A 57671-nucleotide genomic window follows, 5' to 3' on the forward strand; every position below is an offset into this window, starting at 1 on the left:
GGATGCGCCGAGGAGCGCAGGGTTTGGCGGATCAGGGCTCGCGATTGTCTGAGCGAAGCGAGTTCGAGCGAGACCCCGCCAAACCCGAGCACCGCAGGTTGCCCCGGCGCGCAGCGGCGGGGACGCAGACAGTGGGGTCGCCCTTTCTTTGGTTCCTTTCTTTCGGCTACGCGAAAGAAAGGGACTCGCCTGCCGGGCGACTCCCGGCCTCCGCCCTCAAAGAAGGCAAGCCATTCGATGCGCGCAAACCCACAGACTCAGCACGCGCAACAGATGCATGAAGCCGTCAACTTCCGCCGGCGATCTCCCGTCCCGTAACTAGGAAAACACTATAAAAATCATAGCTGCCAAGCCATGGAACACCAGCGCATCCAGCCAAAAACACCCAAAACTCACCCCGCAGGCAGCCGCATCCCCACCCGCAACCCCTTCGGCACCACCCCCTCCGCCACGGTCCGCCCCCCGTGCCGCAGCGCGATCTCTTCCACGATCGACAGCCCCAGCCCACACCCCCCCGCCTTGTCCGACCCGCGCCAAAACCGCGCAAACAAATCGCCCAGGTGCTCGGCCGGTACGCCCGGCCCGTCGTCCTCCACCACCAACAGTGCCCAGTGCCCGGGCTCCTCGTGGCCCACGCGCACCGTCACCGTGGCGCCGGGGCCTGCGTAGTGCAGTGCGTTGTCGATGAGGTTGTTCAACGCCTCGCGCAGCAGCAGCGGGTGGCCCTGCGCTGGCAGGTGGTCCACGCCTTCGTAGCCCAGGTCCATGCCCTGGGCCAGGGCGCGGGCGGCCCATTCGCGGGCTACCTCGCGGGCCAGGGCGGCGAGGTCGATGGACTGCATCTCCACGTTCGACTCCGAGCGCGCCAGCTGCAGCAGCTGGTGCACCAAGTGGGCGCTGCGTTGCGCGGCCGACAGCACCTTTTGCAGGCGGGCCTGCACTGCGGGTTCGTGGCTTTCGTGCAGGGCCAGCTCGGTCTGGCCGATCAGGCCGGCGAGCGGCGTGCGCAGCTGGTGGGCGGCGTCGTTCAGAAAACGCTTTTCCTTTTGCTGACCACGCGCCACGGTCTCCAGCAGGCGGTTGATGGTGGTGGCCAGCGAATGCACTTCCTGCGGGGCAGAGGTGAGCTCGATGGGTGGCAGCGGCGTGGTGCCTGTGTGCGGCTGTGCGCCGGCACGTTCAATTTGCGCCTCCAGGCGCTTGAGGGGTTGCAGGCCGCGCAGCACGCCGGCGTACACCACGGCGCTCAGGGCCAGGCCCATCAGGCCCATGGGGAACACCATGCGCTCCAGCAGCTCCTGCGCAATGCGCTCGCGCACCGTGAGGCTCTGGGCCACCTGCACGCGCAGGCGCTGGCGGGTGGAGGCGGTGCCGTAGTCCACGTCCAGCAAGGCCACGCGCACCGGTTTGTCGTCCACCCGCGCCTGGTACAAAAACGCCTCGCCCACCGCCACATCGACTTGGGCGGGCGGTGCTGGCAGCTGCGCGTTGCCCAGCAGAAAGCGGCCGGGTGGGGACGACACCATGTAGGTGATGCGGTCGGCTGGGTCCTGCTCCAGGATGTCCTGCGCGGCCTTCGGAAAGTCCACCAGCAGCCCATCGCCAATCGGCTTGATCTGCCGCGCCAGCGCACGCACCGACTGGGTCAGCGTCTGGTCAATGCCCTTCTCGCCGTTCTGCAGCGCAATGCGCCACGCCAGAAACCCACCCGACAGCCACAGCACCAGCTGCGGCAGCAGCAGCCACAGCAGCAGCTTGCGTTGAAGAGAAACACCCGGGACGTGACGCATGGATGGCCGTAAAAATTAAACGGCGCGCGTCTTGCAACTGGCGCGACCAAGGCCAGTGCCGCCGCGCAAGGGCCGCCCCGCCGCGCTGGCGGCGTCCCCCCCACGGGGGGAAGATGCGCAGCATCTCAGGGGGGGCTTCATGGCTTATTCAGCATGTACCCCAGCCCCCGGATATTGCGGATCACCAGGTTGGACTGGTCGAGCTTCTTGCGCAGGCGGTGCACATACACCTCCAGCGCGTTGGAGTTCAGCGGGGCGGCGGTCTGGCCGGGTTCGGGCGGGCTGGCGCGCCAGGCGGCCAGCACGTCGTCGCGGGTGACGACTTCGCCGCAGCGGTGGGCCAGCAGCTCCAGCAGCTCCCACTCGCGCTGGGTCAGCTCCAGCAGGTCGCCGTTCAGCGCGGCGGAATGGCTGGCGTGGTCCAGCACCAGCGGGCCGATGGTGGTGTTGGCAACGCCCGCCGCGCTGCTGGCCTGGGTGAAGGCGGGCTGGCGTGCGCGGCGCAGCATGGCCTGCAGGCGGGCCTGCAGCTCCTGCATGTTGAAGGGCTTGGTGATGTAGTCGTCGGCCCCGGCGTTCAGGCCCAGCACGCGGTCATCGACGCCGTCGCGGGCGGTGAGGATCAGCACGGGCAGGCCGGCAATGTGCGCGCGGGCCCAGGTCAGCAGTTCCATGCCGTCGGCGCCGGGCAGGCCCAGGTCCAGGATGATGCCGTCCACTGCCTGCGTCTGCAAAAGTGCCATGGCCTGCGCCACGCTGCTGGCGGTGCAGACGCTGTAATCGAGTTGCTTGAGCTGGCCGGTGAGAGCGTCGAGCAGGAGGGCGTCGTCTTCGACAATCAGTATCGTGGCCATGGATTGAGCATAACAAAGGCCCCCGCAACGGCCCCGCTGTGGGGCCGCTGCGACTCTCAGGGAAAGCCCTGAGAATTAAATTAATTATTGTAATTAAAGTACCGACTGCGCTGAACGGCACCGGTATCACGGCGCAGCAACGGATTCTGGAAAACAACGTCGAGGAGACAAGGGTATGTGGAAGATGACAAAGATCGCCGCACTGGCGGTGGGCCTGGCGGCCGCGATGTCTGCCAGCGCAGGGGAGGTCGAGGTCCTGCACTACTGGACATCGGGCGGCGAGGCCAAGTCGGCCGCCGAGCTCAAGAAGATCATGCAGTCCAAGGGCCATACCTGGCGCGACTTTGCCGTGGCCGGCGGCGGTGGCGACAGCGCCATGACGGTGCTCAAGAGCCGCGTGATCTCTGGCAACCCGCCCTCGGCCGCCCAGGTCAAGGGCCCGGCCATCCAGGAATGGGCGTCCGAAGGCGTGCTGGCCAATGTCGATGCGCTGGCCAAGACCGAGAAGTGGGACGATGTGCTGCCCAAGGTGGTCGCCGACGTGATGAAGTACAAGGGCAGCTACGTGGCCGCCCCCGTCAACGTGCACCGCGTGAACTGGCTGTGGGCCAGCTCCGATGCGCTCAAGAAGGCGGGCGTGGCCAGCATGCCCAAGACCTGGGACGAATTCTTTGCCGCCGCCGACAAGCTCAAGGCCGCAGGCCTGATCCCGGTGGCGCATGGTGGCCAGAACTGGCAGGACTTCACGACCTTTGAATCCGTGGTGCTGGGCGTGGGCGGTGCCAAGTTCTACCAGGACGCGCTGGTCAAGCTGGACGACAAGGCCATCAACAGCGACACCATGAAGAAGTCGCTGGAGACCTTCCGCCGCATCAAGACCTATACCGACCCCGGCGCTCCCGGCCGCGACTGGAACCTGGCCACGGCCATGCTCATCCAGGGCAAGGCGGGCTTTCAGCTGATGGGCGACTGGGCCAAGGGCGAGTTCATCGCCGCCAACAAGGCGCCGGGCAAGGACTTCCAGTGCGCAGCGGCACCGGGCACGGCCAACGCGTTCACCTTCAACGTGGACTCGTTCATCCTGTTCAAGCTCAAGGACGCAGCAGCACAGAAGGCGCAGAGCGACCTGGCCAGCTCCATCATGAGCCCTGAGTTCCAGGAGGTGTTCAACCTCAACAAGGGCTCGATCCCTGTGCGCACCGGACAGAAGATGGACAAGTTTGACGACTGCGCCAAGCTGTCCAGCAAAGACTTTGCCGACACTGCCAAGAGCGGTGGCCTGGTGCCCAGCGTGGCCCATGGCATGGCGATTGCGCCTGCCACCGAAGGGGCGATCAAGGATGTCGTCAGCCAGTTCTGGAACGACGACAAGGTGAGCGTCGCCGACGCCATGAAGAAGATCGCGGCCGCCGCGAAGACCAAGTAAGCCGTGTACGACACACGTACCTACACGCACTAAAACCAACCCCAGAGGGATCCCATCATGAAGACAAGAAACCGCCTCACGGCGGTGGCTTTGGCCGCCGCATGCGCGAATGGCGCCTTTGCTATGGACGTAGCAGGCTTTGAGTTCAACGGCTACTCCCGCGGTGGCCCGGTGTTCAACCACTCCGACGGTGTCAAGGGCAACCTGACGCTGGGCGGCGAGCTGCAGAAGTACCGCCTGGGCAACGAGGGTGACAACGGCATCGAAGTCAACTTTGCCAAGGGCTTCGAGGCCGGCGGCATCAACTGGAAGGTGAACTACATGCCCGCCAAGTGGGGCAGTGGCGACATCAGCACCGAACAGGCGTTTGTGGAAATGAGCGGCTTCTCGTTCTCGCCCGAGGCCAAGTTCTGGGTGGGCCAGCGCCGCCTGCGGATTCAGGACGTGCACATCGTCGACTACTTCCTGCTGAACTACGGCGACAACGTCGGCGCCGGCGTGACCGACGTGCCTGTGGGCGGCATGAAGCTGGGCGTGGGCGTGTTCTCCGGCGACAAGTTTGACGGCGGCCTGCCCAACAACGTGAAGGCACACCGCATCAACGCCGACCTGTCTGACATCAACACCAACCCCGGCGGCAAGCTGCGGGTGCTGCTGACGGCCGTGGGGGGCAAGAACCAGGTGGGCGGTGGCTCGGGCTCTGGCATTTCGTTGATGCACACGCAGAAGGAGTTCCTGCTGCCCAGCATCACCAACACGCTGTACCTGCAGACATCGCGTGGCCATGCCCGTATCGACGGGGAGTTTGAGGCCATCGAGGGCACCAGCGCAGGCAAGCGCGCCACCCGCATCGCCGACTCCATCAATTGGCAAAGCGGCCCGTTTGGCGGCCAGGCCCTCATTGGCTACCAGACCAACAAGGCTGACCTGACCGGCGTGGAGACCAAGGACTTCTCGCTGGGCGGCCGTGGCTCGTACGCGTTCACCAAGAACTTCAAGGGCCTGGTGGAACTGTCCACCACCACCCGCAAGGGCAGTGGTCCGGACCAGCGCCTGTCCAAGGTCACGCTGGCGGGTGCCCTGGCACTGAATGAAGACTTCTGGTCGCGCCCCGAGCTGCGTCTGTATGTGACCAAGGCCAACTGGAACCAGGCGGCGGCGGTGGCCAACGCAGGCACCTTTGGCGCCAATGGCAAGACCTCGCGCACGCTGGTGGGCGTGCAGTACGAGGTGTGGTGGTAAGAACCTGCTCAAGATCTTTTCGGGGTCGCACAAGTACCTTGCCGGGATGGGGTGCAAGGCGCGGTGCGCAGCCAATAGCCCGTGCTATTGGCAAGCGCCGCAACGCCGCAGACCGCCCGGCAAGGCACTTGCCCGAAGGGTTGGAGTGAAATCGGGCGATTGGACGCCCCGGCTGCTTGCATGGGCATGAGCCCATGCGGCGCACCCGAAGCATCCACTCATCCCGATTGCACTCCAATGCGATCCCCGAACAGATTTTGAACAGGTTCTAAGTGAGTGAGTAGCGAGTGAGTTTGAGGTAAACACTTTGTTCATTGGGGGGTGCTCTGAGCGCACCCCCCTTTTTTCATGTGACACAAAGTGGATGTGTGAATGAGTGAAACGGTGGTTGAGTGATTGATCGAGACACCGCGTACAGCGCCTACCGCGCACGCAGCGTGTGCAGTGCTTACGCAAGAGAGATTCGCAAGCAATGAAGAATTCCTTTGAAACCTGGCTGCCCAGGCTGGTGGTGACCCCGGCGTTTGTGCTGGGTTTTGCCTTCATCTATGGCCTCATGGTGTGGAACGGCGTGCTCAGCCTCACCGCATCGCGCATGCTGCCCAACTACGAATGGGCGGGCCTAGCGCAGTACGAGCGCCTGTGGGAGATGGACCGCTGGTGGGTGGCCCTGAAGAACCTGGGCATTTTTGGCGTGGGTTACGTGGGTGGCTCGCTGGTGATTGGTGTGGTGCTGGCCGTGTTGCTGGACCAGAAGATCCGCGCCGAGGGCGCGCTGCGCACCATCTATCTGTACCCCATGGCGCTGTCGTTCGTGGTGACCGGCACGGCCTGGAAGTGGCTGCTGAACCCCGGTCTGGGCATCGAAAAGATGGTGCGCGACTTGGGCTTCACGAACTTTGAGTTTGGCTGGCTGGTGGACACCGAGATGGCCATCTACTGCGTGGTCATCGCAGGCATCTGGCAAAGCGCCGGGTTTGCCATGGCGCTGTTCCTGGCCGGGCTGCGCGGCATTGACGACAGCATCATCAAGGCCGCGCAGGTCGATGGTGCTTCGCTGCCGCGCATCTACTGGCGCATCGTGCTGCCCGCGCTGCGGCCGGTGTTCTTCTCCACGCTCATGGTGCTGTCGCACCTGGCCATCAAGAGCTTTGATTTGGTGATGGCGCTGACGGCGGGCGGCCCCGGTTTTGCCACCGATGTGCCCGCCACCTTCATGTACACCATGTCGTTCTCGCGCGGGCAAATTGGTCTGGGCGCGGCCAGCGCCACCATGATGCTGGCCACCGTCGCGGCCCTGGTGATTCCTTACCTTTACAGCGAACTGCGGACCAAAGCCCATGACCGCTAAGCCCTCCTTGTTCCCTTCTGTGGGCCGCCTGCTGGTCTACACGGTGCTGGCCCTGGCCACCGCCTTCTTTCTGCTGCCGCTGTACGCGATGCTCGTCACCTCGTTCAAAGACGCCGAGGAGATCCGCAGCACCTCGCTGCTGGCACTGCCCGCCGCGCTCAACTGGTCGGCCTGGGGCACGGCATGGTCCAGCGCCTGCACGGGGGTGGACTGCAACGGCTTGCGCCCCTTCTTCTGGAACTCGGTGGCCATGGCCGTGCCAGCGGTGCTCATCTCTACCGTGTGGGGCGCGCTCAACGGCTATGTTCTGAGCCTGTGGAAGTTTCGCGGCAGCGACACGCTGTTTGGCCTGCTGCTGTTTGGCGTGTTCATGCCCTTCCAGGTCGTACTGCTGCCCATGAGCCAGGTGCTGGGCTGGCTGGGGCTGTCCAGCTCCATCACCGGGCTGGTGCTGGTGCACTGCCTGGCCGGGCTGGCGGGTACCACGCTGTTCTTTCGCAACTACTACGCGGCCATCCCCAAGGAGCTGGTGAATGCGGCACGCATGGACGGCGCCAGCTTCTGGCAGATCTTCTGGCGCATCGTGCTGCCGCTGTCCACGCCCATCGTGATGGTCACGCTGATCTGGCAGTTCACCAACATCTGGAACGACTTTTTGTTCGGCGTGGTGTTCTCGGGCACGGAGTCCAAGCCCATCACCGTGGGGCTGAACAACCTGGCCAACACCAGCAGCAGCGTGAAGGCCTACAACGTGGACATGGCGGCCGCCATCATCGCCGGCCTGCCAACCATGGTGATCTACGTTCTCGCAGGCAAGTTTTTTGTGCGTGGCTTAACGGCTGGCGCAGTGAAGGGATAAATCATGGCTTCTTCATTGGATATCGCAGGTATCAACAAGCGCTTTGGCAAGGGCGACAAGAGCGTGGAAGTGCTGCGCAAGGTGGACATCCACGTCGCGCCCGGTGAGTTCCTTATCCTGGTCGGCCCCTCGGGCTGCGGCAAGTCCACGCTGCTCAACATCATTGCGGGGCTGGACGAGCCCACCGAGGGCGAGATCCGCATTGGCGGCAAGAACGTGGTGGGCATGCCCCCGCGCGACCGCGACATCGCCATGGTGTTCCAGAGCTATGCGCTGTACCCCACCCTGAGCGTGGCCGACAACATCGGCTTTGCGCTGGAGATGCGCAAGATGCCCAAGGCCGAGCGCCAAAAGCGCATCGACGAAGTGGCCGCCATGCTGCAGATCAGCCACCTGCTGGACCGCCGGCCCAGCCAACTCTCGGGCGGACAGCGCCAGCGTGTGGCCATGGGCCGGGCGCTGGCGCGCCAGCCGCAGTTGTTCCTGTTTGACGAGCCGCTGTCCAACCTGGACGCCAAGCTGCGCGTAGAGATGCGCGCCGAGATCAAGCGCCTGCACCAGGCCAGCGGTATCACCAGCGTGTACGTCACGCACGACCAGGTGGAGGCGATGACGCTGGGCTCGCGCATCGCGGTGATGAAGGGCGGCGTGGTGCAGCAGCTGGGCACACCGGACGACATCTATAACCGCCCGGCCAACACCTATGTGGCCACCTTCATCGGCTCGCCCACCATGAACCTGCTGCGCGGTACGGCCACGGGCGGGCAGTTTGGCATTCAGGGTGCGGCGCTGAACCTGGCCGCTCCCGCCAGTGCCAACGAGGTGCTGCTGGGCGTGCGTCCCGAGCACCTGGTGATTCAGGAGACCGCTCCCTGGCGCGGCCGCGTCAGTGTGGTGGAGCCCACGGGACCTGACACCTATGTGATGGTGGACACCGCCGCAGGCAGCGTCACGCTGCGCACCGACGCCCAGACCCGCGTGCAGCCCGGCGACGCCGTGGGCCTGGCGGTAGAACCCGCCAACGCCCACTGGTTTGACGCCAGCAGCGAGAATCGGCTGGCGTGAGCCGCGCGGCGTATGCGCCGCCCGGTCGTTGCATGTAGTGTGCTGTCCCGCAAATATCTGCACATGAAATCGCGTCCTCACCCCCAGGGCTGCGTTGCAAATCCTCGCGATAGCTACGGCTATCACTGCGGTTTGCGCCTTGCCCTGGGCGCGATGCCATCGATTTCATTTCTTGCAGCTATTTACGGGAAAGCACACTGGTTGCTATTGAAACAATAGCTGCTAGCGCATGTTCTACTAGCGCTAGCAACTGTTTTTGCTTAAAAACATCGCATGACACCCCTGCGCCTGCTGGCCGACATCGGCGGCACCAACATTCGCCTGGCCTGGCAAGACCAGCCCGATGGCCCCCTGCACGACACCCGTGTGTTGCCCTGCGCACAGTTCCCCACAGTGGATGCTGCCCTGTCGGCCTACCTGGCCGAGGTGAACATCGCTACGCCCCGCGAGGCGGCGTTTGGCATCGCCAACCCGGTCACGGGCGACGCGATCCGCATGACCAACCACAGCTGGAGCTTTTCGCAGCGCGCCGTGCGCGAGGCGTTTGGGTTTGAGCGGCTGGTGGTTATCAACGACTTCACCGCGCTCGCGCTGGCGCTGCCCCTGCTCACGTCCGCGCAACTGCGCCCCGTGGGCGGTGGCGAGGCCGTGCCGGGCGCCGCGATTGCGCTGCTGGGCCCGGGCACGGGCCTGGGCGTGTCCGGCCTGGTGTTTCCGCCCGGCTCCAGCCTGGGCGTGCCGCTGTCGGGCGAGGGCGGCCATGTCACGCTGGCCGCGCAGACCCAGCGCGAATTCGATGTGCTGGGCATCCTGCAAGAGCGCTACGGCCACGTGTCGGCCGAACGCGCCGTGTGTGGCGCCGGGCTGGTGGACCTGTACCACGCGCTGCGGCGGCTGGCCCAGCGCGGCGGCAAGGAGGTCAGCTCGGCCGCGCAGGTGACCGAGCTGGCCCTGCAAGCCAACGACCCGTTGGCGCTGGAGGCGCTGGAGCTGTTCTGCGGCTTCTTGGGCAGCGTGGCGGGCAATCTTGCGCTCACGCTCGGCGCGCGCGGCGGCGTGTTCATCGGCGGCGGCATGGTGCCGCGCCTGGGCACGTGGTTTGACCAGTCGCCGTTCCGCGCACGGTTTGAATCCAAGGGGCGGTTCCAGTCTTACCTGGCGACGATTCCCTGCTGGGTGATTGACCCCAGCGCCACACCCGCGCTGTTTGGCGCATCGCGTGCGCTGGACATTGCGGGCTCGGATGCATGAGCAGCGACAGCGCACCACCGCCCACGCTGCGGCCCATCGGCGTGCACCATGTGGCCGTCATTGCCAGCGACTACGCCCGCTCCCGCCGCTTCTACACCGAGGTGCTGGGCCTGCAGGTGGTGCACGAGCACTACCGCGCCGAGCGGCAGTCGTACAAGCTGGACCTGCAACTGCCCGATGGCACACAGGTAGAGCTGTTTTCGTTTCCGAACCCTCCTGCACGCCCGTCGTACCCCGAGGCCTGCGGTCTGCGCCATCTGGCCCTGCGCGTCGCCGACATGCAGGCCAGCGTAGCTGCCTTGGCCGCCCATGGCGTGGCCGTGGAGCCAGTGCGCACGGACCCGTTCACGGGCGCACTGTTCACTTTTTTTGCTGACCCGGATGGGTTGCCGATCGAGCTGGTGGAAGAGGGCAGGGCGCGGTAACCTGCACATCGCTGTAACGCCACAGCAACACGGAGTGGCCATTGCGCAGGCGCAGAGAGTGCGAACCTGCCTCCTGGATGCGGCCCTATTTCAACCACGCCTTGACGCGCGCCGACAACGCCTCGGTGCTGATCCCATAGCGGTCGTGCAGCGTGGGCAAAGCCCCCGCATCCAGGTAGGCATCGGGCAGCCCCGCCAGGCGGAACCGCGCGGGCTGCACGCTGTTTTGCAGCAGCGCGCTGGCCACGGCCTCGCCCAGGCCTCCGACCACCGAGTGGTTCTCCGCCACCACCACTAGGCGCGGCTTGCGCTGCACCTCGGCCAGGATGGTTGTTACATCGAGTGGCTTGATGGTGGGGCAGTGCAGCACGCCCACGCCAATGCGGTCGGTCTGCAGCGCCTTGGCCACCTCGAGCGCTCGCATGGTCAGGAAGCCGCTGGAGATGATGAGCACCTCGTCGCCATCCAACAAGCGCTTGGCCTTGCCCAGCTCGAACTGGTAGTCGTACTCGTCCAGCACCAGCGGCACATTGCCACGCAGCAGGCGCATGTAGACGGGGCCGTTGTGCGCGGCCATTTGTGGCACGGCCTGCTCGATGTCGAGGGCATCGCAGGGGTCGATGATGGTCAGGCCCGGGATGCCACGCATCATCGCCAGGTCTTCGGTGGCCTGGTGGCTGGGGCCGTAGCCGGTGGTCAGACCGGGCAGCGCGCAGCACATCTTCACGTTCAGGTTTTCTTCGGCGATCACCTGGTGGATGAAGTCGTACGCACGGCGTGTGCCAAACACGGCGTAGGTGGTGGCAAAAGGAATCAGGCCTTCCTTGGCCATGCCGCCCGCCGCGCCCATCAGCAGCTGTTCGGCCATGCCCATCTGGTAGAAGCGCTCGGGGTAGGCCTGCGCAAACAGGTGCAGGTCGGTGTACTTGGCCAGGTCGGCGGTCATGCCCACGATCTCGGGGCGGGTGGCGGCCAGTTCGACCAGGGCCTTGCCAAACGGTGCGGCCTTGACGCGCTGCCCTTCGCCCGCAATGGAGGCGATCATGGCGGAGGTGGTCAGGCGCGGTTTTTTCTCGGCAACGGTGTTCATGCGGCGACTCCTTCGGGGGCGTTCTGGTCGAGGATGGCGAGGGCCTGCTGCCACTCGGGCGGATCGACGCGGATGAAGTGGTTCTTGTCACGCGTCTCCAGGAAGGGCACGCCCTTGCCCATCAGCGTGTTGAACAGGATCACACGCGGCTTGGGCTCCGCCAGATGGCGGGCGGTGTCAAAGGCCGCCAGCACTGCAGCCAGGTCATTGCCATCAACACGCTGCACATGCCAGCCAAAGGCCAGCCACTTGTCGGCCAGCGGCTCGAAGCCCAGCACCTGGCTGCTGGGGCCATCGGCCTGCTGGTTGTTGATGTCCACCAGGCAGATCAGGTTGTCGAGCTGGTGGTGGGCGGCTGACATCGCGGCCTCCCAGGTCGAGCCTTCGTCCAGCTCGCCGTCGCTCATGGAGTTGTAGACGAAGGCGGGGTTTTTCTTCTGCTTGAGGCCCAGCGCCATGCCCACACCGATCACCAGGCCCTGGCCCAGCGAGCCGCCCGAGATTTCCATGCCCGGTGTGTACGTGGCCATACCGCTCATGGGCAGGCGGCTGTCGTCGCTGCCGTAGGTTTCGAGTTCGTCCTGCGGAATCACGCCGGCTTCGATCAGCGCTGCATAGTGGGCGATGGCGTAGTGGCCGTGCGAGAGCAGAAAGCGGTCACGGCCCTCCCAGGTGGGGTCTTGGGGTTGCAGGTTCAGCGCGTGGCCGTAGGCCACGGCCAGCACGTCGGCCCAGCCCAGGGCCTGGCCGATGTAGCCCTGGCCCTGAACCTCACCCATGCGAACGGCGTAGCGGCGGATGCGATGGGCGCACCGGGCCAGCGCCTGCAGTTTGTCTGCGGCGGAAGTCATGGAGTTCTCCTGTGTGAAAGCGGGGAAGAAAAGCGGTCAGCGAAGGATCGACGCCGGTACGTAAGACACCAGCGCCAGCACCAGGAAGGCCACGAAGTAGAACGGCCCGAGCTCGCGCACCGTCTGGCCCACCTTGACCTTGGCCAGCGCGCTGGTGATGAACAGCGTGGTGCCCACGGGCGGGGTGTAGAGGCCCACGGCCAGGTTCACCACCATCATGATTCCCAGCTGCACCGGGTCCATGCCAATGCTTTCGGCCAGGGGCAGGAACACCGGGGTCAGCAGCAACACGGCGGCCGGCAGGTCGATGAACATGCCGATGAACAGCATCAGCAGGTTCATGATCAGGATCACGATCCAGCCCTGGCTCACGTTCTGCTGGATCCAGTGGGCCACACCCGTGGGCATCTGGTCATAGGTCAGCAGCCAGCCGATGGCGGCAGAGGCCATGATCACCAGCAGCACCACGCCGGTCGCCAGGCCCGCATGCACCACGGCATCGTTCAGGCGCTTGAGCGACAGGTCGCGGTACACCACTACCGATACCGCAGCGGCGTACAGCGTGGACAACACGGCCACCTCGGTGGGTGTGGCAATGCCAAAGCGCAGGAACAACACGATCAGCACCGGCAGCAGCAGCGCGGGCGACGAGTACAGCAGGTGCACGCGGAATTCACTCCAGTTGATGGGCGTGGTGTCGCGCGGGAAGTTGCGGCGCTTGCCAACCCACCAGCACATGAACATGAAGCCCACGCACATCAGGATGCCGGGCAGGATGCCCGCGACAAACAGTGCCGCGATGGAGGCATTGGCCGTCAGGGCGAACAGAATCATCGGGATCGAGGGCGGGATCAGGATGTCGATGGTGGCCGCTGCAGCCAGCGTGGCGGCAGAAAAAGCGGGCGGATAGCCCAGGCGCTTGTGCCAAGGAATCAGCAGCGAGCCGATGGCCGAGGCATCGGCCACGGCCGAACCCGACACGCCACCGAACAGCGTGGACGACAGCACGCCCACCTGCGCGGGCCCGCCGTGAAAGCGGCCGATCAGCGTGCTGAGCACACCCACCAGCGCTGCCCCCAGGCGGCCGCCCATCATGAGCGAGCCGGTGAGCATGAAGAACGGGATCGCGATCAGCGGAAAACTCTGCACCTGCGCCACCATCTGCTGCACCAGCAGATCGAGCGGCACGCGGTCGGAGGTGGCGGCGGCCGCCATGGCCGCGACCAGCAGCGCATGGGCAATGGGCATGGCCAGCACGGCCGCGCCGAGAAAGACAAAAAGAATGAGGGCGCTCATGGTGAGATCCTTGGCAGGGGTGGCGGGGCTTACCAGTGCGCCTCGGGCACGGCGGTCTCGGCATCGGGGGCGCTGGGCACCGGTGGCGTGGCCCAGGCGTTCCAGGCCGACTTGAGCGCCAGCAGCGCCAGCATCACCAGCCCACCCATCACGCAGCCATAGGTGAGCGACCCGGGTACCTGCAGGATGGGCGACTTCTCGTCGTGCACGATCTCCAGCATCTGAAAGGTGGCCCGGGCGAGCGTGCCGTACAGCGCTGCCACCACCAGCCAGCTGCCGATGGCCGCCCAGCGGCGCAGCGCGGGCGGTACGGCGTCCATCAGAAAGCTGGTGGTGATGTGGGCACCGTGCGCTGCCGCCAGCACTACGCCAGACATGACCAGCCACGGAAACAGCAGCTCCGGCACCTCATTGGCCCATTGCAGGCTGGTGCCGGTGGCGTAGCGCAACACGGTGTTGGCCACCAGGATGATGAAGATGACGGACGTGCTGATCCACAGCAGCACTCGGCATACGCCGACAACGGCCCATTCGATGAGGTTCATCGGGAGACTCCTTGGGCTGCAGGGCCGGGGCCCGTGCAGCGGCTTCGGGAAAATGAGGACAGGCGCCGCAGCGCCCCGAACGGTCAGCGCGCGGCGGCGATGACTTTCTTGAGGTACGGGCCGATGGGCGTGGTCAGCCACTTGGCGTCCACCGCAGCCGTGGCCTTGGCAAATGCGGCCTTGTCCACCGTGGTCACTTGCACGCCCTTGGCTTTGAGGTCGTCCAGCAGCTTGTCGTCGGCCTCTTGCGACATCTTGCGCTGCAGTGCCGTGGCCTCGGCAGCCGCTTCGGTCACGGCCTTGCGGTCCGCGTCGGACAGGCGGTCCCAGGTGCGCTTGCTCATGAGGAATGGCGTCATCTGGAACATGTGGCTCGTCAGTGCCAGGTGCTTTTGCACTTCGTACAGCTTGCTGGCGTGGATGTTGACCAGCGGGTTCTCCTGCCCATCGACCACGCCCTGCTGCAGCGCCACGTACAGCTCGGCAAACTTGATCTGCTGTGCCTCTGCACCCAGCGCCTGCATGATGTCCACCAGCACTGCGTCAGGCGGGGTGCGCATCTTCAAGCCCTTCATGTCTTCGACCTTGGTGATGGGGCGTTTGCTGTTGGTCATGTGGCGGATGCCGTTGTCCCAATAGCCCAGCACCACCATGCCCTTGTCGGCCGACTTCTGTGCCAGCTCCTGGCCCAGCGGGCCGTCCAGCAGCTTGAAGGCCTGCGCGGGGGTCGAGAACATGAATGGCATGCCGTAGGCGGCGTACTCGGGCACAGCCACCGACACGGCGCCTTGCGAGTTCGCCGTCATGTCCAGCGCGCCGGTGCGCACGGCCGTGACCATGGCGGCGTCGTCGCCCAGCTGGGCCGAGGGCGCCACCTGCACCTCGATGCGGCCTGCGGTCTTGGCCTTGAGGGTTTCGGCGAATTTGACAGCGGCCTCGTGGCGAGGATTGCCGGGGGCGGCACCATGGCCCAGCGTGAGCTTCATGGTCTGTGCCTGGGCGAGCCCGGGCAGTGCCACTGCCAAGGCGGCGGCTGCCAACAAGGTGCGGGTGAAGGTTTTGCGTTGCATGGTTTGTCTCCTGGTTTATGTTTGTTGAGAGGTAGTGCAGGCGGTCAGTGGATCAGCATGCCGCCGTTCACATCGAGCGTGATGCCGGTGCAGTAGGTCGATAGCGGGCTGGCCAGGAACACGCAGGCGCCGGCAATGTCATCGGCCCGGCCCAGGCGGGCCAGCGGAATGGTCTCCGCGATCTCGGCCTTCTTCTCTTCGGTGAGTTTGCCTTTGATGATGTCCGTGCCGATCAGCCCGGGCGTGATGCAGTTGACGCGGATGTTCTCGGGACCGAACTCGCGGGCCATGGCACGGGCCAGGCCCAGCACGCCCGCCTTGGCGGCCGAGTAGTGGGGCCCGCCCAGAATGCCGCCGCCGCGCTGGGCCGACACCGACGAGATGCAGATGATGGAGCCGCTTTGCTGCGCGCGCAGTGTGGGCAGCACGGCCTGGGACATGTACAGCGTGCCGCGCAGGCTGACGTTGAGAATGCGGTCGTAGTCGGCGCCGGTGATCTCCAGCGTCTTGACGGGCTGGGTGATGCCGGCGTTGTTGACCAGCGTGTCGATGCGGCCGAAATGCGCACGCACCTGGGCGGCAGCGGCTTCGCACGATGCCTTGTCGGTCACATCGGCCACCAGGCCCAGGTGGCCCTCGCCCAGCCGCGCGGCGGCGCCTGCGGGGTCGGCGGCTTCGAGGTCGAGGATGGCGACTTTGGCGCCTTGCTCGGCCATCAGGCGGGCGGTGGCAAACCCGAGGCCGTTGAGTCCCGCCCCGCCGGTAATGATGGCAACCTGGTCCTTGAGCAGCATGTGTTTTGTCTCCTGTGGTGTGAAGGTGCAGGAGACTTGCGCGCTGCCCGTGAGGGCGGCTGTCAAAGCGGTGTCTCCTGTTCTGGGAGCCGATTCTCAAAGCCGCTCAAGATGATGACAAGCGATGAATCATCAGCGTAAGATGACATTCCGTCATCTAACGTCAGGGTTCACCCCATGCCCACCTTGCCGCCCATTGCCAATCTGCAGGCCTTCGAGGCCGTGGCACGCCGCCGCAGCTTTGCGCTGGCAGCGGCGGAGCTGAACCTCACGGCCTCGGCCATCAGCCACCAGGTTTCGCGGCTGGAGGCGCAACTGGACATTCGCCTGTTCGAGCGCAGCGCCCACGGGGTGCGCCTGAGCCCTGCGGGCGAGCATTACCTGATGCATGTGGGGGCTGCGCTCAACGCCATTGCCACGGCCACCGACGATTTGCGGCATGGCATCCGCAACAGCCTGTATGTGCACACGGCACCCAGCATCGCCAGCCTGTGGCTCATGCCGCGCCTGCACCGCTTTGCACAGGCCTACCCAGAGATATCGCTCAACCTCTCAGCCGCCCACACGCCCAGCGATTTCGCGCTCGGCCAGGCCGACATCGACATCCGCTATGGCATTCCGCAGTGGGGCGATCTGGTGGTGGAGCCGCTGTTCGAGGAAGCGATCGTGCCGCTGGCCAGCCCGGCCTTCATCAAGGCGCACAAGCTCAAGCGCGCGGAACAGCTGCTGGACCTGCCGCTGATCCAGAGCAATGTGAGCATCGTGCAGTGGTCGGACTGGTTTGGCCGATTCACCAAGCTGCGGGCGCCCGACCGTTTCTCCCTGCGGTTTGACCGCGCCCAGATGTCGCTGGATGCCGCCACGCAGGGCCTGGGCGTGGCCTTGGAGAGCGCCGTCAACGCAGGCGGGCACTTGGCCGATGGCCGACTGAAGGCCCCGTTCGGCATGGACCAGGCTGTGGGGGTGAAGGCGCATTTTGCCGTCTACCCCGAGCGGCACGCCAAGCGTCCGGCGGTGGAGGCCTTCCTGTCGTGGCTGCACAGTGAGGCTGCGCAGACCTGAAGAAAACAAGGCCCAGCGACCGGGGCTGCGAATGTCTGCAGCCACCGGTGACAAGGCTCTCACATCTCCTCGCTCCAGCAATACCCGTCGCGCGCAATCATCGCGCTGGCGGCACGCGGGCCCCAGCTACCGGCGGGGTAGGGGCGCGGGCCTGCCGGGTCGTTCTTCCAGTACTGCAGGATGGGCTCTACCCAGCGCCAGGCTTCTTCCTGCTCGTCGCTGCGCACAAACAGGTTCAGGCGGCCCGCAATCACGTCGAGCAGCAAGCGTTCGTAGGCGCCCACGCGCTCGGTGCCAAAGCGCTGGTCAAAGTCCAGGTTCAGGTGCACCTGCGACAGCGCGGGTTCGGTCTGGTGCTGGGCGGCGCCCTGCGCCATCAGGTGCAGCTCCAGCCCGTCCTTGGGTTGCAGGTTGATCACCAGCCGGTTGGCGGCGCCTGCAGGCGTCTTGAAGATGGGGTGGGGCACGGGCCGGAAGTTGATGACGATGTGCGCGTCGCGCCCCGCCAGCCGCTTGCCAGTGCGGATGTAGAACGGCACGCCCGCCCAGCGCCAGTTGCTGATCTCGGTGCGCAGCGCCACAAAGGTCTCGGTGGTGCTGCTGGCGGCCACGCCCTTTTCTTGCGCGTAGCCGGGCACGGGCTGGCCCTGGTGGTTGCCGGCCGCGTACTGCCCACGGATCACATGCTGACCGATGGTCTCCAGCGTCCAGGGCTTGAGCGACTGCAGCACCTTGAGCTTTTCGTCGCGGATGGCGTTGGCGCTGGAGTTGATGGGCGGCTCCATGCCGATGGCGCACAGCAGCTGCAGCGCATGGTTTTGCACCATGTCGCGCAGCGCGCCGGTTTGGTCATAGAACGCGCCGCGCGACTCCACGCCCAGCTCTTCGGCAATCGTGATCTGGATGTTGGCAATCGTCTCGCGGCGCCACAGGGGTTCGAACAGCGCGTTGCCAAAGCGCAGCGCAAACAGGTTCTGCACCGAGGGCTTGCCCAGGTAGTGGTCGATGCGGAAGACCTGTTCTTCCTTGAGCACGCGACGCAGAGTGTCGTTGATGGCCTGGTTGGACTGCAGGTCGTGGCCCAGGGGCTTTTCCAGCACCACGCGGGTGGTGGGGCCGTTCAGGCCCACGGCGGCGATCTGCTCGCACACGTTGGTGAACAGGCTGGGCGCGGTCGCCACGTACATCACCACCGAGTCGGCGCCGCGCGCTTTCAGTGTCTCGGCCAGGCGCTCGTAGTCCTGGGTTTTGGACAGGTCCATGCGCAGGTAATGCAGCAGTGCCGCGAAGCGTGCAAACTCGTCCGGGCTGGGGCGCTTGGCCAGTTCCACGCTGTCGAACCGCGACTGGATCAGGCTGCGGTATTGTTCGTCGCTCAGGTCGTCGCGTGCGACCGCGATGATGCGCCCCCCCTCAGGCAGCGTGCCATGTCGGAATGCCTGAAACAATGCGGGCATGAGCTTGCGCCAGGCAAGGTCGCCGGTGCCGCCGAACAGGACGAGGTCAAAACTCATGGTGTCTCCGTGATGGGGTGGTTCGTTTTGTTGCGTGAGATTGTAATCACGTTACATGATTTTCCAAAGAATGCTGCCTTGTTACTACTGCGTGTAACTCAAAAGAACCTGCCAATAAGCCATTTGATTGTGTAATCAAGTTACTATCTCGGCGCTTTTCACCCTACCTGTTTGATGACCATGCCCCTCCGTTGCGACCAGTCTGCGCTGTGGCCCCAGTTGGCCGCCCACTACGCCTCCCATGGCCAGCACCTGGACATGCGCCAGGCGTTTGCGCAGGACGCCCAGCGGTTTGCCGCCTTCAGCCAGTCGGCCCCGCATGTGTTTGCCGACCTGTCCAAGAACCTGTGGGACCGCGATACCGAAGCGTTGCTGCTGGACCTGGCCCGCGACTGCGGCCTGGTGCAACACCGCGATGCGATGTTTGCTGGCGAGGCCATCAACACCACCGAAAACCGCGCCGTGCTGCACACGCTGCTGCGCCGCCCTGCAGGCGTGGCCCTGCCCGGTGATGTGCCCGAGACCGCGCAGCGCCTGGCCGATGTGCACCACACGCTTGACGCCATGCTGCAGTACGCCGAGCGGGTGCGCAGCGACGCAGCCATCACCGACGTGGTGAACATCGGCATCGGCGGGTCGGACCTGGGCCCGCACATGGCCGTGCGTGCGCTGGAAGAGTTCCGCATCCCCGGCAAGCGCTTTCACTTTGTGTCGAACGTGGACGGGTACGAGCTGCACCATGTGCTCAAGGGCCTGCGGCCCGAGAGCACGCTGTTCCTGGTCGCGTCCAAAACCTTCACCACGGCCGAGACCATGACCAACGCGCGCTCGGCGCTCGCGTGGTTTGCTGCCCAGGGCGGTCGCGATGTAGCCCGCCACTTTGCGGCGCTCACCACCAACATCGAAGCCGCTGGCGCCTTGGGCATCACCACCACCTTCGGTTTCTGGGACTGGGTGGGCGGCCGTTACTCGCTGTGGTCGGCCATTGGCCTGCCGATCGCCATCGCGATTGGTGCGCAGGGGTTCCGCGACTTCCTCGCGGGCGCGCATGCCATGGACGAGCATTTCCGCACCGCGCCGCTGGCGCAGAACCTGCCCGTGCGCCTGGGCCTGCTCGATGTCTGGTACCGCAACTTCCACGGCTTCACCAGCCGCTGCATCGCGCCGTACCACGCGGCGCTGGGCCGCTACTCGGCCTACCTGCAGCAGCTGGAGATGGAAAGCAATGGCAAGCGCGTGGCACAAGACGGCAGCACGCTGGCGTGCGTGACGTCGCCCGTGCTGTGGGGCGAGCCCGGCACCAATGGTCAGCACGCGTTCTTTCAGATGCTGCACCAGGGCGCCGACGTGCTGCCGCTGGAGATTGTGGCCGTGCGCAAGGCATCACACCCGCTGCCGGGCCACCAGCAAAAGCTGCTGGCCAACGCGCTGGCGCAAACGCAGGCGCTGATGGTGGGCAAGGCCAGCGACGACGGGCACCGGCACTTTCCCGGCAACCGCCCCAGCACGCTAATGCTGCTCGACTCCCTTACCCCCACCTCGTTGGGCGCATTGATTGCGCTGCAGGAGCACCGCGTGTTTGTGAGCGGCAGCCTGTGGGGCATCAACAGCTTTGACCAATGGGGTGTGGAGCTGGGCAAGGTGCTGGCCAAGGACATCGAGGCGCGCCTGGAGAGCGGTGATGTGGCCGGACTCGATGGCTCCACGGCGGGCCTGCTGGGCCTGCTGCGCAACGCGGCCTGACCTTCACGGCACCGCACCGTCCTCGGGGTAGCGCGGGCACGAGACCAGGCGCCCCACCGGCAGAAACCAGCGCGGTTTCTTGCCCACAGCCCACAGATCAGGAGACACATGCCATGGCGATTCCGCCCCTACCAGACTTCCGCTCCGCTGCCTTTTTGCGCCAGCATCTGCGGGACACCATGGCGTTCTACGACCCCGTGGCCACCGACCCGAGCGGCGGGCAGTTCCATTTCTTTCTGGACGATGGCACGGTCTACAACCCTCGCACCCGCCACCTCGTCAGCGCCACGCGTTTTGTAATCACGCATGCCATGCTCTATCGCACCACGGGCGATGAGCGCTACCAGGTGGGCATGCGGCACGCGCTCACGTTCCTACGCACAGCGTTCCTCGATCCTGCGACGGGCGGCTATGCTTGGCTGATCGATTGGCAGGATGGCCGCGCCACCATACAAGACGCCACACGCCACTGCTATGGCATGGCCTTTGTGATGCTGGCCTATGCCCGCGCTTGCGAGGCCGGAGTGCCCGAGGCCCGGGATTGGCTGGCTGAGGCTTTTCAGACGGCTGAGAAGCATTTCTGGCAACCCGCCGCTAGCCTGTATGCCGACGAGGCCAGCCCCGTTTGGCAACTCGCAGGCTACCGGGGCCAGAACGCCAACATGCACGCTTGCGAGGCCATGATCTCGGCCTTCCGTGCTACGGGCGAGCCTCGCTATATCGAGCGTGCCGAACAACTCGCGCAAGGTATTTGCCAGCGGCAGGCCGCGCTGTCCACCGTCGCCCTCGCTCCCGCCGCTGAAGGGTGGGTTTGGGAACACTTCCACGCCGACTGGTCCGTGGACTGGGACTACAACCGCCACGACCGCAGCAACATCTTCCGCCCCTGGGGCTACCAGATCGGCCACCAGGCCGAATGGGCCAAGCTGCTGCTGCAACTCGACGCCTTGCTGCCCGCCGACTGGCACCTGCCCTGTGCGCAGCGCCTGTTCGATACCGCTGTGGAGCGGGGCTGGGATGCCGAGCACGGCGGCCTGTATTACGGCATGGCGCCCGACGGTAGCATCTGCGACGACGGCAAATACCACTGGGTGCAGGCCGAGAGCATGGCGGCTGCTGCAGTGCTGGCTGTGCGCACGGGCGATGAGTGCTACTGGCAGTGGTACGACCGCATCTGGGCCTACTGCTGGGCCCACTTTGTAGACCACCAACACGGCGCGTGGTTTCGCATCCTGCACCGCGACAACCGCAACACCACCCGCGAGAAGAGCAATGCGGGGAAGGTGGACTATCACAACATGGGGGCGTGTTATGACGTCTTGGGAGCGCTGGGGCTGGGGGCTGAGAAGGGCTGACCACCAGCGAGTCAATCTATCGACGTAAGCTCACCGCATCGGAACCATCCGGTCCAGCAGGAGAGGAAACATGGAAGTCGGTTTGCTGACCCCGGCGCAACAGGAGCAGATGGTGGACTTGCTGCTTGCGCTGCATGATCACTACCACCCGGGCTGTGCGCTCGACCGGGTCCTTGTGTGCAACCACCTGTTGGACAACCTGTGCGGACCCCACTCTCAGATTCGGCTGGTGACGGCAGAAATCGGCGGCGAGTTGTTGGGGTTTGCCGCCATTTACCTGGTGTATTCGTTGGTGGAGCCTGAGCCCGCCCACCAGCGGCAGTGTGTACTTAAGGAGCTGTTTGTTTCTCCGCACCATCGGAGCCAAGGTATTGGCCTGGCGTTGATGCAATGGGTGGCGCGATACGCGCTGGACAACGGTTGTGGTCGCATCGACTGGTCGGTCAAATCGACCAACGCCCGTGGCATTGCGTTTTACGAAAGCCTGGGTGCAAGGTTGGTCAGTGACCGCCTCAGCTATCGGATGGTGCGTGAGGAGATCGGCGCGTTGACGGGCTGCTGATGGAGCCATGGCCTTTGTCCCCCACCGTGACCAGTTGCTCGTCGCTTTTCACACCTTGAAGAAATTCACCGGCAGCCCCGCCACTTCCACGTGCATGCTGAACAGCGACCCTGCTGCAACCGCTGTCTGCTGTTCTTGAAGAGGCCTTCCCGCCCGCGCCGATGTAATGAACAGCGTGTGCAGATCCTCTCCCCCAAAACACACCATGGTCGGGCACTGCACCGGTGCGGCAATGCGCTGCAGCACCTCACCGGCTGGCGAAAGCTGCAACACGCAAGCCCCTTCGTACATGGCGACCCAGTAGTTGCCCTCCACATCCACCGCTGCACCATCGGGCCGACCACCGTAGGGTCGGCCGTCCACCTTGCGGTCAAACTGTGCCCAGGGGCGGCGGTGGGTGATCTCCCCCGTGGCCACGTCAAAGTCGAACTGGTCGATACGGTGCTCCGGCGTGTTAGACCAGTACATCGTGCAGTTGTCGGGGCTGAAGGCCAGGCCGTTGGCGGTGAAGTTGTCGCCTGCCATCTGGCGCACGCAGTAGCCGGTGGCGCTGCTGGCATCGGCCTGCAGGCGCCACAGCGCGGCATTCGGCGCTGTGCGGGGCGTGATGACCGAGCCTGCCCAGAAGCGGCCTGCTGTGTCGCAGCGACCATCGTTCAGGCGCAGCACAGCGGTGTCGTGCAGGTCAGCGGGCAGCAAGGCCAGGCAGGTGAGGGCGGTGGGGTCGGCGCTGTCCTTCGCGGTATCCAGAAGATAGAAACCGTTTCGTAACCCGATTACCAATCGTCCATCCGCTGCTGGCGCGCAGCAGCCGGGCTCGCTGGGCATGCGCCATTGCCGGTAGCGGCCGCTTTCGGGGTGCCATGCATGCACCGATTGTCCCTGGATATCACACCAGTAAAGGGATTTTTCCGTGGGGTGCCAGAAGGGCGATTCGCCCAGTTCGGATGGCGGCAAGGGCAAGGTTTGCAGGGACATGGGTTGAAGCGGGGTGGTTATCGAGTTACATTCTAGGGCCTCAGATACTGAGCCCCGGCACCATGCATGGGGCCTTGCCACCCACCGATGGAGACTTCCATGCACCCAGTTGTAGCGCGCGTGACCGAGCGCATTGTCCAGCGCAGCGCAGACACCCGCGGCGCCTACCTTGCCGGCGTTGACGCCATGATCGCCCGCAAGCCCGCCCAAGACCGCATGGGCTGCGCCAACCTGGCCCATGCCTATGCGGCGCTGCCGGGTTCTGACAAGTTCAAGGTCACGGTCGAGAAGGTGCCCAACATCGGCATCGTCACGGCCTACAACGACATGCTCTCGGCCCACCAGCCGTACCAGGGCTACCCTGCCATCCTGCGTGACGAAGCCGCCAGGCTGGGGGCCACCGTGCAGGTGGCAGGCGGTGTGCCCGCGATGTGCGACGGCGTGACGCAGGGTACGCCCGGCATGGAGCTGTCGCTGTTCTCCCGCGATGCCATTGCCATGGCCACTGCGGTAGCGCTGTCCCACGATGTGTTCGATGGCGCGCTGCTGCTGGGCGTGTGCGACAAGATCGTGCCAGGCCTGCTGATCGGCGCGCTGCATTACGGCCACTTGCCCTGCGTGTTTGTGCCCGCAGGCCCCATGGGCACGGGCCTGTCGAACAAGGACAAATCCAAGGTGCGCGAGCAGTACGCACAAGGTCTGGTGGGGCGTGACGAACTGCTCAAGGCCGAGTCCGCCGCGTACCACAGCCCAGGCACCTGCACCTTCTACGGCACGGCCAACAGCAACCAGATGCTGCTCGAAGCCATGGGCCTGCATGTGCCCGGCGCGGCGTTCGAGTCCCCCGGCACCGAGGCGCGCGAGGCCTTCACCCGCCAGGCGCTGCGCACCGTGCTCGACATCGGCAAGCGCGGATCGCGTTTCACCCCCATCGGCAAGCTGGTGGACGAGCGCTGCATCGTCAACGCCATGGTGGCTCTGCTGGCCACGGGCGGCTCCACCAACCACCTGATCCACTGGGTGGCCATTGCGCGCAGTGCAGGCGTCCTGATCGACTGGACGGACTTTGACGAGCTCTCGTCCGTGGTGCCCCTGCTGGCCCGCGTGTATCCGAACGGCGATGCCGATGTGAACCAGTTCCAGGCCGCGGGCGGCCCGCCGTGGATCCTGCGCGAGCTGCTGGCGGGCGGCTTCATGCACCCCGATGTATTGAGCGTGAACGCGGGCGGCATTGCCGATGGCGGCAAGAGCGCACCCGCCGTATCGGGCGACACCTCGGTGCTGCGGCCTGTGAGCGAACCCTTCTCGCCCACGGGCGGCCTGCGCCTTCTGCAAGGCCGCCTGGGCCGTGCGGTGATCAAGGTCTCGGCCGTGCCCGAAGACCGCCACATCGTCCAAGCCCCAGCGCGTGTTTTCGATTCGCAAGAAGCCCTGCTCGCCGCCTTCAGCGCGGGCGAGGTCAACCAGGACATGGTGGCCGTGGTGCGTTTTCAGGGGCCGCAGGCCAATGGCATGCCCGAGCTGCACAAGCTCACGCCCCCGCTGGCGGTGCTGCAGAACCAGGGCTTCCAGGTGGCGCTGGTGACGGACGGTCGCATGAGCGGCGCATCGGGCCGTGTGCCTGCTGCCATCCACGTCACGCCCGAGGCACTGGCCGGTGGTCCGCTGGCCAAGGTGCGCGATGGCGACATCGTGCGGGTGGATGCAGTCGCTGGCACGCTCGATGTGTTGGTGGACGATGCCGAGTGGGCCGCGCGCGCCCCGGCACCCTTCAACGCTCCATCACCCATCGGCTTTGGCCGTGAACTCTTCACCAACTTTCGCCGCCACGCAGGCGGTGCCGAACAAGGAGCCTGCACATGGCTGTAACCCCTGCTTCCACTCCCATGAATCCTCTCGACATCGCCAGCCATGGCCCGGTCATCCCCGTCATCGTGATCGACCGTGTGGAAGATGCGCTGCCCCTGGCCGAGGCCTTGCTGGCCGGTGGCGTGAAGGTGCTGGAGGTGACGTTGCGCACCGCTGCGGGTCTGCCTGCCATCGAAGCCATCGCCTGCCATCTGCCCGAGGCCGTGGTGGGTGTGGGCACGGTGCTCAACGCCGATGACGCCCGTCGTGCGAGCGAAGCCGGTGCGCGTTTTGCCGTGAGCCCCGGCTACACCTCGGCCGTGGGCAGCGCCTGCAAGGGCCTGAACCTGCCGCTGCTGCCCGGCGTGGCCACGTCGAGCGAAATCATGGCGGCGCTGGCCGACGGGTTCTCGTTCCTCAAACTGTTCCCGGCCGAGGCCGTGGGTGGCATCCCGCTGCTCAAGTCCTGGGCCAGCCCGTTTGGCCAGGTGAGCTTTTGCCCCACCGGCGGCATCACCAACGCCACCGCTTCCAACTACCTGGCGCTGCCCAATGTGCGCTGCGTGGGGGGCTCGTGGCTCACGCCCACCGACGCGGTGCGTGCGGGCGACTGGGCGCGCATCACGCAACTGGCGCGTGACACCCAGGCGTTGCGCAAGGCGGCCTGAGGGATCGCTGGCGCTGGGTTTGCGGCCAAAAGCGCCCCATGCGCTAGTGCATTAAGCGCTGGCAGCTATAAAAATAATAGCGTCTAACTTTAAAAAATCCGTGGCGCGGGCGGCACAGCGTGGCCGCTGTGTGTGTCGAGCCGGCTGGACTTGTCGCAACGCCCCTCTATCATGGCCACGCGGGGATACCCCGTGACCGAGCAACGATTGTTCAAGAGAGGGAGTTCGCTATGGATTTTGTTTCGGCTGTCAAAAGCTGCTTCGCGCAGTACGCCGGGTTTTCGGGCCGTGCGCCACGCTCCGAGTTCTGGTGGTTCGCGCTGTTCCAGCTCGGCGTGCTGGTGATTGCCACCCTGATCAGCCAAGTGCTCTACGGCATCGCTGCCTTGGCCCTGCTGCTGCCCGCGCTGGCGGTGGGCGCACGCCGCTTGCATGACATTGGGCGCTCCGGCTGGTGGCAGCTGCTGTCGCTCACCGGTATTGGTACCCTGGTGCTGATTTACTGGTGGGTGCAGCCCAGCGGGGAGTAAAGCCGCCGCAAGCTGACGCCCCGCGTTGGCGCCCATGAAAAAAGCCCACAGACCGTAAGGCCTGCGGGCTTTTATATTGCGGACTGCGCAGCGAGCACCGGGCTGCTGCGCAGGGGCCGGGCAATTACATGCCCATGCCGCCCATGCCACCCATGCCGCCCATGTCGGGCATGCCAGCAGCAGGTGCGTCGTCCTTTGGAGCCTCAGCCACCATGGCTTCGGTCGTCAGCAGCAGCGATGCCACGGAAGCGGCGTTCTGCAGAGCGGTACGGGTCACCTTCGTGGGGTCCAGGATACCCATTTCGATCATGTCGCCGTAGGTGTCGTTGGCAGCGTTGAAGCCGTAGTTGCCCTTGCCGTTCAGCACGGCGTTCACCACCACCGATGGCTCGCCACCAGCGTTGTAAACGATCTCGCGCAGAGGGGCTTCGATGGCCTTCAGGATCAGCTTCACGCCAGCGTCCTGGTCAGGGTTGTCACCCTTGATCTCGCCAGCCGCTTGGCGTGCGCGCAGCAGGGCCACGCCACCACCGGCCACGATGCCTTCTTCCACCGCAGCGCGAGTAGCGTGCAGGGCGTCTTCCACGCGGGCCTTCTTTTCCTTCATTTCGACTTCGGTCGCAGCGCCGACCTTGATCACTGCCACGCCGCCGGCCAGCTTGGCCACGCGCTCTTGCAGCTTTTCACGGTCGTAGTCACTGGTCGCTTCTTCGATCTGAATGCGGATTTGCTTCACGCGGGCTTCGATGTCGGCAGCGGCACCAGCACCATCGATGATGATGGTGTTTTCCTTGCCCACTTCGATGCGCTTGGCTTGGCCCAGGTCGGCCAGGGTCACCTTCTCCAGGCTCAGGCCCACTTCTTCAGCGATGACCTTGCCGCCTGTCAGGATGGCGATGTCTTCCAGCATGGCCTTGCGACGGTCGCCGAAGCCAGGAGCCTTCACAGCCACAACCTTCAGGATGCCGCGGATGGTGTTGACCACCAGCGTAGCCAGGGCTTCGCCTTCGACTTCTTCAGCAATGATCAGCAGGGGACGGCCAGCCTTGGCAACTTGCTCCAGCGTGGGCAGCAGGTCGCGGATGTTGCTGATCTTCTTGTCGAACAGCAGCACGAAGGGGTTGTCCAGCAGAGCGGCTTGCTTTTCTGGGTTGTTGATGAAGTAGGGCGACAGGTAGCCGCGGTCAAACTGCATGCCTTCCACGACATCCAGCTCGTTTTGCAGCGACTTGCCGTCTTCCACGGTGATCACGCCTTCCTTGCCGACCTTGTCCATGGCGTCAGCAATGATCTTGCCGATGGATTCGTCGGAGTTGGCGGAGATCGAACCCACTTGGGCGATTTCCTTGGAGGTGGTGGTGGGCTTGGAAGCCTTCTTCAGCTCTTCGGTCAGGGCCAGCACGGCCTTGTCGATACCGCGCTTCAGGTCCATGGGGTTCAGTCCAGCGGCCACGTACTTGGAGCCTTCGCGCACGATGGCTTGGGCCAGCACGGTGGCGGTGGTGGTGCCGTCACCAGCGTTGTCGCTGGTCTTGGAAGCCACTTCCTTCACGAGCTGGGCGCCCATGTTCTGCAGCTTGTCCTTCAGTTCGATTTCCTTGGCCACGGACACACCGTCCTTGGTCACGGTAGGGGCGCCGAACGAGCGCTCCAGCACCACGTTACGGCCCTTGGGGCCCAGCGTAACCTTGACCGCGTTGGCCAGGATGTTCACGCCTTCAACCATGCGTGCGCGGGCTTCGCCGCCGAAAACTACATCTTTTGCTGCCATTTTTGGCTCCTAAATTCTGAAAATCGTTAAACGGATAACGGTTTGTGGTGAAAGAAAGCGTAGCGAGCAGGTGTCAGGCTAGACGCACGGAGCGCAGTAACCGGAACGTACTTCCTGTACGTGAGGATTGCGAGCACCGCGCAACGACGCCTGGCGCCTGCGCAGTAGCTTTATTTCTCCACAACGGCGAACAGGTCGTCTTCCTTCATCACCAGCAGCTCGTCGCCGTTGACCTTGACGGTCTGGCCCGAGTACTTGCCGAACAGAACGCGGTCGCCGACCTTCACGTTCAGGGCGATCACTTCACCCTTGTCGTTCTTCTTGCCAGGGCCCACGGCCAACACTTCACCTTGATCGGGCTTTTCGGCGGCGTTGTCAGGGATCACGATGCCGGAGGCCGTCGTGGTTTCGCTTTCAATACGCTTGACGATCACGCGATCGTGCAGAGGGCGAAGGTTCATTGCATTGCTCCTGTTTTCAGTAAAAAAAGCTGATGGATTCAATCAGCCCCGGCCATCCGGGGCCACCAAACTGCCAGCAGGGAGCGCGGTGTTAGCACTCGTCTGCGGTGAGTGCTAATGATACGGGCATTTGTGGCCATTTCAAGACACCCCTTGCAGGATTGAAGGGGCAAATCGCAGCCCCTTCTCCTATTTAAAGTGGAAAAGCGTGCCCAGCACGGCCCGCGTTGCGCAGGACCGGTCGCCGCTCCGGAGATCGTTTTACTGTGGGGACGCGATCAGCCAGGCGTTCACTTGTCGCACTGTGTCATCAATGGGGTTCCCCACGAGTGCATTCAAACGTACGCGCGATGCGAGATACACATACCGCGCCTCTGCTAGGTCGCGTTGGGCAATTTGCAGTTGCTGTTCGGCGTTCAGCACGTCCACCATGGTGCGGCTGCCGACTTCGAACGACCTTCTGCTGGAGGTGACCAGCTGATTGCCGGATTTCACCGCTTGTTCAAGCGCTCTGACTTTCAAAACGCCTTCTGTAACTCCCCGGTATTCTCGGTGTACGCGCACAGCAAGGTCGCGGCGCACGGCTTCTAAATTTTCCTTAGTGCGTACATGCTCAGCTACCGCCTGTCGCACTGTGGAACTCACGTAACCCCCAGAAAAAAGCGGTACGCTGATTTGAATCCCGACCATACGGTTGGTGTTTTTAGAGCGTGGAAAGTTAATGTTCTCACTGCCACTGCGAGTGATCTGTGCAATGGCATCGACAGTGGGATAGTGCGCTCCTTCCGCTTTGTCGATCTCTGCCTGTGCGGTTTCCACGCGAGCCTTCAGCGCGCGAATTTCTGGACTATTGTCCTCCGCTTGTTGTACCCAATACTGGAGGTCCGCCGGCTGTGGTGGCATAAGCTCCAGGCGCTGTGTATCTACCCGTGCCAAATTCGTGGCAGGTTGGTGGGTGAGCACTTCGAGTTGTCTAGTTGTCAGATCCACTTGCTGCCTTGCACTCAGCACGTTTGCCTCGTCCATGTCGAGTCGCGCCTGGGCTTCGTCAATGTCGGTGCGCGTACCAGAGCCTGCTGCCAGAGATTTGCGCGCGGCATCAAGTTGGATCGTTGTGACTTCCTTTTTTTTGCGAGCCAGTTCTAGAGCGTCCTGCGCCAACAGTGCCTCCAGGTAAGCAGCTGCGACACGCGATCCCACGTCTTGCAGCTCGCTGTCCAGTGTCGCCTGGGCGTCTGCTACCACAGAGTTTGCTTGTCGCAGACCATCCATCAAGGGCTTACGGAAGAGCGGTTGACGAAGCTGCAGTGTTTGGTTGTAGCTGAAATACCGGTCACTGGAGGTCACATCCCTACCGAGGGCATTCTGCTGAGTGACATCCACATTGTTGTCGTATCGCCCCACATTGGCAGACACGTTGGGCAAGAGTTGGGAACGAGCCTGGGGAAGCCGTTCTGCCGCAGCATCACGTGCTGCCCTTGCCGCCCGGATCTTGGGGTCTTGCTCCAACGCTGCTTGATAGGCTTGCATCAAGTCGAGCGACCACGCCGGTGCGCTGGATGTGCCGACTATGGAAAACAGAACAGCGGTGATCACCCATCGGCTACTATGAGGTGTTAAGCGCATTTTTACTCTTCCTTCATGGAGGCTGCGAGACGCTTGGTCAGCGGGTTGATCAGGTACGTCAGCATGGATCGCTCTCCAGTCTTGATCACAACCTCGGCCTGCATACCAGGTTGCAAACGGTGTGTGCCGAGCTTCTTGATACCTTCAGGTGTGACTTTGACGCGTGCCAGGTAGTAAGACACTTGTCCGCTACCCACTTGCTCTGTCAAAAGATCGTTGGAAAGGGACGTCACTTCACCCTCTACCACCAATTGAGGTGTGTGTGCAAAGGCGTTGAATCGCACGTCCGTTTTCAGCCCAGCGTGCACGCGATCAATAAAGTGCGGATCGATGCGAGCTTCCAGCAGGAGCGCGGCATCTTCCGGCACAATGTCCATCAGCTTTTGCCCGGGTTGGATGACACCGCCGATAGTCTGCACTGCCAGGCCAATGACCTGACCCGTAGCGGGCGAGCGAATTTCAGTGCGCTCCAGGTCATTTTTTACGGCAGCGAGCTTCTCAGCATCTGACTGAACTTCACGGAGAACGTTGGCCAGGTCGGTTTCCACTTCCTTGCGGTATTCCTGGCGACGTACTTGCGCCTGCTGGCGCAATTCTGCGATCGCTCGTTGTGCCCGCAATGTATTGCCATTCAGTTCCACGATAGACGTGCTGACTTCCGCTACCTGGCGTTCCAGCTCTAACTGGCGGTTACGTGGCGCATAGCCCTCCGCCACCAGACTCCGCGTGTTCTTCAGTTCCTCCTGTATCAGGGCCAATTGGTTGCGGCGCTGGCTCAACATGCCTTCATAGGTCGTGAGCATGCCTTGCTGGCTCTGAATGCTCTCCTCGATCCCCTGAAGGGTGGCCCGTAACGAGTTGCGCCGCGTCAGCAAAAGCTGGCTCTGCGTTTGCATCTGGATCTGGATCAAGGGGTCCGAGCGGGCTTCGAGCAAATCGGGGTGGAACGTAATCACGTCCTTGTCGGCCTGCTCGGCAGTCAGTCGGCCTTGCATGGCGCGCAGACTCAGATAGCGCTGGCGCACACTTTCGTAGTTGGAACGCGCTGTGGCAGAGTCCAGCTCGATGAGCGTGTCACCTTCCTTGACGGTCTGGCCCTCATGGACTGCCACTTTCTGAATGATGCCGCCGCTCAGATGCTGCACGGTCTTGCGCTTGGTGTCGATCATGACCGTGCCTTGGCTGGGAACACCTTCGTCCAGAGGAGCCAGGCCCGCCCAGAGCAGGAAGCCACCAAAGCCGAGACCCAGGGCCCACAGCCCGATGCGTGCAGCGCGGCCAGTATCTGATGCCGACGGATCTGAGTTTTCGTCCGCAGACGTGGAGGAGGGGGAGATATTGGAGTTAGCCATAAAAATGAGTCAGCAGACAATCGGTTCCAGATAGGGCTCCTGCGTCTGCACTGGCAGACCTTGCTGCAGGGGCGGTAATAGGCAAAACATGGGACTAAGAGGACCATCGCTCCCATCCATGCCATTGCGGGCGGATGAGAACTGCACAGCATGTCAGCAGCACCGCTTCAGGTGGGCAATGGCACTGGGGCAGCTTGGGCTGGCTGCTGTCTGTGCGCCTGCAATTGCGCCAATACAGCGTCGCGCGGACCCTGGGCTTGAACGCGGCCATCCTGAAGCACCACCAGCTGGTCTGCCACTGCAATAGCGCCTGGGCGGTGGGTGATCAGGAAAATCGTGCGCCCCTTCGCCTTGAACTCGCGCACAGCCTGCATCAGAGCAGCTTCGCCAGCGTCGTCCAGATTGGCATTGGGCTCATCCAGCACAATCACCGCAGGATTGCCGTACAGCGCCCGTGCCAAGCCCACGCGCTGGCGCTGGCCGCCCGATAGCAATCCGCCAGCTTCACCCATGGGCGTGTCGTACCCTTTAGGGAACCGTAAGATCATCTCGTGCAGCCCGGCGCTGCGTGCAGCCGCAATCACTTTTTCGGAATCTACGTCGCTGAAGCGGGCAATGTTCTCGGCAATCGTGCCGTCAAACATTTCCACGTCTTGCGGCAAGTAGCCCACATGCGGCCCCAGCTCGGTCCGGTCCCAGCCCGAAAGTGGACGTTCGTCGAGCAAGACCTCGCCACGAACGTCAGGCCAAATCCCCATCAGCACCCGTGCCAGTGTGGATTTCCCCGAGCCCGAGGGCCCCAGAACCACCGTTACCGTGCCCACATCAGCCTGCAGATCCACGCCCTTGAGGATGGGCTCCTTGCGCCCGGGGGCGCTTGCTACCACCTCCTGCAGGCGTAACGCGCCACGGGGAGCCACCCGTGTCAGGGCAGGGTCGCGTTCGGGGTGGGCCTCCAGCAACGACTCGAGGCGCTCAAAGGCATTGCGCGCGCTCAAGAATCCGCGCCAAGTACCCACCAGCTGGTCAATAGGGGCGAGCGCGCGGCCCATCAGAACATTTGCGGCGATCATCGCACCAGCTGTCAGCTGACCATCAATCACCAGCAAGGCGCCGGCCGCCAACGCAAACGACTGCTGGCAATAGCGTACCCACTTGCTGATGGCAGAGATGCGGTGGGACAAGGCCTGCGAGGCGCCCTGCTGCTCCATATGGTGTACGTGGCGTTCTGCCCAGCGCTTCTGCAACCCGCCCAACATACCCATCGACTCCACCACCTCCGTGTTGCGTAGCTTGGTTTGCAAGAACAGGTTGGCTGCCTGGCCAGCCTTGGAGGCTGCATCTGCGGGGGCTACGGTGTTGCGATGTCCAAACCATGCCAATGCCACCTGCACTAGCGTGAATGCCATTGCTACCCAGCCTAGGAAGGGGTGCAGGAAGAACAGAACCGCCAGATACACCGGCATCCAGGGCACATCGAAAAATGCCAAGGTGCCGTTGCCAGTAACAAATTGCCGCAGTTCGATGAGGTCTTGAAAGGAGCGCTGGGCTGCCGCCCCCGAACGGCTCAAATTCGCCTCGAAGCTGGCATTGAACACGCGGGTGCCGAGCGCAGCGTCCAGTCGGACGCCAATGCGCACCAGCAAGCGTGACCGGGCCCATTCAGAAAATGCCATGACGCCAAACAGGAACAGCGTGATCAGCGACACAAAGATCAAAGTGAGCTCGCTGCGACTGACCAGCACCCGGTCGTATACCTGGAGCATGTACAGCGTGGGGGCCAGCATCAGCAAGTTGGCGACCATGCTGAACAGGCCCACAATCAAGAACTCGTACTTGAAAAGACGCAATGTGCGCGTAAGCTCACTGCGGGAGAAAAAACTGAATGCCTTCATGGGCGCTTTCGTATCGTATAAAGACTCAGCCCGACGTAGCGGGGGATGCCGTTAGTGCAGCAGGCGATGGGCGGGCACCCGCTGGCGCAGGCTGGGCTGCTTGTTGCAGTGCTGCCAAAACCTGATCGCGCGGACCGAACGCCTGCTGCGCGCCGTCTCTCAGAACCAGCATCTTGTCGGCCACGCCCAGCACGCTGACCCGGTGAGTCATGACCACAAATGTGGTGCCCAAGGACTTGAGATGGCTGATGGCCTGCAGCAGTGCAGCGTCTCCGGCGTCATCAAGGCTGGAGTTGGGCTCGTCAAGCACCACAAAAACGGGGTCACCATATAGCGCCCGGGCCAAGGCTACGCGTTGGCGCTGTCCCCCCGAGAGAATGGCCCCGTCTCTCCCCACCGGACTTTCATAGCCCTGTGGCAAGGATTCGATGAACGCATCGAGGCCCACCAGGCGGGCCGCCGCTTTTACCTTACCCATGTCAACATCGCCAAAGCGTGCGATGTTCTCCGCCAGAGTGCCATCCAGCAGTTCCACGCCCTGTGGCAGATAACCAATATGCGGCCCCAGTTCAAGCTTGTTCCAGGCAAACACGTCGGCACCATCCAGGCGGACTTTGCCACCCAAAGCAGGCCACAGGCCCACCAGAAGGCGCGCCAGGGTTGTTTTTCCTGAAGCGGACGGCCCCACCACGCCAAGCACCTCCCCAGGCTGCAGTCCAAAGGCAACGCCTCTGAGGATGGGACTATTGCCTCCGGGGGCGGCAGCAGTGACATGCTCCACACTGAGCACCCCCGTAGGTGGGGGCAGAGGCATGGTGGGCTCACCCACGGGCACCGCCGCTAGCAAGCCATCCAGGCGATTCCGGGCATCACGCAGATTCACCACGGCACGCCACTGACTAACGGCCAGCACCACGGGGGCTAGCATGCGCCCACCCAAGACCGAGGCCACGATCATCATCCCAGGGCCCCCTGTCAGTGCGTTTCCCAGTACCAGCCAGCCCCCCAGGCCCAACAGGGCTGAGCCCATCGTAGTCTGTACAAACTTGCTCCCTGCCTGGAACGCCCCCCCTTTGTCCGACGCCTGGGCTTGCAGATTTAGGAAGTCCCGCTGCTTTTCCATCCAGCGGCGGTGGATGTGCTGCAGCATGCCCATGGCTTCGATCACCTCTGTATTCCGAAGCGAACCGTCCACGTACTGTTGAGCTGCTATGGCTGATTTGTTTGCCTTCACCAAAGGTGGGTTGGTGCTGCGCTCGTTGAGCCATGCCAATAGCACTTGCACGATGGCACCAGCTACTGCCGCCCAGCCCAACACTGGACTGGCCAAGAACAGGATCACCATGAAAACCAGCGAAACCGGTGCTTCCATGACTGCGCCCACTACAGGATGTGGGAAAAAATCTCGCACCGTGCGCAAATCATTCATCGGCTGGATGCTTGGCGTACCCATGCGGCGCAGATTGGTCGCATACATTGCCTGAAATACGCGTGCGGCCATCCGCTGGTCGAAGAGTTGGCCTGCCTCGCGCAGGGTCTCTGATCGTGCCCAATCCAGCACCTCCATAACCACGTAAGCCATAACAACAGCCACCGTCAACATGGCCAGCGTCATGTGATTGCGGCTGCTGACGACTCTGCCGTATACCTCAAACATGTAGGCCGTCGGCACCAGGATCAACAAGGCGCCTAACAATGCAAAAAAGAAGGCTCGCCAAAGATGTGGCTTGAGAGCCATTACGGCCTCTCGTATTTCCGAGCCAGGCCGGTTCGTGCGTTCAGAGGGGTTCATCAGAGTTCATCCACCATCACATATTCAGGAATTTCTGCTTCTTCCGACACTGAGACAGGCGAACTGCTCGCCTCGATCTCTGAATCGGAAAACACAAAAGACAACGTGTATCTGTCGCCCGATGCGCGCGATAACACAATTTCGCGGAGCTTGCGTTTTTGGAAGGCTTCTTCCGCCTCTGCACCCAGCGCCAACTGAAAGCGCATACGTCCGTCCAGGGTGAACATCGAGAGTTGCCCGGCTTTGAGGCTCAGCGTGTGCCGGTCAAAGTACACCGGGCAGGAGTCTGCGAAGCGCAGCAGGGGCAAGGGTTTGTCACCCAGTCGAGACAAATGAAACGGACTCTGGGGGTGTTGGAACACCATCCGACAGGTGCGCGAAACGGAATAGATTGCGTTGCACACCATTTGCGAACCCATTTGCGGGAACTGTTCTCGCATCTGCCTGTAAGTCAGATGGTGTAAGGCCACACGATTCCACACGCGGGTTTGTTGCACCACTGCAGCGAGTGCATTGCAAACCTGTGCGAACCCCTGCTGCAGCGCTAGTAGGCGCTGCACCTGCTCTGGCGAGGTGTCCAAGGGGATCGAAAGGGTAGAATTCATATAGGACACAAATTGTAAGCGAAAAACTCATATATGGATTTGAGTGCAACTACTTGGTTCGTCGCGACCATGATTTCGATGCCCCCTTCCGTTGGTGTGACAATCCTCACCCCAATCCTGCTTCGCAAACCATTCATTTCAGGAGTGCCATGCCGTCTATGCAAATAAGTACCAGTCTGATTGGGCTGATACTGGCGGTGCTGATTCTTTACCTCGTGCGGCGTGATCACCTTTACTTGATGCACGGCGTGTGGTGGTCGCTGGTGGCTGCAGCGGCAGCTCTATTGGGTGCATGGCCTGGGCTGATCGATACTCTTGCCGCCAAACTTGGTTTTGCCTACCCCCCAGCTTTTCTACTGCTGCTAGCCAGTGTTGTGCTGTTGATCAAGGCATTGCATGCAGACATGCTGAGCACCCGCTTGGAGCGTGATGTACGGCGTCTCAACCAGCGCCTGGCGATCCTGGAACTTGCGTTGCAAGAACGCACGCAAGATCGCGATAAAAATACCCTGTAAGCCTTGCTACTCAAGCGCGAGCAGCTCCCTTTTTTGATTTACGTTCATGTCTAGTTCGGTTGAGCCCATGGCTTCTCATACATTGCACCCTGTCATCTTGTGCGGCGGTGCGGGCACACGGCTGTGGCCGCTTTCGCGCGAAACCTATCCCAAGCAGTTCCTGGCGCTTCAAGGCAGCACGACCATGCTGCAAGACACTGTGTTGCGTCTTGATGGGCTTGACGCCCGTGTTCCTCGCCATGCACCGTGGGTGGTTTGCAACCAGGATCACCGCTTCCTGGCAGCACAGCAGTTGCGAGATATCGGGGTGGGAGGAGGGCGCCTCCTGCTAGAGCCCTGTGCACGCAACACCGCTCCGGCCCTTACGTTGGCCGCGCTGTCCGCTCAGGCGGTAGATCCGCATGCCGTGCTGCTAGCCATGCCAGCTGACCACGTGGTGGCAGATGCCCCGGCACTTCAGGCGGCCGTGGAAGCCGCTTGGCCGCTGGCCTGCGCTGGGGCGATGGTGACTTTTGGTATTACTCCCTTGCGGCCTGAAACCGGGTACGGCTACATCCAGCAGGGCGCGGTGCTCCCCGATGGCATTGGACGTGAGATCGCTGGATTCACCGAAAAACCTAATGCAGAGCGTGCCAGCGCCTATGTGGAGAGTGGCCAATATTTGTGGAATGCTGGTCTGTTCATGGTGCGTGCGGATCAGTGGCTCAAAGCGCTGGATGCGTTCCAACCGGGCATGCTTGCGAAATGCCAGGAAGCAATGGCGGGGCAGACGCAGGACGACGACTTTATTCGCCCCGACATGGCAGCCTTTGCAGCCTGTCCTTCAGACTCCATCGACTACGCTGTGATGGAGCATCTCCCCCTGCAAGGTGAGGCTTTGGGTGTCCCCGCGCGTGTCGTTGCTCTTGATGCAGGGTGGTCCGACCTGGGTGCTTGGGATGCCCTTTGGGATGTGCTCGACCACGATGCCCAGGGGAATGCGCACGTGCTACAGGCACCAGGCCAAGTTCTGTCCGTAGACTCGCACAACACATTGGTGTTGGCAGAGAGTGCTCTGGTAGCCACTGTGGGTCTGAGTGACGTGGTGGTCGTACAAACGCCCGATGCAGTCCTCGTGGTCGACAAACGCCGAACACAAGACGTCAAGAAAGTCGTGCAGGCTCTGCAAGCTCAAACCCAGCAGCGGCGAGCACTGGCCCAGGTTCACCGCAAAGTCCATCGTCCATGGGGGTGGTACGACAGCATCGACGCTGGTGAGCGCTTTCAAGTGAAGCGTATCGTTGTGAATCCTGGCGCCAGCCTGAGCCTGCAAATGCACCACCACCGCGCTGAGCATTGGGTGGTGGTGAAGGGCACGGCGGAGGTCACCAACGGGGATCGTACTTTCTTGTTGGGAGAGAACGAATCCACCTTCATTCCCTTGGGGCACATCCACCGCCTGCGCAACCCCGGAAAGCTACCGCTCGAAATTATCGAAGTGCAGTCTGGTAGTTACTTGGGTGAAGATGACATTGTGCGCTACGAAGATTCCTATGGTCGCACGCACCCCTAATGCCCACGGGATACAAAGAATGCAAACCAATCCGAAAAAAGCCCTGATCACGGGCATTACAGGGCAAGACGGAGCCTACCTGGCCGAATTGCTGCTTTCCAAAGGCTACATGGTGTACGGAGCGTTCCGGCGGACCAGCTCGGTCAACTTCTGGCGCCTGCAGGAGCTAGGTATCGCTGAACACCCAAGTCTGAATCTGGTTGAATACGACCTCACAGACCAAGGTGCCAGTATTGCTCTGGTGCAGAAAATCCAGCCTGACGAAATCTACAACCTCGCGGCACAAAGCTTCGTGGGCGTGAGTTTTGAGCAGCCTGCCGCCACCACTCACATTACCGGGGTGGGGGCTCTGCATTTGCTCGAAGCGGTGCGTCTGGTCAATCCACGCATCCGCTTTTACCAAGCAAGCACCTCCGAGATGTTCGGTAAGGTGCAAGCCGTCCCGCAGTCAGAAGACACACCCTTCTATCCCCGTAGTCCCTACGGCGTGGCGAAACTCTACGCCCATTGGATGACCGTCAACTACCGCGAAAGTTACAACATCTTCGGCTCCAGCGGCATCCTTTTCAACCACGAAAGTCCTTTGCGCGGTCGCGAATTTGTCACGCGTAAAATCACTGATGCAGTAGCGCGCATTCAGCTGGGTCAGCTCGATGTGCTGGAGCTGGGCAACCTCGATGCCAAACGCGACTGGGGGTTCGCTCGGGAGTATGTTGAGGGCATGTGGCGTATCCTGCAGGCGGACCAGCCCGATACCTTTGTTCTTGCCACTGGGCGCACTGAGACCGTACGCGATTTTGTCTGTATGGCATTTCGGGCGATTGGCGTTACCCTGGAGTTTCGTGGCGCCGGTGACGCCGAAATCGGCATAGACACAGCCACTGGTAAAACGCGGGTGCGTGTGAACCCCCGGTACTATCGTCCGGCGGAAGTTGAGCTGCTCATTGGCGACCCTGCCAAAGCCCGTTCACAACTGGGCTGGCAGGCCAAAACTACCCTCGAAACCCTGTGCCAGATGATGGTCGATGCCGACCTGCGTCGCGTGGCCAGTGGAACTTCGTTTTGAACATGGAGCATGCTTCAACGCCCCAGCGGCGTGTTTTGGTAACGGGTTTGGGTGGTTTTACCGGGCGCTATTTGCAGGCTGCTCTCCAGCAACGCGGCTGGGAAGTATGGGGTCTGGGCGTACAACCCGCGCCCGCCACCGTGAACCCAGCACATTACGTGCAGGCCGATTTAGCAGACAGCAGCGCACTGACCCAGGCTGTAGCTCTGGCGCAACCCTATGCCGTTATCCATCTGGCTGCTATTGCCTTTGTGGGTCATGGAGATGCAGACGCCTTTTATCGCGTCAATTTGCTAGGCACGCGCCATCTACTGGCCGCATTGGCCGCACTACCCCAAACTCCAGCCCGCGTATTGTTGGTCAGTAGCGCCAATGTGTACGGCAACCAGGTCGAAGGCATGCTGGACGAAACGACTCCAGCACATCCCGCCAATGACTACGCAGTGAGCAAGCTTGCCATGGAACACATGGCACATTTGTGGGCTACACGCTTACCTATCACCGTAGTGCGCCCCTTCAATTACACCGGTGTGGGGCAGTCCACAGACTTCTTGCTGCCCAAAATCGTTGCCCATTTCCGGCGCCGTGCAGCCACCATTGAGCTCGGTAACCTGGATGTGTCGCGTGATTTCTCCGATGTCCGTGCCGTAGCCGATGCCTATTGTCGTCTGCTTGAAGTGCAGGACATCGCTGGCGCCACTGTCAATGTCTGCTCCGGCCGCAGCCATAGCTTGCGCAGCATTCTTGCCATGGCCGAGCAGATCACGGGGCACACACTACAAGTGCAAGTCAACCCTGCACTGGTGCGCGCCAATGAGGTCAAAAACCTGCTCGGCAACCCCGCGTACCTGCGTACGCTGGTTGGCGCTGACTGGGGCTGCCCACCCTTGTCAGACACCCTGCGCTGGATGCTGGAGACGCCTTCGTCGTGATGTCCTCCAGAATCGATCTGATCCTCGGTGCTGACAGCATCAACGCGCCACTTACAGGCATAGGCCGTTATGCGTTGGAGCTGGCACGCGGACTACCCGAACATCCCGCGATTGATCAGGTACGCTATTTCGTCCTCAAAGGTTGGGTGCCACTGCAAAATTTGCTGGCAGCGGAGAGTGGGGGCGGTGTGCATGCAGCTGCATCGCGACCTAGCTTGCGCACCCGCTTGGCGGGCAACCGTGCGGCTGTGCGTGTCTATCACGCCCTCATTCCGCATTTGCAGCGATGGCAATTGCGCGCAGAGCAAGGCGCTATCTACCATTCACCTAATTATTTTTTGCCACCTTTCCCGGGGCGCACGGTCGCCACCATCCACGACCTGTCCCACCATCTTCATCCGCAGTTCCATCCGGCCGCCCGCATCGATTACATGCGTCGGGCTCTGCCGGGCTGCCTGCGAAGGGCGGATCATCTCATCACAGATGCCGAGTCTGTTCGCCAAGAACTGGTGGACCACTATGGCTATCCAGCCGAGCGCATCACGGCCATCCCTCTGGGAGCCAGCCCTGCCTTCAGGCCGCACACCCCTGAAGAGGCCAGCGCTCACATCGCCCAGTGGGACTTGCAGCCCAACGGCTACAGCTTGTACGTTGGCACCATCGAGCCGCGCAAAAACCTCGATCGCCTCCTCACTGCCTACGAATCCTTACCTCAGGTACTGCGTCAGCGCTTCCCGCTGGTTCTGGCAGGCGGTTCTGGCTGGCGCTCCGAGCACACCCATCAGCGCATGGCGCGCGCTGCAAGCGCGGGCTGGCTGCGATACCTGCGCTACGTCAGCCAAGCCGACCTCCCCGCGCTTTACGCAGGCGCCAGGGTTTTTGTATATCCCTCGCTGTACGAAGGCTTTGGCTTGCCTGTACTTGAAGCAATGGCCAGTGGCGTGCCGGTAGTAACCTCAAACTGCTCTTCATTGCCCGAGGTCATTGGATCGACCGGACTCCAGATCCACCCCGAAGATGAGGCGGCTCTTGCTCGGGCCATAGTCCGCGTCCTACAGGATGACCCATGGCGCATGCAGGCCAGTGAGGCAGGTTTGCGGCGCTCGGCCCAATTCAGTTGGCAACGCTGCGTCGAGCAAACGGTTCAGGTTTACCGGCGTCTCCAGCAAAAAACCGGCTAAGAATCTTCAAAAGAAAAGCCCCCTCGATGAGGGGGCTCGGGCACAGCAGCACCTGTCAGGGGGGGTTAAGGGCAACTGTAAGTCTTGATGCCTGCCGCCAGGTTGATCATGGTCGTCGGCAGTTTGGTGATCGCTGCGTCGGCTGTTGCCGTGCCGCTGACACAGCCCAAGTACAAACGGCCCACCGACAAGCTCAGGGCGTATGCATTGGCATACTGCGCGTTGGCCGCCAAGGCCTGGGTGAACGCCAGTGCGGCACGCCGCTTGGCATTGAGAACCTCGGTGTCCGCTGCAGCCGCATTGTAGGCCACCGTATAAGCAATCTCGGGTACAGAAATAACCCCCAGATTCACCTGCTGCGTCCAATACGTCAGGCCTGAATCTTGTGGTTGGCGACTGAACAGTTGCTGGAATACCTGCGTAATCTGACTCGGAACAGTCGCGCCCCCGTAAATGCCCTGAGACTCTGCCGACTTGTAGAAGTCGTCCACCAGAATACGATAGTTGCCCCCGCTTTGCGCAAGCTGATTTTCGTAATAGGTCAAACCACTGGCTCCAGCGGGACGACCAAAATAGCCGGTGAACATCGTCACCACTTGCTGGGTGTAACTGCTAGTGCCGCCACTGAAGTTGGCTTTTACGTCAGCGCTGCTTGCACCCGCTGCGATAGTGCAACTACCGGTGCCGCTGCAGGCACCACTCCAGCCCGTAAAGGTGCTGCCGTTGCTTGCCTGGGCTATCAGTGTGACGGCGGTAGTGCTCGCAAAATTAGCCGAAGTGCTGCCGCAATCTACGGTGCAGCTCAAGCCGGTCGGCGTACTCGTCACGCTACCGCTGCCGCTACCTTCTTTGGTGAGCGTCACCAGGCGCGTGCTGGCTGACGTGGCGAAATTGGCCGTCACACTCGCGCTGCCGGTACCCGCAGCAATCGTGCAGCTGCCTGTGCCGCTGCAAGCACCACCCCAGCCCGCAAAGGTGCTACCGCTGCTGGCCAGGGCTGCCAGGCTAATGTTGGTGGTTTTTGAGAAGTTACCCGACGCACCATTGCAATCCATGGCGCATGAAAGTCCCGTGGGGCTGCTAGTCACGCTACCCGTACCATTACCCGACTTGGCCAACGTTACCGTGCGTGTAGTGACTTCCGTTGCGAAGTTCGCTGTCACGCTACGGGCACTATCCACGCTAACGCTGCAAGTGTTGCTCGAGCCCGCGCAGGCACCACCCCAGCCGCTAAAAATGCTCCCGGTAGCAGCCTGCGCAGTCAGCGTGACGGCCGTACCTGCTGCAAAGCTGGCAGAGCAGGTGCTTCCGCAACTGATGCCTGATGGTGAGCTGCTTACGGTTCCAGTGCCTGTGCCTTGGTTTGTTACAGACAAAGCGTAGTTTTGCTGCGTGTTATCCAGAGGGAGATACGTTTGAGCGCTACTCTGCAGCACGTTGGCTACTCGCCAAGGATTGACACCACGAGTGTGGTTCGTGCCGAAGTTAAAGCTGATATTCGACATTCCGGGCTGCAAGGTATGGCAGTAGCTCATGATCGTGCCTGCACCAACACCTGGACTTCCGCCAAAGGTGGAGTTGGAACCCGGAAACACCCCATATCGGTAGGTGCCCCCCAACTGAACAACACATTGGCCGCTGTCCTCTGAGTAACAGCAGTCAATTGCACCGCCTTGATTAGATCCTAGGTAAGGGTTGTCGTAGTTGTGGGTGTGATCGCTCCCAAAGGCGTGGCCGATTTCATGTGCGATGACTACAGCATCCCAGACCACCTTGGGGTTGCTGGGGGAAAAGCTCCCTTCGATGTTGCCGCTGACGCCATATGCGTATTGTTTCTGGGCGCTGCCAAGCGTGTTCAGGTAAGCGACGCCCCCGCCAGTGTTGCGCCCACTCAGCAGGTGAACGTGGTGACGAGATTGCTCAATGCGCCCCGAGGCATTCCAGTAGTTTCGCAGCTCTCCCAGTAACGTATCTCCACTGGTTGTACTGCTCCAAGGGGCGGACGCGCTGCTCGTGTATAGATTGACCTGGGTGATGTTTAGGCGTGCACCCACTTCGCTCTGATACTGCGAACTTACGTAGCCGAATAAATCGGTGACATAGGCATACACGGCGCTAGTGCTGCCAAGGAGCTGTAGCAGCTCGTAGTCAGTTTCGATGATTATGTCGGCCCGCCTTTGCGGTCCCACAGCTTGCGCCGTCTGCGTGCCAGCTGCTGGCGTGCTTGCACGCTCATGATTTCGGCGCAGGTTATCTATCAACGCGGCAGATGGGGCGACGTAGTTTTTCTGAATAAATTCGCTGGTCACGCCGCAAGAGAACGGCCTATTCGGTGCGTCGGCGTAAAAGTCAACACGACGCGAACTCGGCCGCGAGGTGGTCGTCCGAGCCGTTCCCTGCTCTCCCGAGGCTGCTGGAGCCAGCAACTCCCCCACAAAAACATCTGCACCACGGCGAACGATACTGCGCATGGAGCCCTGACTGTCCACAGACACAAACACACTACTTTGAGGGTCTCCAACCAGCTGGCCGGTGAAATGCGCACGCAGCGGTGGACGCGTAACACTTACCCCATTACTTGAATGCACCACCAGCAGAGGCGGTGTATCGCCCGTGTTGGTGCGGCGGAGTTCTACGCTCACCCCATCCGCTGCCTGATCGCCCAGCGGCAGCCGTTCGATACGCAGCGAGCCTCCAACAGGCACAGACAACGCCTGCCTCAGATCAGCGCCAGCCTCCTGGGCGGTAGGTAAACCCAAAACGGTTTGTGCAACGGCTGGCGTCATAGCCGCAACGCCCAGTAGGCAAGCGGCCAGCCCTTTGCGAAAAGATACAAAACTCATCATCTCACTCCCGCTGGTTGTATTAGCGCACACTGTAACCGCTAGGATTGCGTGCGCATCTGCCTGTTTTTGCTGGTATTCGCGCCTCTCGTATACAAGTCGTGCCATCTTTCACACTTTATACAAAATGTTCCAAATGGCGTGGATGCTTTGGCTGTGCGGCGCAGCGGATGCTTGCCCTGGGCGCAATGGGCAGTTGGTATCCTGCTAAGATCAAAGGCTTTGCCGAGGCGTCCAGTCGGCTGACCACAACGCGCCGTGCCTGTTCGGCGGCGTTTTCCATTTCTTGCCTAACACCTCGAACCAGGAGTCTTCGTGCCTGGCCTTCTAGCCGACATTTTTCGCTATCGCAGCTTCATCGTCACCAGCACGGCGCGGCAAATCCAAGGCCAATATCAAGGCTCTTTATTTGGTGTGGCGTGGCTGTTCTTGGGGCCTTTGGCGCTGCTGACGGTGCACACCGTTATTTTTTCCAGCTTGTTCAAGAACCGCTTGGCAGGAGTGGACTCTGCTTTTTCGTACAGCATTTACCTGTGTGCAGGCCTGCTGCCTTGGCTGTATTTCAGTGACTCAGTCAGCCGCTTGACCGGCACCTTTGTTGCCCAAGCGGGGCTTATTAAAAAAGCGCAATTTCCTCGTATTTGCCTGCCCTTGATTGCCATGGGCGTCTCAAGCTTCAACTTCGTCGTGATTGCCGGGTTGTTTCTTGCTTTTTTGCTCATTTCAGGCAACTGGCCGGGTGCGGTGTTATTGGCGGCCATGCCAGCCCTCTCCGTTCAAGTGTTGTTGTCCTTGGGGTTGGGGGTGTTGCTTGGAGTGGTTAATGTCTACTTTCGTGATGTCGGCCACCTTGTGGGTATCGTGTTTCAGTTTTTGTTTTGGCTCACGCCCATCGTCTATCCGCTCAATATGTTGCCCCCGTGGGCTCAGACTGTCATTGGATTGAACCCTATGACTGTGCTGGTGGAGCATTACCAGAGCGTGATTCTTTACGCGCGCATTCCTTCAGCGCAGGCCTTTCAGGGCCTTGCTTGGACCGGGCTGCTCGCAATGCTCTGTATTTTCTTGGGCTACAAAATTCACCGTGACCTGGGTGGTGAAATGGCCGATGAGCTCTGACCATGGGACACATCCACGTCAATCATTTGGGTAAGGCCTACAAGCGCTACGCAAAAAAGTCCGCGCGCATTCTTGAATGGCTGGGCATGGGCGTGCACCATCAGCCGCATTGGGTGCTGCAGGACATCAACTTTCACATACAGCCTGGTGAGGCTGTGGGCATCATTGGTGTCAATGGCGCGGGCAAAAGCACGTTGCTGAAGCTCATTGCTGGTGTGATGCGTCCCACTACAGGCGACATCCAGTTGCAGGGGCGCGTTGCCGCTCTGCTGGAACTGGGCATGGGTTTTCAGGGGGACTTCACTGGGCGCCAGAACGTTCATATGTCCGGGCTGCTGGCTGGTATGACCGCCCAAGAGCTGCAAGGCAAGATGGCCGAGATCGAAGCATTTGCGGAGATTGGTGACTATATTGATCAGCCTGTACGTACCTACTCCAGTGGCATGCAGGTTCGCTTGGCCTTCAGCGTTGCGACTGCTTTGCGGCCTGATATTTTGATCGTGGACGAAGCATTGGCGGTAGGCGATGTGTTTTTCCAGCAAAAGTGCTTTGAACGTATCCGCAGTTTTTTGCAGCAGGGCACGACCTTGCTTTTCGTCTCGCATTCGGCGGCCACCGTATACACCCTGTGCAATCGCGCCATCCTGATTGATGGAGGGCGAGTGGCACTGGATGGCAACCCGCGCCAAGTCATTGACCTATACAACGCCCTCATTGCATCGCGCTCGGGCACGGGCGCGCTGCCCGTTACCATCACTGGAACAGCGGCCAGCCCAACACCCGGTATCGCAAATGTCGGTCAAGCCGCCGCCCCGCTTGGAGGCAGCGTAGGCTCGTACAGTCACAGTGGTGTCGCCATCACCAGCGTGCAACTCACCAGCGCAGGTGGTCCCGCTCACAGCGTTATCAGCGGTTCCCAGGTCACTGCTCGCGTGGTCGTGCAGTTTGACCAAGCTTTCAGCGACCCTCATGTCGGTTTCCAGATCCGCGACCGGCGGGGTGAGGCCGTCTTCATGACCCACACCCATGGCATGCACCAAAAGATTGGTCCTGTGCAGCCAGGTGAGCAGGTCGAGGTGCGCTACACCTTTGATGTGCCGTTGATCACAGGCGACTACACCTTCACTGCGGGCGTGGCCCAAGGCGGGCTCATTGGTGGAGCGGTGGCCGACTCCATTGCCCGCGCACAGGATGCATGGGCGTTCCAGGTGGTTACTAACCTGGACGACATTCACTGGAATGGTTTGTGCCACCTGCATCCGCGTGTGGACATCCAGCGCCCTTTGCTGGCGGGCAGTGCAGGGCGCGGCCTGCTGGTGACCACTTCGCACTCGTTGCTATGGCTGGATGAAAACACCGGCCACACCCAGCCCCTGCATCGCGGCGCCGGTCTGTACTACGGCATCGCTGTCGATGCGCAAAACATTTATGTGGGCGCACGTCAACGTCTCGTTTCCTCCAGCACGCCTGCGAGCGAAGAGCGTGGAGCAATCCTTGTGTTCAATCGCCAGCTGCAACTGCTAGACACATTGTGTGCGCCCTTCCCGTTGCGCGATATTCACGAGATCGCCGTACATGAAGGCACCTTATGGATCACCTGCTCGCATGACGATATGGTGGCCCTGCGCCACCCCGACGGCCGCTGGCAGGCCTGGTATCCATTGGGTGAGCCTTTGGGCGAGCCGCGTGACGTGCACCACTTCAACTCGTTCGCCTTCACTGCTGGCACGTTGCATCTGCTAGCGCATAACCGCGGCGCCAGTGAAAGACTTGAATTCAACCTTTCAGATCTGAAGCTCCGCGCGCGCCACCCTCTGGGGCAGCAGGCGCATAACCTTTGGCAGCAAGACGGTGAGTGGCGGACCTGCTCTTCCGGGGAGGGGCGCCTGCTGGGTGATTCTGGGTTTGCGTTGTCTACCGGTGGTTTCCCGCGTGGTGTTACCCGGCTGGGCCAACACACCGCCGTTGGCATTTCCCAGCTGGCAGAGCGTCAACAGCGCGACCTTACGGACGGGCAAGTGGTTATTTACAACGAACACTGGCAGCTGCAGCAGCAGTGGACATTGCCAGGCGAAGGCTTGGTGCTCGACATCAAGCCTTGTCCCTGATCGCGCCCGTATCGCGCGCGTTGCAGACCGCACAAATCGCAAACGCCCATGCCCCACATCTACAGCAGCACAGTACAGACAGATCAGCTTCTTACCCAGGTGCGTCAGCTCTGTGAGAACCCGCCGGTTCCGCACCATGGGCTAGATGGTGTCGCGCCTGTATCGGCGGCGTCAGCCGGTTCCGTCCCCGGCCCCAAGGGTACTCCCAGTCGGTGGGTGCTGGCATTGCGTGAATGGCGCTCGCGAGGCTATTCCTGGCGCTGGGTGGTCAGTCAGATACCTGGCACTGTGCCTCTGTATGTCTTGCTGCGCACCCTTCAAGAGCTACCCCAGACTTTGGGCACGTTGCAGCACCAGCAGCACAGCGCCTACAAAACTGCGCACAACCAACATCGCCAGCTGGAGAGGCAGATACGGCAACTGCGCGAACAGCAAGAAAAGCTCCAGCGCGACAACGCCAACTTGCGCAGACGCTTGCTCCAGGCAGAGAGGCAAGCGGCAAACCAGCAGCAACCGACCACTTCGGGTTCGGTCATGTCGCCGGTGGTCAATGAGCGGATCGCGCAGTGGTACGGTGCCTTTGAAGAGACCCAGCGAGGCGACGTCAGCCACATTGCTCAGCGCCAAGCTCAATACCTTGCGTTGGTGGCCCCTGTGCTGCAGGCCTTGTCCAGGGCACCTGCGCTTGACCTGGGCTGTGGGCGGGGTGAGTGGGTGCAACTGCTGGCAAACCAAGGCCATCCCTCAAGCGGAGTTGACAGCAATCCCGCCATGCTGCAACCCGCTCGTGCGGCTGGCGCAGACGTGCACTGTGCTGATTTGTTTGACTATCTGGCGCAGCAACCCTCAGAGCACTACGCATTGGTCACCAGTTTTCAGGTGGTAGAGCACCTTCCTCTGCCATTGCTGCTACAGCTACTGCAAGAGGCATGGCGTGTTCTGCAGCCCGGCGGCATGATCGTTCTGGAAACACCTAACCCAGAAAACCTCCAGGTGGCCGCCTACAGTTTCTGGATGGACCCCACCCATCAACGTCCATTGCCACCGCCCCTGTTGCTGCAAATGGCGCAGCACACGGGTTTTGTGGAGTGCCACATTCATCGCAGCAGCCCCTGGCCGGTCGAGCAGCAAGCCCCCGGCCTGCCGCAGCCGCTGCCCAAACTCTTGTATGCCGAGCAAGACTACGCTCTGATTGCTCGCAAGCCCATGCCATGAACCTTCTTGACCACCTGCCGCAGCCCCTGCACAACCGGGCTACCCAGGCGCACCACATCTACGCGCTGTTTGCTACCGTCGACACCACGCCAGACACGCTGCAGGCCCTGTGCAACGCCCTGTCCCAGCTATCGCCCCTGCCAGCCGAAATGCACGTCTACCACACCGGGGCAGCCCCGGCTGTGCCTCATGGACTGGTCTGCGCACTGCACAACTTGGCGGACCCTGCGACTGCAGCTGCTTTGGCGCAAGCAGAAGCTGCTTTGCTACCGCTTGGTCTTTGGGAGCACCGCCACACCTTGGCCGCCCTGGCCATTCCCACCGTGGTGGATCTGGGTGTGACCCCATCCGCAGGGTGGAACGCCGAAGAGCAGGGCGGCTTGGCGGCAGCAGGTGCCAGTGCACAAGAGCTGGCAGCCCTGCTGGTGCAGCTGGCAGCTGACCCGCCCACCCGCCGTCGCACCCTGGATGGCCAAATCCTTTGGGAGCCTGCCGATCTTGCGCGCACCTGGCGGGTGGAGGGCGTATTTGACAGCAGTTATAGCTTGGCCATCGTTAACCGCCACCTGGCCATGGCACTGCAAGACACGGGCGCGCCCATGGCCTTGTACACCTACGAACAAGGTGAGCAGCCCCAGCCCCAGTTCGCGGCCGTGGAAGACCCTGCGCGCTTGGAACGCATGTGGCAGCAAAGCCGCCAGCCGTTACCACCCGCCGTGGCGCTGCGCAACGCCTGGCCCCCGGTGGTACGTGAAATGCGGGGCCAACGGCGCGTGCTGGCCAACTACGCCTGGGAAGAGACAGAATTCCCGCCGCAGTACGCGGCAGACTTCAACCGCACGCTAGACCTTATTACCGTTGTCTCCAACCAAACGCGCGATCTGTTGCAGAACGCCGGTGTCAGTACTCCAATAGCATTGGTCGGCAATGGCATAGACCACCTCGAACACGAGCCCCCGCAGGCACTACCGTCTGCGCTGCAGCAAGGCTACCGGTTCTTGCATATTTCCTCATGCTTTCCGCGCAAAGGCGTTGATGTGTTGTTGCGCGCCTATGGGGATGCCTACCGCGCCTGGCACGACGTTGTGCTGATCATCAAAACCTTTCCCAACCCCCACAACACCGTTGCGCAAGATTTGGCCGCTCTGCAGGCCGCAGACCCTGACTACCCCAACGTTCAGCTCATCGAAGAAGACTGGACGCCTGGGCAGATTGTTGCTCTGTATCAATCGTGCCAGGCATTTGTGCTGCCCAGCCGGGCTGAGGGCTTCGGTTTGCCCGCTGCCGAAGCCATGCTGCAAGGCTTGCCCGTGATTGCCACGGGCTGGGGTGGACACACTGATTTTTGCACCCCTCAAACTGCTTGGCCACTGCGATACACCTTGCAGCCAGCCCAAAGCCACATGGGGCTGCCCGGGTCCCTGTGGGCCGAGCCCGACCGCGCGCACTTGGCGGAGTTGCTCGAAACACTGCCCCACCTGCCCGCCGCCACCATCCAGCAGCGCACCGACGCCGCACGCCAACATGTCAAAACCCATTGCACCTGGGCCGGCGTAGCGCAGCGAACCCGTAGCGCGCTAGACCAGCTGAACCAGCAACCCGGCCCCCAGCAGCCCCCCCGCATTGGGTGGATGAGCACCTGGGGCACCCGTTGTGGCATTGCCGCCTACAGCGCCCACATGGTGCGCGCCATCAACCCATCCCAATTGCACCTGCTGGCCCCCACCGAAACCCCCGAGGCGCCCGACCCAGCCTTTGTCCACCGCTGCTGGCAGCAAGGGCAGGCCGACATAACCCCGCTGGTGCAGCAAGCACAGGCCTTGCAGGTGGATGTGTTTGTCATCCAGCACCACTGGGGTTTTTTAAGCCCCCATGCACTGGCCGGCCTCGTAAAGCAGCTTAGCAGCGAGGGTACTGCCGTTGTTGTGGAGTTTCACAACACCCGCAGCGCACCTGACGACATGCAGGACCCAGCCATCCTGCAGGCGCTGGCTCTGGCCGCCCGCCTGATTGTGCATAGCCTGGACGACCTGCACCGCTTGCACCAATGGGGTTTGCAAGCCAACAGCATGTGGTTTCCACTCGCGGTGTACCCGGTGGCCTTGCCTACACACGACCAGCAGGCCCAGCGCCGCCAAGATTTGGGCCTGCAAGGCAAACGCATCGTGGCCACCTACGGCTTCATGATGCCGCACAAAGGCCTGCTCGAAATGGTGCAGGCCATGCCCGCCATCCTGCGCGACCACCCCGATGCGCACCTGCTCATGGTCAACGCCTGGTACAGCGAAGCCGCCTCGGGCGCCGAGCAGCAGCGCCTGCAGCAGGCCATCCAAAGCCTAGGCCTGGGCAACCATGTCACACTGGAATCCCGCTTCTTGCCCGAGGCCGACTGCGCAGCCCTCATCAGCCTGGCTGAGGTGGTAGTTTTTCCCTACCAAAGCACAGAAGAATCCGCATCGGCCGCTGTGCGCATGGCCCTGGCTACAGGCAGCGCCATTGCCACTACGCCACTGCCGATCTTTAAAGACTTAACGGGTGTCGCCCATAGCTTGCCCGGAACTAGCGCGGCAGACATTGCCCAGGGAATTGCTGGCGCACTGCATATATATAAGAGAGACGCTCAGGCCCTTGCTCGGGCGCGTCAGCTCGCACAGCAGCGTGCCCATCAGCAGGGCGCTCAGCAACTGGCCCCGCGCCTTAAGCATCTGCTGTATGGCCTTCATGCCCAGCAAAAGGGCTCTGTGCATGTTGTTACCGGACAACAACGCGACGTCGTTCAATTTGCAGTGTGAAACCCGCGAAATAGTGCTATAGAATCACCCGAGACCTAGGCTGACAGACGTGAGCCGTAACGGGGTCCGTTTTACTTTTTTTTGAAACTAGGAGCTTCTTATGGCAGCAGCCGACTACTACACCCAGGTTTACACCATGTTCGTGGGCTACTATGGCCGTCCACCAGCACAATCGGGCCTGGACTACTATGCTGACTTGGTGGACAAGGCTGGTGGCAATCTGGCCGTGGTGATTGACGACTTTTTCAAGTCGGCTGAGTCGCAGGCATTCTTCGCTGGTAAGACGGTGGAGCAGCAAGTCAACCAAATTTTCCAGAATCTGTTTGGTCGCGACGCTTTGCCAGCTGGCTTGAACTACTGGACAAATCTGATCAACAACGGCACGGTGGCGCTCTCGCAGGCCGCTTACACCATCGCCTTCAACGCAGCAGCTGCTGACGTTGCAGTGCGCGACGCCAAGGTGGCCTCTGCAAAGGCATGGGTTGCTGGTCTGGATACCACCAACGAAATTCTGGTGTACGGCACCGATGGCGGTCGCAGCGCCGGTCGTGATTTCCTGAAAAGCGTGAACACGAGCACCCCAGCTTCCCAGGCAGCCGTCGACGCAGCTCTGAAGGTTATGGTGGATGGTGGCACGACCAATCCTGGCCAAACGTTCACGCTCACCACGGGCTTGGACAACGTTGCTGGTACCGTGGGCAACGATGTTTTCCAGGGCTCCATCAATGCGCCAAACATTCTGGGCGAGACGTCCACCTTGAACAGCGGCGATATTATCAAGGGCGGTACAGGTACTGACACGTTGAATGTGAGCGTTATCGGTGCTGCTGCGCCAGCAGTCGTCCAGATGGACAGCGTTGAGGTGGTGAACATTCGCAATATCAGCAACTTGGCACCTCTGTCGGCTGCTGCGTGGACTGGCGTGCAGCAGATCTGGAATGATCGCTCTCTGATCGCTGCTCCCGTGATCGTGACGGATGTTCAAAACGATCTGACGGTGGGCGTTCGCGGCGTGAATGCTCCAGGTAACTTCACGAATGTTGTGTTCGCTGACGCTGTGTATGCCGCAGGCGGTACGGCCAAGCTGGCGCTGAGCGATGCAGGCCGCGAGGTCAGCGGTGTTATCACTTATGCCAACGTTGGCTTGGCAACTACGGCAACTGCTGGCCGCGTTAACGCGCTGACCATCGACGCCAACGGCAAGAACTACCTGACTTTGGGTACTGTTGGTGGAGCCAACTTGGCTGGTGGCGTCAAGGGCGTGGAGACACTCACGGTGACCGGTTCGGGTTCGGTGAATGTGGCCACAGGCGCTACGTTGTCTGCTGGCGCCTTGGTGAACGAGCTGACCACTGTCAACGCATCCGCAAACACTGGCGGCCTGACCATTGAATTGGCCAATGCCGACGTGAAGGTGACTGGTGGCTCCGGTGCCGACGTCATTACCCTGTCCAACGGTGCTGCGCTGACCAACAAGGCCGGTGTGGACCTGGGCGCTGGTAACGACTCCCTGCTGAGCAATGGCTCTGCTGGCGTAGGCACCTCCGCTGTTTTGAACGGTGGTGACGGTGTTGACACCATTGCTTCTTTGTTGATGGAAGTGGGCAACCGCGACAACATCAAGAACTTTGAAGTGATGGACCTGGCAGGTGACAATCGCATCATCGATGCGAGCCTGTTCACGTCGTCCAGCTTCCAGTCCTTGGCTGTTTCGGCTGCCCTGGGTGGCAACGTGACTGTCACCAAGCTGGCCGGTACCGCTCTGAACGTTGATGTGTCTGCAGTTGCAGGTCCGGGTGTTCTGACTGCAAGCCTGGCGGGTGGTGCAACGGGCACAACCGACAAGCTGAATGTCAACTTCGACGCAAAGGGCACTGGCGCTGCTTCGTTGAACGCCATCGTCACCACTGGTACCGATACTGCTGCCATCAACTCTGGCGGCGTCAAGGGTGTGGACGTCAATGCCATTGGTACGGTGACCGACACGCTCAATACCATGTCGAGCGTCACCATCACGGGTGCTAACGACTTCAGTTTGGTTGATGTCACCACCAACGCCGCTGCTACCACAGCCATTGCCGATGTCGCGTCGAGCCTGACGATGATCGACGGCTCTGCAGCCACTGGCAATCTGTTTATCACTGCTGGTTTTGCCGATGCCATCGCAGCTACCGGTTTCTTTACTACTTACAACGCTCTGACGATCAAAACGGGTACGGGTGACGACGTCGTCAACATCGGTGGCCGTGGTACCGTGTCCACAGGCACAGGTAGCGACACTGTTTATGTGAGCAGGTTGGGTGTGAGCGTGGATGTGGGTGTGGACAGTGTGGTAGATACCGTGGTGTTGGCGAATACTGCTGACTTCACCGGCGCGTTTGGCCCCACCACCCGCGTGACGACGATCAGCAACATGGCACAAAATGATGTAATCGATGTCAGCAGCATTGCTGCCGCTGCCGCAACCATCAACGACTTTACTGCTACGGCTGGCACGTTCGGCTCTCTCGAAACTGCCGTCAATGCAGCTATCGGTGACGCAACCTCTGCGGTGGACTTCATCAACTGGGTGGACGGTAACACTTACATCGTCGTCAATGGTGCCGACGACACGGTGGTGAAGCTGGTGGGTACATACGACAACTTCACTGTGGCTGCTGGTGTCATCACCGTCGGCGCTTGATTGTCGTCGTAGCTTCCTACAAGCATTTACCCTTGTGGTAAGTGCTTGAAACAATAAAAGCCCCGCCTTTGAAAAAAGGGCGGGGCTTTTATCTTTCGGTTGAAAAATAATGTTGTCTGTAGCAGCGCTGTAATGCAAATCGACAGCACATGCTTGGCACAGTCCCGACATCGAACTTTGATCCCTCAGATCGTTGCAGCAATATAGACAAAAAGGTGCATAGAGAAAGCTGTGTACCTATCTTGAATACCATCATCGTGGCCCAGGCACTTGCTCGGCCCTCAGGTCTTGCAACCTCGTGCCTTCATTTCTCACCGCAAACAATGCGGGCTGACGCAAACCATTGGGTTCAGGCGGGTGTGGATTGGTGCACGCTCCACCGTGGAGCGCGCCGCACTGACCCACTAGAATCGTGTAAACAGGCTCGCATAATATGGAATCTACCTTGCGACTGATGGAGAGTATCTCGTGGTCGCATCTACGAATAGTTGTTATTGAATTGAGTCCTGGTTTGCATAATTAATAGGAATTTTTTGCAAAAATATTTCTGTTTACCCACGCAAGTCCATTAATGGATACGCAAGACCGAAATATTTTCCTGGGCAGCCGTTGCTGGGCTCTCGCTGCATCCGCGGCAGGCAGAGCTGTCAAGTCAGGAGCTAGCCACGCGACAAGGCAGCATTAACGATCAATCCCATTTATCTGAAAGGATCGCGATGTCCGACTGGACAAACGGCTACGTTGCCGACATTGGATATACCTACGGCTACTATGGCGATTTAAATCCTTTGCGCGTGCGTCTGGCTTTTCTGAACGCTGGGTTGGTCGCACCAGAGATAGGCACTGCCTGTGAGTTGGGTTTTGGGCAGGGCGTAAGCGTCAATTTGCATGCTGCAGCGTCTGTGGTGCAATGGACCGGTACTGACTTTAATCCCGCACACGCAAATTTCGCTCAGGGGTTAGCGCAGGTAGCTGATTCTGGGGCCAAGCTGTACGACGAGGCTTTTGAGCAGTTTGCGCACCGCGCAGACTTGCCCGATTTTGATTACATTGCCCTGCATGGTATTTGGAGCTGGATATCAGACGAAAACCGTGCTGTTATCGTGGACTTCATTCGCCGTAAGCTCCGGGCGGGTGGCGTGCTTTATATCAGCTACAACACACAGCCTGGATGGGCTGCCATGGTACCGATGCGTGACTTGCTGGCCGAGCATGCCGCGGTACTGTGTGCAGACGGGGCGGGCACCGAGAGTCGCATAAAAAGCTCGTTGGCGTTTGCTGAGAAGTTGTTGGAGGTCAATCCGGCTTATGCCCGAGCCAATCCCCAGATTTCGGAGCGCATCCAAACCATCAAGAAGCAAGATAGCAACTACGTTGCGCACGAGTACTTTAATCAAGACTGGGCGCCCATGACCTTTGCCCAAATAGCGCGACGGTTAGTCCCCGCTAAGTTGCAATGGGCGTGTTCGGCGAACTACCTGGATGCAATCGATGCAATCAATCTGACGAAAGAGCAGCAGGCGCTGTTGACCAGCATTCCAGACACAGCGTTCCGCCAGACAGCGCGAGATTTTTGTGTTAACCAGCAATTTCGGAAGGATTATTGGGTTAAAGGTACGCGTCAGCTGGATGCCATAGAACAAGCAGAACAATTGCGTGCTCTTCGTGTGATCTTGACTCAGCCTGCTGACGAGGTAAGCCTCAAAGTTAACGGCAGCTTGGGGGAGGCAACGATGCAAGAGACGGTCTACAGACCTATCTTGGATCAACTCAAGGACCATAAACCTAAGTCCCTGCTGCAGATCGAGAGAGCATTGCAACCCGCTGGTATTGGCCTCGCTCAGGTTCTGCATGCGGTAATGGTGCTCAGCGGCACTGGCGCTTTGATGGCGGCCCAAGATGACGCATCCATCACGAAGGCTAAAAAACGCACTGATCGCCTCAATAATTTTCTGATAGCCAAGGCGCGTGGTAACAAAGGGCTGAACTATCTGGCGAGTCCTGTTACAGGCGGTGGTGTCGGGGTGTCCCGTTTTTGTCAATTATTTATGCTTGCAAGGCAACATGGCTATAAGCATGCGAACGAATGGGCCCAATTCACTTGGAATTTGGTGGCAGCCCAAGGCCTTCGGGTGATTAAAGACGGGAAATTGGTGGAGACACCCGAGGACAATGCGGCAGAAATCGAGCGACAAGCTCAACAGTTTGCACAGAAGCAACTGCCTATACTGCTTGGTTTGCAAATTATGTAGATGACGATTTGCAATACGCATGGCAATGCCGCGCACCTACAAATTGCCATGCTACGCCATATGCGCTCACCGCTGCAGCGCGGTGGCGTGGCTGGGCTGCGATGGATTCATAGCTGGCGTGAACGAGATTGGACACATTGGTGCATGCTGTTTCTCGCTGGCCTAATTGATGGGACTCCTCAACTCCAGATAGGCCTGCGTACAGGTGACGGGAGACGAATTATTTTATTTGACATAAACGTGGTCTTTGGAATCTCTGCATTTTACTAAAAATTTTTAATTGATAGTGATGTAGTGCAATTTTATATTGGTAATATATATCAAAGAAGCTATTCGAATTTGTGGATGACCTTGGGTGTTGTGGAGGGTTGATAAATTTTGTGGTTGCTGATTATCTGCCCTTTGCTAATATTTTAAATAAAAGATGTCTCGGAACGCCTTGACTAATCGACACATGCCGCATGTGGATGCACTGCGCGCATTGGCGGTGATCTCTGTTTTTATTTACCACCTTGCGCCCACGGCATTGCCAGGTGGTTTTACAGGGGTTGATATATTTTTTGTAATTTCAGGGTTTATTGTCAGTGCTTCGGTCATTCAGAAAGAGCCTGCCAATTTTCCTGAGTTTTTTATTGGATTCTACGCACGGCGGTTGCTCCGAGTCATGCCAGCGTTGCTGGTCATGCTGCTTGCTGTGGGTTTTATATCTGCGCTGCTTATTCCAGATGCCTGGTTGAGCGCAAGGCATCGGATGACGGAGTCTTATGCGTATTTTGGATTGAGCAATTTGGTCCTTTCCAATACGTCAGATAATTATTTTTCGCCGACGGCAGAGTTCAATCCGTACACGCATACCTGGTCTTTGGCGGTGGAGGAGCAGTTTTACTTTGCTTTCCCATTTTTGTTTTTGTTTTTGGCACTCTATCCAAAAAAGAGATGGATTTCTGCAGCTCTATTTCTTTCAGGCCTATTAGCATCCTTGTGGATAGCTGCGTCATGGATGGCCACTGACAAAACGACGGCTTACTATTCCATCTTTTCACGCTTTTGGCAACTGGCTGCAGGGGTTTTGCTGTTTTATGCAGTTCATCGGGGTGGATTTTCCATTCAGAACGAGCGAACCAAGAATATTGCAGCCCTGGTCGCAGGTTGGCTGGGGTTGCTTATTCTGGGGTGGGTGTTCTTCACTGCGGTACCCAACAGGTTCCCATGGCCTGGAGCGCTGTGGACAACGGTAGGCGCTCTTTTGCTGTTGGGCGGGTGGATTCATTTGCAGCCAGGCCCCCGTACTTATTCGATGATTGCCAATCGTCCTGTTCAATACATAGGCAGAATTTCCTATTCGTTGTACCTGTGGCATTGGCCGGTGTTTGTTATTTTCCGTTGGTCAGTGGGTTTAGATTCGGCTTGGAAGATGGCGGCAGCTGCTGTGGCCTCGGTGCTGTTGGCGGTGGTGTCATACCAGTGGGTTGAAAAGCCAGCCCGCAAGTTGGTACACCAATGGCGTTGGCCGTTGTGGTGGCTGGTCGTGGGGGCCTTGGGGGTGGTTGCCGCGTCCTGGTGGGTGTCGCAGCAAGTCCACGCCATCAAGCCCCGCATTTCGCTGCATCCCACGGCCCATCGCCCCATGGATTGGTATCCCTATGGCGAAGACTCGCATCCAGAGGTACCGGGCTGTGCTGTGAAGCTGGAGACCCAGAATGTATTGGGTAGCGTGGTCACGGTGTTTGACAGCGAAGGGG

44 protein-coding genes (1 of these 44 running past the window's edge) are annotated in these 57671 nt (G+C 61.3%); 26 read left to right on the forward strand and 18 right to left on the reverse strand.

Annotated elements, in window-relative coordinates; all coding sequences use genetic code 11:
- Positions 1-392: 392 nt before the first annotated feature.
- Together ACODSU_RS04910 and ACODSU_RS04915 are read right to left on the reverse strand one after the other, a co-directional pair.
- The gene (locus ACODSU_RS04910; protein WP_488840561.1) at positions 393-1790 is read right to left on the reverse strand and encodes a sensor histidine kinase; all 1398 of its coding nucleotides are present in this window, start codon (positions 1788-1790) and stop codon (positions 393-395) included.
- Between the two features lie 137 nt (positions 1791-1927).
- Positions 1928-2644: a response regulator transcription factor gene (locus ACODSU_RS04915; RefSeq protein WP_015012608.1), complete on the reverse strand. Its 717-nt coding sequence runs from the start codon at positions 2642-2644 to the stop codon at positions 1928-1930.
- Between the two features lie 175 nt (positions 2645-2819).
- On the opposite strand from ACODSU_RS04915, the gene ACODSU_RS04920 reads away from it, so the two are divergent.
- The 7 genes from ACODSU_RS04920 to gloA2 all read left to right on the forward strand — a co-directional run bounded on the left by ACODSU_RS04920 (position 2820) and on the right by gloA2 (position 10263).
- Positions 2820-4070 carry an ABC transporter substrate-binding protein gene (locus tag ACODSU_RS04920; RefSeq protein WP_015012609.1) on the forward strand — a complete coding sequence of 417 codons (1251 nt, stop codon included), beginning with the start codon at positions 2820-2822 and terminating at the stop codon, positions 4068-4070.
- 57 nt (positions 4071-4127) lie between these two features.
- On the forward strand, positions 4128-5312 hold the full coding sequence (locus tag ACODSU_RS04925; protein ID WP_488840563.1) for a carbohydrate porin: 1185 nt from the start codon (positions 4128-4130) through the stop codon (positions 5310-5312).
- Between the two features lie 472 nt (positions 5313-5784).
- Positions 5785-6663, forward strand: a complete 879-nt coding sequence (locus ACODSU_RS04930) for a carbohydrate ABC transporter permease (protein WP_488840565.1) — start codon at positions 5785-5787, stop codon at positions 6661-6663.
- On the forward strand, positions 6653-7522 hold the full coding sequence (locus tag ACODSU_RS04935) for a carbohydrate ABC transporter permease (protein ID WP_099731185.1): 870 nt from the start codon (positions 6653-6655) through the stop codon (positions 7520-7522). Before ACODSU_RS04930 ends, ACODSU_RS04935 begins: the two co-directional genes overlap by 11 nt.
- Positions 7523-7525: 3 nt before the next feature.
- Positions 7526-8587, forward strand: coding sequence for an ABC transporter ATP-binding protein (locus ACODSU_RS04940; RefSeq protein ID WP_488840567.1), 1062 nt, complete (start codon positions 7526-7528; stop codon positions 8585-8587).
- Between the two features lie 273 nt (positions 8588-8860).
- Positions 8861-9838, forward strand: coding sequence for a glucokinase (gene glk / locus ACODSU_RS04945; RefSeq protein ID WP_110959789.1), 978 nt, complete (start codon positions 8861-8863; stop codon positions 9836-9838).
- On the forward strand, positions 9835-10263 hold the full coding sequence (gene gloA2 / locus ACODSU_RS04950) for an SMU1112c/YaeR family gloxylase I-like metalloprotein (protein WP_488840570.1): 429 nt from the start codon (positions 9835-9837) through the stop codon (positions 10261-10263). The genes glk and gloA2 overlap by 4 nt, the downstream gene beginning before the upstream one ends.
- An 85-nt stretch (positions 10264-10348) precedes the next feature.
- Here the strand turns inward: gloA2 and ACODSU_RS04955 are convergent, their stop codons facing one another.
- From ACODSU_RS04955 to ACODSU_RS04980, 6 genes are all read right to left on the reverse strand, one after another.
- Positions 10349-11353 (reverse strand): transketolase family protein, encoded by a 1005-nt coding sequence (locus tag ACODSU_RS04955; protein ID WP_488840572.1) that lies wholly within the window; start codon positions 11351-11353, stop codon positions 10349-10351.
- Positions 11350-12204, reverse strand: a complete 855-nt coding sequence (locus ACODSU_RS04960; protein ID WP_488840574.1) for a transketolase — start codon at positions 12202-12204, stop codon at positions 11350-11352. The genes ACODSU_RS04955 and ACODSU_RS04960 overlap by 4 nt, the downstream gene beginning before the upstream one ends.
- Before the next feature lie 36 nt (positions 12205-12240).
- The gene (locus ACODSU_RS04965) at positions 12241-13500 is read right to left on the reverse strand and encodes a TRAP transporter large permease (protein ID WP_056058450.1); all 1260 of its coding nucleotides are present in this window, start codon (positions 13498-13500) and stop codon (positions 12241-12243) included.
- A 29-nt stretch (positions 13501-13529) separates the two neighbouring features.
- Entirely contained in the window at positions 13530-14045 is a 516-nt protein-coding gene (locus ACODSU_RS04970; protein WP_110959784.1) for a TRAP transporter small permease, read from the reverse strand.
- Between the two features lie 83 nt (positions 14046-14128).
- On the reverse strand, positions 14129-15115 hold the full coding sequence (locus ACODSU_RS04975; protein ID WP_422848772.1) for a TRAP transporter substrate-binding protein: 987 nt from the start codon (positions 15113-15115) through the stop codon (positions 14129-14131).
- A 44-nt stretch (positions 15116-15159) separates the two neighbouring features.
- Positions 15160-15909 (reverse strand): SDR family NAD(P)-dependent oxidoreductase, encoded by a 750-nt coding sequence (locus ACODSU_RS04980; protein WP_060987653.1) that lies wholly within the window; start codon positions 15907-15909, stop codon positions 15160-15162.
- A gap of 177 nt (positions 15910-16086) precedes the next feature.
- On the opposite strand from ACODSU_RS04980, the gene ACODSU_RS04985 reads away from it, so the two are divergent.
- Positions 16087-16971 (forward strand): LysR substrate-binding domain-containing protein, encoded by an 885-nt coding sequence (locus ACODSU_RS04985; protein ID WP_488840577.1) that lies wholly within the window; start codon positions 16087-16089, stop codon positions 16969-16971.
- Between the two features lie 59 nt (positions 16972-17030).
- Here the strand turns inward: ACODSU_RS04985 and zwf are convergent, their stop codons facing one another.
- Complete coding sequence (zwf, locus tag ACODSU_RS04990) at positions 17031-18485, reverse strand: glucose-6-phosphate dehydrogenase (RefSeq protein ID WP_110959780.1); 1455 nt, start codon at positions 18483-18485, stop codon at positions 17031-17033.
- Positions 18486-18659: 174 nt separating this feature from the next.
- On the opposite strand from zwf, the gene pgi reads away from it, so the two are divergent.
- The 3 genes from pgi (at position 18660) to ACODSU_RS05005 (ending at position 22145) form a co-directional block, all read left to right on the forward strand.
- The gene (gene pgi, locus ACODSU_RS04995) at positions 18660-20228 is read left to right on the forward strand and encodes a glucose-6-phosphate isomerase (RefSeq protein ID WP_488840579.1); all 1569 of its coding nucleotides are present in this window, start codon (positions 18660-18662) and stop codon (positions 20226-20228) included.
- Between the two features lie 113 nt (positions 20229-20341).
- On the forward strand, positions 20342-21583 hold the full coding sequence (locus tag ACODSU_RS05000; protein ID WP_488840581.1) for an AGE family epimerase/isomerase: 1242 nt from the start codon (positions 20342-20344) through the stop codon (positions 21581-21583).
- Positions 21584-21653: 70 nt separating this feature from the next.
- Positions 21654-22145: a GNAT family N-acetyltransferase gene (locus tag ACODSU_RS05005; RefSeq protein WP_488840583.1), complete on the forward strand. Its 492-nt coding sequence runs from the start codon at positions 21654-21656 to the stop codon at positions 22143-22145.
- 48 nt (positions 22146-22193) lie between these two features.
- Here ACODSU_RS05005 and ACODSU_RS05010 read toward each other — a convergent pair whose 3' ends face one another.
- Positions 22194-23123 (reverse strand): SMP-30/gluconolactonase/LRE family protein, encoded by a 930-nt coding sequence (locus ACODSU_RS05010; protein WP_488840585.1) that lies wholly within the window; start codon positions 23121-23123, stop codon positions 22194-22196.
- Between the two features lie 99 nt (positions 23124-23222).
- Here ACODSU_RS05010 and edd point away from each other — a divergent pair, with 99 nt between their 5' ends.
- The 3 genes from edd (at position 23223) to ACODSU_RS05025 (ending at position 26169) form a co-directional block, all read left to right on the forward strand.
- A complete protein-coding gene (edd, locus tag ACODSU_RS05015) occupies positions 23223-24992 on the forward strand; it encodes a phosphogluconate dehydratase (RefSeq protein WP_488840587.1) in 1770 nt (589 codons plus the stop codon).
- Complete coding sequence (gene eda, locus ACODSU_RS05020; RefSeq protein ID WP_422848780.1) at positions 24983-25639, forward strand: bifunctional 4-hydroxy-2-oxoglutarate aldolase/2-dehydro-3-deoxy-phosphogluconate aldolase; 657 nt, start codon at positions 24983-24985, stop codon at positions 25637-25639. Before edd ends, eda begins: the two co-directional genes overlap by 10 nt.
- A 230-nt stretch (positions 25640-25869) precedes the next feature.
- Complete coding sequence (locus tag ACODSU_RS05025; RefSeq protein WP_309826537.1) at positions 25870-26169, forward strand: DUF805 domain-containing protein; 300 nt, start codon at positions 25870-25872, stop codon at positions 26167-26169.
- Between the two features lie 124 nt (positions 26170-26293).
- Here the strand turns inward: ACODSU_RS05025 and groL are convergent, their stop codons facing one another.
- The 7 genes from groL to ACODSU_RS05060 all read right to left on the reverse strand — a co-directional run bounded on the left by groL (position 26294) and on the right by ACODSU_RS05060 (position 35671).
- Positions 26294-27940, reverse strand: a complete 1647-nt coding sequence (gene groL, locus ACODSU_RS05030; protein WP_015012624.1) for a chaperonin GroEL — start codon at positions 27938-27940, stop codon at positions 26294-26296.
- A 170-nt stretch (positions 27941-28110) separates the two neighbouring features.
- Positions 28111-28401: a co-chaperone GroES gene (locus ACODSU_RS05035; protein WP_015012625.1), complete on the reverse strand. Its 291-nt coding sequence runs from the start codon at positions 28399-28401 to the stop codon at positions 28111-28113.
- A 261-nt stretch (positions 28402-28662) separates the two neighbouring features.
- Positions 28663-30027: a TolC family outer membrane protein gene (locus tag ACODSU_RS05040; RefSeq protein ID WP_488840588.1), complete on the reverse strand. Its 1365-nt coding sequence runs from the start codon at positions 30025-30027 to the stop codon at positions 28663-28665.
- Positions 30028-30029: 2 nt separating this feature from the next.
- Entirely contained in the window at positions 30030-31379 is a 1350-nt protein-coding gene (locus ACODSU_RS05045) for an HlyD family type I secretion periplasmic adaptor subunit (RefSeq protein WP_488840590.1), read from the reverse strand.
- 167 nt (positions 31380-31546) lie between these two features.
- Positions 31547-33274 (reverse strand): type I secretion system permease/ATPase, encoded by a 1728-nt coding sequence (locus ACODSU_RS05050; RefSeq protein ID WP_488840592.1) that lies wholly within the window; start codon positions 33272-33274, stop codon positions 31547-31549.
- A 25-nt stretch (positions 33275-33299) separates the two neighbouring features.
- Entirely contained in the window at positions 33300-35066 is a 1767-nt protein-coding gene (locus tag ACODSU_RS05055; RefSeq protein WP_488840594.1) for a type I secretion system permease/ATPase, read from the reverse strand.
- Positions 35066-35671 (reverse strand): hypothetical protein, encoded by a 606-nt coding sequence (locus ACODSU_RS05060; protein WP_488840596.1) that lies wholly within the window; start codon positions 35669-35671, stop codon positions 35066-35068. Before ACODSU_RS05060 ends, ACODSU_RS05055 begins: the two co-directional genes overlap by 1 nt.
- Positions 35672-35820: 149 nt before the next feature.
- Here ACODSU_RS05060 and ACODSU_RS05065 point away from each other — a divergent pair, with 149 nt between their 5' ends.
- The 5 genes from ACODSU_RS05065 to ACODSU_RS05085 all read left to right on the forward strand — a co-directional run bounded on the left by ACODSU_RS05065 (position 35821) and on the right by ACODSU_RS05085 (position 40917).
- Entirely contained in the window at positions 35821-36186 is a 366-nt protein-coding gene (locus ACODSU_RS05065) for a DUF2304 domain-containing protein (RefSeq protein ID WP_488840598.1), read from the forward strand.
- Positions 36187-36253: 67 nt separating this feature from the next.
- Positions 36254-37738, forward strand: coding sequence for a mannose-1-phosphate guanylyltransferase/mannose-6-phosphate isomerase (locus tag ACODSU_RS05070; RefSeq protein ID WP_488840600.1), 1485 nt, complete (start codon positions 36254-36256; stop codon positions 37736-37738).
- Between the two features lie 19 nt (positions 37739-37757).
- Positions 37758-38804, forward strand: a complete 1047-nt coding sequence (gmd, locus tag ACODSU_RS05075) for a GDP-mannose 4,6-dehydratase (protein WP_488840602.1) — start codon at positions 37758-37760, stop codon at positions 38802-38804.
- 2 nt (positions 38805-38806) lie between these two features.
- Positions 38807-39736, forward strand: coding sequence for an NAD-dependent epimerase/dehydratase family protein (locus ACODSU_RS05080; RefSeq protein WP_488841012.1), 930 nt, complete (start codon positions 38807-38809; stop codon positions 39734-39736).
- Positions 39736-40917: a glycosyltransferase family 4 protein gene (locus ACODSU_RS05085; RefSeq protein ID WP_488840603.1), complete on the forward strand. Its 1182-nt coding sequence runs from the start codon at positions 39736-39738 to the stop codon at positions 40915-40917. Before ACODSU_RS05080 ends, ACODSU_RS05085 begins: the two co-directional genes overlap by 1 nt.
- A 65-nt stretch (positions 40918-40982) precedes the next feature.
- Here the strand turns inward: ACODSU_RS05085 and ACODSU_RS05090 are convergent, their stop codons facing one another.
- On the reverse strand, positions 40983-43760 hold the full coding sequence (locus ACODSU_RS05090; RefSeq protein WP_488840605.1) for a M12 family metallo-peptidase: 2778 nt from the start codon (positions 43758-43760) through the stop codon (positions 40983-40985).
- A gap of 315 nt (positions 43761-44075) precedes the next feature.
- Here ACODSU_RS05090 and ACODSU_RS05095 point away from each other — a divergent pair, with 315 nt between their 5' ends.
- The 7 genes from ACODSU_RS05095 to ACODSU_RS05125 all read left to right on the forward strand — a co-directional run.
- Positions 44076-44879, forward strand: coding sequence for an ABC transporter permease (locus ACODSU_RS05095; RefSeq protein WP_488840607.1), 804 nt, complete (start codon positions 44076-44078; stop codon positions 44877-44879).
- A gap of 2 nt (positions 44880-44881) precedes the next feature.
- Positions 44882-46987, forward strand: a complete 2106-nt coding sequence (locus tag ACODSU_RS05100; protein ID WP_488840609.1) for an ABC transporter ATP-binding protein — start codon at positions 44882-44884, stop codon at positions 46985-46987.
- 48 nt (positions 46988-47035) lie between these two features.
- Positions 47036-48202, forward strand: a complete 1167-nt coding sequence (locus ACODSU_RS05105) for a methyltransferase domain-containing protein (RefSeq protein ID WP_488840611.1) — start codon at positions 47036-47038, stop codon at positions 48200-48202.
- The gene (locus ACODSU_RS05110) at positions 48199-50994 is read left to right on the forward strand and encodes a glycosyltransferase family 4 protein (RefSeq protein ID WP_488840613.1); all 2796 of its coding nucleotides are present in this window, start codon (positions 48199-48201) and stop codon (positions 50992-50994) included. Before ACODSU_RS05105 ends, ACODSU_RS05110 begins: the two co-directional genes overlap by 4 nt.
- A gap of 100 nt (positions 50995-51094) precedes the next feature.
- A complete protein-coding gene (locus tag ACODSU_RS05115; protein ID WP_488840615.1) occupies positions 51095-53677 on the forward strand; it encodes a DUF4214 domain-containing protein in 2583 nt (860 codons plus the stop codon).
- Between the two features lie 716 nt (positions 53678-54393).
- Positions 54394-55929 (forward strand): class I SAM-dependent methyltransferase, encoded by a 1536-nt coding sequence (locus tag ACODSU_RS05120; protein WP_488840617.1) that lies wholly within the window; start codon positions 54394-54396, stop codon positions 55927-55929.
- Positions 55930-56368: 439 nt separating this feature from the next.
- Positions 56369-57671 carry the 5' portion of an acyltransferase family protein gene (locus ACODSU_RS05125; RefSeq protein WP_488840619.1) on the forward strand. Its footprint extends 761 nt past the window's final position, so 1303 of the gene's 2064 nt are visible here — the first part of the coding sequence; the start codon lies at positions 56369-56371; its stop codon lies off the right edge, out of view.

Source organism: Acidovorax sp. FG48 (genome assembly GCF_057809085.1).

Coding starts and splice junctions, on each gene's coding strand:
- ACODSU_RS04910 (WP_488840561.1), bottom strand. CDS start 1,790: ATGCGTCACGTCCCGGGTGTTTCTCTTCAACGCAAGCTGCTGCTGTGG.
- ACODSU_RS04915 (WP_015012608.1), bottom strand. CDS start 2,644: ATGGCCACGATACTGATTGTCGAAGACGACGCCCTCCTGCTCGACGCT.
- ACODSU_RS04920 (WP_015012609.1), top strand. CDS start 2,820: ATGTGGAAGATGACAAAGATCGCCGCACTGGCGGTGGGCCTGGCGGCC.
- ACODSU_RS04925 (WP_488840563.1), top strand. CDS start 4,128: ATGAAGACAAGAAACCGCCTCACGGCGGTGGCTTTGGCCGCCGCATGC.
- ACODSU_RS04930 (WP_488840565.1), top strand. CDS start 5,785: ATGAAGAATTCCTTTGAAACCTGGCTGCCCAGGCTGGTGGTGACCCCG.
- ACODSU_RS04935 (WP_099731185.1), top strand. CDS start 6,653: ATGACCGCTAAGCCCTCCTTGTTCCCTTCTGTGGGCCGCCTGCTGGTC.
- ACODSU_RS04940 (WP_488840567.1), top strand. CDS start 7,526: ATGGCTTCTTCATTGGATATCGCAGGTATCAACAAGCGCTTTGGCAAG.
- glk (WP_110959789.1), top strand. CDS start 8,861: ATGACACCCCTGCGCCTGCTGGCCGACATCGGCGGCACCAACATTCGC.
- gloA2 (WP_488840570.1), top strand. CDS start 9,835: ATGAGCAGCGACAGCGCACCACCGCCCACGCTGCGGCCCATCGGCGTG.
- ACODSU_RS04955 (WP_488840572.1), bottom strand. CDS start 11,353: ATGAACACCGTTGCCGAGAAAAAACCGCGCCTGACCACCTCCGCCATG.
- ACODSU_RS04960 (WP_488840574.1), bottom strand. CDS start 12,204: ATGACTTCCGCCGCAGACAAACTGCAGGCGCTGGCCCGGTGCGCCCAT.
- ACODSU_RS04965 (WP_056058450.1), bottom strand. CDS start 13,500: ATGAGCGCCCTCATTCTTTTTGTCTTTCTCGGCGCGGCCGTGCTGGCC.
- ACODSU_RS04970 (WP_110959784.1), bottom strand. CDS start 14,045: ATGAACCTCATCGAATGGGCCGTTGTCGGCGTATGCCGAGTGCTGCTG.
- ACODSU_RS04975 (WP_422848772.1), bottom strand. CDS start 15,115: ATGCAACGCAAAACCTTCACCCGCACCTTGTTGGCAGCCGCCGCCTTG.
- ACODSU_RS04980 (WP_060987653.1), bottom strand. CDS start 15,909: ATGCTGCTCAAGGACCAGGTTGCCATCATTACCGGCGGGGCGGGACTC.
- ACODSU_RS04985 (WP_488840577.1), top strand. CDS start 16,087: ATGCCCACCTTGCCGCCCATTGCCAATCTGCAGGCCTTCGAGGCCGTG.
- zwf (WP_110959780.1), bottom strand. CDS start 18,485: ATGAGTTTTGACCTCGTCCTGTTCGGCGGCACCGGCGACCTTGCCTGG.
- pgi (WP_488840579.1), top strand. CDS start 18,660: ATGACCATGCCCCTCCGTTGCGACCAGTCTGCGCTGTGGCCCCAGTTG.
- ACODSU_RS05000 (WP_488840581.1), top strand. CDS start 20,342: ATGGCGATTCCGCCCCTACCAGACTTCCGCTCCGCTGCCTTTTTGCGC.
- ACODSU_RS05005 (WP_488840583.1), top strand. CDS start 21,654: ATGGAAGTCGGTTTGCTGACCCCGGCGCAACAGGAGCAGATGGTGGAC.
- ACODSU_RS05010 (WP_488840585.1), bottom strand. CDS start 23,123: ATGTCCCTGCAAACCTTGCCCTTGCCGCCATCCGAACTGGGCGAATCG.
- edd (WP_488840587.1), top strand. CDS start 23,223: ATGCACCCAGTTGTAGCGCGCGTGACCGAGCGCATTGTCCAGCGCAGC.
- eda (WP_422848780.1), top strand. CDS start 24,983: ATGGCTGTAACCCCTGCTTCCACTCCCATGAATCCTCTCGACATCGCC.
- ACODSU_RS05025 (WP_309826537.1), top strand. CDS start 25,870: ATGGATTTTGTTTCGGCTGTCAAAAGCTGCTTCGCGCAGTACGCCGGG.
- groL (WP_015012624.1), bottom strand. CDS start 27,940: ATGGCAGCAAAAGATGTAGTTTTCGGCGGCGAAGCCCGCGCACGCATG.
- ACODSU_RS05035 (WP_015012625.1), bottom strand. CDS start 28,401: ATGAACCTTCGCCCTCTGCACGATCGCGTGATCGTCAAGCGTATTGAA.
- ACODSU_RS05040 (WP_488840588.1), bottom strand. CDS start 30,027: ATGCGCTTAACACCTCATAGTAGCCGATGGGTGATCACCGCTGTTCTG.
- ACODSU_RS05045 (WP_488840590.1), bottom strand. CDS start 31,379: ATGGCTAACTCCAATATCTCCCCCTCCTCCACGTCTGCGGACGAAAAC.
- ACODSU_RS05050 (WP_488840592.1), bottom strand. CDS start 33,274: ATGAAGGCATTCAGTTTTTTCTCCCGCAGTGAGCTTACGCGCACATTG.
- ACODSU_RS05055 (WP_488840594.1), bottom strand. CDS start 35,066: ATGAACCCCTCTGAACGCACGAACCGGCCTGGCTCGGAAATACGAGAG.
- ACODSU_RS05060 (WP_488840596.1), bottom strand. CDS start 35,671: ATGAATTCTACCCTTTCGATCCCCTTGGACACCTCGCCAGAGCAGGTG.
- ACODSU_RS05065 (WP_488840598.1), top strand. CDS start 35,821: ATGCCGTCTATGCAAATAAGTACCAGTCTGATTGGGCTGATACTGGCG.
- ACODSU_RS05070 (WP_488840600.1), top strand. CDS start 36,254: ATGGCTTCTCATACATTGCACCCTGTCATCTTGTGCGGCGGTGCGGGC.
- gmd (WP_488840602.1), top strand. CDS start 37,758: ATGCAAACCAATCCGAAAAAAGCCCTGATCACGGGCATTACAGGGCAA.
- ACODSU_RS05080 (WP_488841012.1), top strand. CDS start 38,807: ATGGAGCATGCTTCAACGCCCCAGCGGCGTGTTTTGGTAACGGGTTTG.
- ACODSU_RS05085 (WP_488840603.1), top strand. CDS start 39,736: ATGTCCTCCAGAATCGATCTGATCCTCGGTGCTGACAGCATCAACGCG.
- ACODSU_RS05090 (WP_488840605.1), bottom strand. CDS start 43,760: ATGAGTTTTGTATCTTTTCGCAAAGGGCTGGCCGCTTGCCTACTGGGC.
- ACODSU_RS05100 (WP_488840609.1), top strand. CDS start 44,882: ATGGGACACATCCACGTCAATCATTTGGGTAAGGCCTACAAGCGCTAC.
- ACODSU_RS05105 (WP_488840611.1), top strand. CDS start 47,036: ATGCCCCACATCTACAGCAGCACAGTACAGACAGATCAGCTTCTTACC.
- ACODSU_RS05110 (WP_488840613.1), top strand. CDS start 48,199: ATGAACCTTCTTGACCACCTGCCGCAGCCCCTGCACAACCGGGCTACC.
- ACODSU_RS05115 (WP_488840615.1), top strand. CDS start 51,095: ATGGCAGCAGCCGACTACTACACCCAGGTTTACACCATGTTCGTGGGC.
- ACODSU_RS05120 (WP_488840617.1), top strand. CDS start 54,394: ATGTCCGACTGGACAAACGGCTACGTTGCCGACATTGGATATACCTAC.